The sequence below is a fragment of the Winogradskyella sp. UBA3174 genome, from assembly GCF_002364335.1.
GTDB lineage: Bacteria > Bacteroidota > Bacteroidia > Flavobacteriales > Flavobacteriaceae > Winogradskyella.
On sequence record NZ_DEXW01000037.1, the window covers coordinates 57672 to 109156 of the forward strand.

The following is a 51485-nucleotide window of genomic DNA, read 5'->3' on the forward strand; positions in this document are numbered from 1 at the left end:
ATTTTGGCTTAAATGTTTGCACAGAACTAACATCTGTTATCAGATTCCCTGACAGACGGCTGTCACTGATAACTATTTCATCTAATTGATTAATTTCTTCAATTAAAAAAATCTTCATTCGTTTAGATTGAATGATAGCAGCATTAACAACTACATTAAAGTCTTGATATTTTAATGCCCTAAACTCAATAGTATCACTAAGCTTAAGCTTAAGTTTAAATTCACCTTTAGTATCACTAACAGTACCTTTGTTTGACATTTTATTGAATATAACAATACCTTCAATATCATTACCTTCAACAATAATCTGACCTTTTACATTAATTTGATTGTTTTCTTGAGAAAAGAGAAAACTACTTAAGCTCAACATAAAAAATAAAAACGCTAATTTTTTCATCTTTTTCCTTTTATTAAAGATACTATTTAAGTTTGTCTTAGTAGGCATTATACTACATAAACTTTTATTCAACTCAATGTTTACTTAAATTTGCTAAAATTTAAATTTTGAAATCAATTTTAATTGCGAGTACTTCAACTATTCATGGCAGCGGTTATTTAGAATATCTATTAGATGAGCTTAAAGTTCATTTCAAATCTGCTCAAGAAATTCTATTTATTCCTTATGCAAGACCAAGTGGCATTTCTCATGATGATTACACTAAAATTGCTTCAAAAGCATTTCATTTAATTGGTAAAACAGTTAAAGGGATACATGAGTTTGATAATCCTAAAGATGCGATTAGTAACGCTGAAGGAATTTTCACAGGAGGAGGTAATACGTTTGTTTTGGTTAATCAGCTCTACAAAAACAAAGTTATATCATTACTTAAAAAGGCCGTAGAAAATGGCACACCCTATTTAGGCACTAGTGCGGGTAGTAATATTTGTGGCTTAACGATGAATACCACCAACGATATGCCAATAGTTTATCCACCAACTTTTAAGACTTTAGGTTTAGTACCATTTAACATAAACCCTCACTATTTAGACCCAAAACCAGGCAGCAAACACATGGGAGAAACTAGAGAAACTCGGATTAAAGAATTTCTGGCACACAACTCACAACCAGTAATAGGACTAAGAGAAGGCAGTTGGATTGAAGTAAAAGGAAATAATCTAACTTTAAAAGGAACCTTAGATGCAAGAATTTTTGAATACAACAAAGCTCCTTATGAAATAAACCCTAATTCTGATTTAGGCTTTTTAAAATAAATTAAATTTTCTTAAAGAAGTGATAACCCCAAATTTCGTAACCTTTGTTATAATAAAACTTATGCGAAGGGTAGTTTTGAACATAAGTGTTTAGCTCCATAGAATTATATCCTTTTTCTGTAACATAATTCTGTATCCAGTTCATGAATTTTTTACCTAATCCTTCATCTCGATATTTTGGTTGAATAAAAACATGGTCTAATTCTACAGATTTGCCGACATAATGACGTGTACAGAACCACAAGCCAGTAACTCCTACTAAATCTTTACCATCAAATATTACTGCACATTCATAATTTTGATTCTTCATTTCATTAAATCTAGATTTGAGAAGCTCTTTACTAACTTTAGCTTCATTAAGCTCATACACTAATGGTATAATTACATCTAAATCGTCATTCGGTAGTATTCTAAACTGATAAGGCATAGTCTGTTATTAATAGGATAAAAATAATTTAAATACTTATATAAAACGGCAACTCTACCATTAAAAGGATGACTTTTCAATAAAATCATGTGTTAAACTTTTGTAAATGAATTATTATGAGAAGTAAAAAATTTAAAATTAGAATTTTTATTGCTTTAGCTGTTGTTGCTTTTGCTTTTTTTAAAGAAAGTGTAGCCAAGAAGAGGTTAGTCCTTACACAGGAAAGACTCAAGCCGTTTCGCTATCACCAGAACAAGAGATACTATTGGTTAACAAAGCGCTCGTGGTATGGCACAACAACACAGTGGATTGCATCCTCGAAAGGATTATCAAGCTTTGGTTGACGATGTGGGCAGCAAGCTAGTTAATAATAGTGTTGCCAAAAAAACACACTACAAATATAAGTTTCATCCCTTAGCTGATTAGCAAACCATTAACGCATTTGTATTACCTGGTGGACAAATCTTCATCACTTATGCATTGTTTTCTCAACTACAAAATGAAGACCAACTCGCAGGTGTTATAGGTCATGAAATTGGACATGTTTTAGGAAAACATTCCAACGGACGTATTACTAATGCTAACTTTTGGAACGTTAATGCTCTGGATGGTTCTGTCATTGATACTTGAATTGTAGCTCAAAAAATGGGACAAGGTCAACTTTTAAAAAATGGAAGAGGTGACGAATTAGAAAGCGATGAACTTGGCGTACAATTTATGATGGACGCTGGTTATACCCTGAAGAAATAATTGGTGTAATGGAAATTTTAAAGGCTGCAGATCGTCCAAATCGTGCACCAGAGTTTCAGAGTTCGCATCCAGATCCAGAAAATAGAATCTATAAGAAATTACAGAAACAAAAAGCGTCTTAAATTACTAAGACGCTTTTTCAACTAACTAACTCAAATAATTATCTACTCCTAGATATTTTTCTTTTTAAAACGCTTTAAAAATAGTTCAGCATCTTTGGCATTTGCTTTTTTAGCATACGCCAAAGCTGTATAACCTTCATCACAAGTAGCATGTACCTCAGATCCGGCTGTTAATAATACTTTTATTAATTCTACACGGTTGTACTTTGCCGCATAATGAATAGGACGCAAACCATTAGATTTTGCATTAACATCCGCTCCTTTCTTAATTAATTTTTTTACAGTTACAATATCTCCTGTTGCTACTGCTTTACACAAAGGACTAACTTCTACTCTTTTTTCAACGTTTACTTCAGAATTTAAAGATAACGTACTGTTAAATGCATTTAAACTTGAAATTGAAAAGCCTAATGCTAAGGCAAATACTACTACTGTTTTTTTCATGATGAAAGATTTTAAAATTTAATTGATTTGTTTTTTGATTATACTATAGGAGACGGTATTTATTCAGATCTGTTACACCTAAAAAATTATATAACATATATTTAACGATTTGGAAACAAATCTGTTAAGAGTATCACAAAAAGAATTAGTGTGTATTACTAGGTCTTCAGAATAGTAATTTGGAGTTTACATCTTAAATTTTCTTCTGTGTAAATTTATTATAGTATTGTATATCTTATCTTTGGATTACTAAAACTATTTTAATGAACAAAAAGGTTATACTGATGATACTAGATGGCTGGGGAACATCACCAGATCCAAAAGTATCTGCCATCGATAATGCACAGACTCCATTTATAGATTCTCTTTATAAAAACTATCCTAATGCCAGCCTAAGAACTGACGGCCTCCATGTTGGGTTACCAGAAGGCCAAATGGGCAATAGTGAAGTTGGACACATGAATTTGGGTGCAGGCAGAATTGTATACCAAGATTTAGTAAAAATTAACTTAGCCGTAAAAAATAAAACACTAGAACAAGAACAAGTTTTAAAAAATGCTTTTGAATATGCTAAAACTAATAATAAGAATGTACACTTATTAGGTTTAGTGAGTGATGGTGGTGTACATTCTCACCTCAATCATGTTTATGGATTAATTGATGCTGTGAATGACTATGGATTAAAAGATGTTTTTGTTCATGCTTTTACAGATGGCAGAGATGTAGACCCAAAATCTGGTTACGGCTTTATTTCAGAACTCGAAGATTATTTAAACAAAACAACAGGCAAGCTTGCAACAGTTACTGGTCGCTACTATGCTATGGATAGAGATAAACGTTGGGAACGCGTAAAACTAGCCTATAATGCTTTAGTTAATGGAGTAGGCACTCAAACTAAAAACGTATTAAAAACTATTAATGATAACTATAAGGAAAACATTACAGACGAATTTATAAAACCTTTGATTATCATAGATGATAATAACAAACCGACCGCTACCATAAAGGATGATGATGTTGTTATATTTTTTAATTTTAGAACAGACAGAGGTCGTCAATTAACTGAGGTTTTGTCTCAAAAAGATTTCCATGAATATAATATGCACAAACTAGATCTTCATTATGTCACCATGACAAACTACGATGAAAACTACAAAGGCATTAATGTAATTTTCAATAAAGACAACTTAAAAGAGACTTTAGGTGAAGTTTTAGAAAAACACAATAAAAAACAAATAAGAATCGCTGAAACTGAAAAATACCCACACGTAACTTTTTTCTTTTCTGGTGGCCAAGAAGCTCCTTTTAAAGGAGAGACAAGACTTTTAAGAAATTCGCCAAAGGTTGCTACATACGATTTAAAGCCAGAAATGAGTGCTTATGAATTACGTGATGCTTTAATTCCTGAATTAGAAAAAGGTAAAGTAGATTTTGTGTGTTTAAATTTTGCGAATGGCGACATGGTTGGTCATACAGGTGTTATGGAAGCTGCTATTAAAGCTTGCGAAGTCGTAGATAAATGTGTCAAAGATGTCATAAAAACTGCCTTAGACAATAATTATACAACCATACTAATTGCGGATCACGGCAATTGTGAAACTATGATTAATCCAGATGGTTCTCCCAATACAGCACATACTACTAATCCAGTTCCTATTATTTTAATAGATAAAGATATTAAAGCAATTGAAGATGGTGTTTTAGGTGATATTGCACCAACAATTTTAAAATTAATTGGTCTCCCTCAGCCCAAAGCAATGACACAACACAGTCTAATTTAGGCTCAATTTTGTACTTTTGCTTTTTAACTGAGCTTGTATAATGAATTTTCAAGATAAATTAATAATAGCTGTAGATTTTGATGGTACTATCGTAGATGATGCCTATCCTAAAATTGGCAAAACAAGAATCTTTGCATTTGAAACGTTGAAACGCCTTCGACAAGATGGACATCGCCTAATCTTATGGACGTATCGCTCGGGTGGAAAATTAGAAGAAGCTGTAGGTTTTTGTAAAGAAAATGGTATTGAGTTTTATGCCGTAAACGCGAGTTTTCCTCAAGAACGTTTTGACTATAGCAGAAGCCGAAAAATTCACGCGGACTTATTCATCGATGATAGAAATATTGGTGGTATTCTCGGTTGGGGAGAAGTCTATCAATTAATTACCAATGAAACACCAGATATAAAAAACCAAAAAAAGAAATGGTGGCAATTTTAACGCCTTAAACCATTTCAAAATAAGCCTTATCTATTTCTTCTCTGTGATCTGGATGTGCAATATTAACTAAAGCTTTTACACGCTCCTTTATTGTTTTACCATACAAACTAGCAATACCATATTCCGTAACCACATAATGAACATGAGCTCTCGTTGTTACCACTCCTGCTCCAGGTTTTAATGCTGGTACTAATCTACTTATTCCCTTTTTAGTTACAGATGGCAATGCAATAATAGCCTTACCGCCCTCACTTAATGATGCACCACGCATAAAATCCATTTGACCACCAACACCAGAGTACATACTCGACCCAATAGAATCTGCACAAACCTGTCCGGTTAGATCAACTTCAATTGCAGAGTTTATAGCTACCATTCTTGGATTTTGCTTAATAAACGCTGTATTATTTGTGTAGTTTGAAGCCCGCATTTCTACAAATGGATTATCATCTACATAATCATATAAACGTTTAGATCCCATTAAAAAAGTGGAAAGTGCTCGACCACGATTAATCTTTTTATAATTACCATTTATAACATTACTTAATATTAAATCTATAACCCCATCTGAAAACATTTCGGTATGCAAACCTAAATCTTTATGACTTGTTAACTGGGTTAATACCGCATTAGGAATAGAACCAATACCCATCTGCAATGTACTTCTATCCTCTATTAGACGCGCTACATAATCACCAATTTTACTTTCAATTTTAGTAGGCTCAGCCATTAAATGTATGGGAAGCTCATCGTTACACTCTACAAAATAGTCAATTTCGGTATGATGTATTATACCTGCACCATGAGTCCTCGGCATATTAGTGTTAATTTGTGCAATCACACACTTAGCATTATCTATAGCTGCTAAAGATGCTTCTACAGAAACCCCCAAAGAACAATAACCATGCTTATCTGGGACAGAGACATGAATTAATACAACATCTAGTTCAATAATTCGTTGCTTGAAAAGACGTGGCAATTCACTCAAAAAAACTGGTGTGTAAGAACCATTACCTGCCTTTAATGTATGTCTTACATTTTTTCCGATAAAAAAGGAATTGACATGAAAACTATCTTTTAAGTCTGGATTAGCATAGGGAGCTTCACCCTCTGTGTGTAATTGACATATTTCTACATTTCTTAACTCTTCATGCCTGGCAGACATTGCTTTTATTAAAGCTTGAGGTGCTGCTGCAGCTGCTTGAATATAGACTTTATCATTAGACTTTATAACTTTTACAGCGTCTTCTGCACTAACCGTTTTATACATGTCTTCTAAATTTAGAATGCAAATTTATGGTAGAAAAGGGGGTTAAAAACTGTTTTATATCATGTTTTAACGAAACTTTAAATTATTATAATTACCTATCTTTGCGGCTCAATTAATTAATCATGATTATAGTAAAAACTGCAGCCGAAATTGAATTAATGCGCCAAAGCGCACTCATCGTATCTAAAACCTTAGGCATGTTGGCTAAAGAAGTTAAAGAAGGTGTTACAACCAATCATTTAGATACTATTGCAGAAGCATTTATAAGGGATCATGGTGCATTACCGGGTTTTAAAGGACTTTACGATTGCCCTTCTACGTTATTATGTAGTGTAAATGAGGCTGTAGTACATGGATTGCCAACAGATATTCCTTTAAAGGATGGTGATATTGTATCTATAGACTGTGGTTCTATAATGAATGGTTTTTATGGTGACCATGCATACACATTCGAAATTGGTAATGTAGATGAAGCCACTAAAAAATTAATCCGTGTTACAAAAGAATCTTTATATGTTGGGATTGAACAATTAAAGGTTGGAAATCGTGTTGGTGATGTAGGTTTTGCAATTCAACAACATTGTGAAGCTGAAGGTTATGGTGTGGTTCGCGAATTAGTTGGCCATGGTTTAGGACGTAAAATGCACGAAGACCCAGAAATGCCTAACTATGGCAGACGTGGTAGAGGTAAAAAATTTATTGAAGGTATGGTTGTAGCCATTGAGCCTATGATAAATATGGGAACTCACAAGGTAAAGCAACTAAAAGATGGTTGGACTATAGTAACACTAGACGGAAAACCAAGTGTTCATTTTGAGCATGATATTGCTATTGTAAACGGTCAACCAGAAATTCTTTCGACTTTTGCTTATGTCCATGAAGCGCTTGGCATTACTAGTGAAAGAGAGAATCATTTTAGACAAAAAGCGTTAGTATTATAAACTAACTCACTATGCTGAAAAAAATAATGTTCTGGTCATTAGGAATAAATAAGTACACTCTTTATTCTATTTATTTTATAGCTCATATTCGTTGTGAAAATTGGTCCCGTTGATACCAATAAAGAAAAAAGTATGGTAGTTACTGGTATTGTTGACAGTCTTTACTCAAGTGGAGTATATGATTTCGTTTTTATTTTAAAAGATAACAGTAATATATACTACATTAATCGCGCGCTCGAAAATGGTATTGATTTACAACGCTTTAATAATGATTTAATTGGTGAAGAAATTACATTATGGCATGCTAAATCTAGAGCTTCAAATGGAGGCCATATGATGCATTTAAAACATAAAGATTCTATCTATTATACCGAATGAAAAATCCCTTTAGAAAGTGAAAATTAAAATCTATTTTTGACTAGATTAATAATAGCCATTGAAAAATTTATTCAAACTAGTTCTTAATAATGTTCCAAGACCCTTATTAATTAAGTTAAGCTATTTAGTGAAACCTCTTTTAGCCATAATTTTAAAGGGAACTAAGTATACAGATCCAATAGACGAAAAAAGTTTTAGAACCTTTCTACCTTATGGTTATGGTAAACAAAGACCTAATGTCTTATCACCTTCTACCCTTTCTTTAGAGCGACACAGATTACTTTGGTTATATCTTAAAAATGAAACAGATTTCTTTGCAGAAAACTTAAAAGTCTTACACTTTGCACCAGAGCAATGTTTTTTAAATCGATTTAAAGAACTAAAAAACTTAGATTACACTACTACAGATTTACTATCTCCTATTGCAGATGTTAAAGCAGATATATGCGACCTTCCGTTTGAAGATAATAGTTATGATGTTATTCTGTGTAATCACGTTTTAGAACACATTACAAATGACACTAAGGCAATGCAAGAATTATACAGAGTCATGAAACCTAGAGGTTATGGTGTTTTTCAGATTCCGCAAGATTTAAATCGTGCAGAAACATTTGAAGACGATACTATAACTGACAGAACTGAACGCGCAAAAATCTTTGGTCAGTACGATCATGTTCGAGTTTATGGTCGTGATTATTTTGACAAGCTTAGAGCTATAGGTTTTAAAGTTGAAGAAGTTGATTATACGGCTCAGTTTTCAAATGAAGCGGTTGATAAATACAGATTAGCCAAAGGTGAAATTATTCCTTTAGTTTATAAATAACAATAGTTTACTAAATATCACTTTAATGACACAACAAATTATAATTGTTACAGCTGCATTTTTTGGAATGTTATCAGTAATCCTTGGTGCTTTTGGCGCACATGCCCTAAAGAAAATTTTATCTAAAGACCAATTACATAGTTTTGAAGTTGGTGTAAAATACCAAATGTATCATGCTATTGTATTACTAGCTTTGGGTTTTAACCCTAATACTTTAACGTCTGCAACATACTGGTGCTTCACAATAGGTATTATATTATTCTCTTTTAGTATTTACGGCTTAGTATTGTCTGATGCTAAAGGGAAAAAGCTTCGGCTCTTAGGCCCTATTACTCCAATAGGTGGTTTGCTTTTAGTTATTGGTTGGTTATTATTACTGATTAATGCTTTTTAAGAAAATTCTGTTGTAATAGACATGAAATTATTCCTATAGTATTCAAATAAAAAAACCTGAACCAAACGAATAAGGCTCAACTTTTTTAAATGATGATAAATAGCAATTATTAAGACACCATAACTTTCATTAAGTCACTTATACTATTCAGGAAAATCATTTAGATTAAGTGTTTGTAGCGAATTTTCTTTATCCTCATAAATAAAATAAGCTTTTAGCTCTTTATGAGCGTACAAGAAATCTCTAACCTTCTCTAAACCCATGGCCTGAAAAGCAGTAGCATAACCATCTGCTGTCATGCAATCTGGTGCAATAACAGAAACACTTAAAATATTTGTTTTTGTAGGATATCCTGTTCTAGTATTTATAATATGTGCATAACGGTTTCCCTCTTCGTCAGTTTTAAATTTACGATACGTTCCAGAGGTTGCCATAGCTTCATCAATTAGTACCACCACTTTAGAATAAGATTGAGTACCATCAAAATTAGGATCATCAATACCAACTGTCCAACCTTTTCCGCTTTCTAAATTAACGCCAGAAACGCGCAAGTCACCTCCAATATCAACAAGATAATTATCGACATCCTTAGAGTCCAAAAATTCTGCAATAACATCTATACCATAACCTTTAGCGATGGCATTAAACTCTAAATAAGATGCTTTAGGTTTCTTAACCGTTAGGTCTTTAATACCAACTCTATTAAACCCAACATAGCGCATTAAACTATCTATAGTTGTACTATCTGTTAAAAATTTGTTTTGCTCTGCACCAAAATTCCACGCATTAACCACATTACCAATTGTTGGGTCAAAAGCTCCTTCAGTTTCTCTATAAATCACCTTTGATGATTCAAAAACATGTTTAAAATGATTATCAATTGTCGTTATTTCATTTCTATTTAATTTAGAAATATCAGAATTTGGAATGTATGTTGAAAGGGATTGATTGACAATATTAAATAAACTATCAATCTGATTTTGATAGTTTCTATTATCTTCAGAATAGTATTGTATATTAAAACCAGTACCAAATATTGGACCTGAAAGTTTCACATTAGTGGGTGGTTGTTCAGAACAGGAAAAAAGCGTAATTATTAATAAAATTGCAATTAGTTTATTCATATTAATTCAAATTCATTTCTATGATCTGAATACCATTGTATTCAATAAGATATTCTTCGTTTAAATATATTGGTAAATCTTCACCTTTAGGGTTTGCTATACCTACACCAGCGTATAAAACCTTAGCATCTTTTTCGTAAGCATGCTTCTTGAAAGTTTCCATCCAAACGATATCATAATTATTTGGATTCTCGGGAAGAATTACAGCTCTAACAACCACAAAAAAGTATTGACTTTTCTTATCTATACAAACAAATTGTGGATGACGTTTTAACTTACTATTAATAGCTACAAATTCAAAACCACGGGCTTCTAGGTCCTTACCTACGTGGTTCATAGCTAGGTTATGAATTTCTTGTGGTGATAGTTGTTTACTCATATTACAAAGATACAAACTTGCTATTTAAATCTTACAAATTTCGAACTACTAAACGTGTAATTTGAAATAGGAACTACAGCATCATCTTCTAGCTGATACCAGGGAGACCTATTAGAATCTTCTATATTTTTAACCAAATGAACACTTTGGGCTGGCGTATTGCCTTGAAATAGTAGAAAAAGCTTTTCACCTTTCTCATTAACAGCTTCATCTGCAAGCATTACAATATGACCTGGAGAACCTCCTTTAATGAGCATATCGCCTATTTGTAAATCTTTTGCTTTAATTGATTTTAGTTCATTATATAATGATAAAGTACCCGAATACATAAAGATTAAATTTAAGTACTTATAGAAGTTTTCTTTTGAATAATTAGCACTTTCTGTTTTATGAAACGTTACTTTATTGCCTTTAATTTTTGGTCTAAAACCTTCGGCATATTTTAACCATGAGCAATAATGACCAGACGTAAATTTGAAACCTATTTCATTCTTTCTGTTATTATCCCAAAGGTATTCGCCTCTAATTCTAATCAAAGCATCTGCACATTGTTGTAAGCCATTTTTAGGCACTGGTATTTCTAAAATACCTATATGACCGTCTTGCCAGTAGTATTTGGTGTCATCATAATTTATAATTTTGCTTCCGAAGGATTTTAACTTGTAATTTCTTAAGTAATTTTCAAAACTTCCTTTTTTATATGCTGTACGTTTATAGTTTTCAGGAACATTAACCCTAGATTTTATAGTTAAACTATCCTTATTAATTAAGCTTGATGTTTCAACAATTGCAGCACCACTATTTGCGACTTTTGTAAGAGGCTTTAATTGAAATGCTAAAACTATAAATGCAATAATTAGAAATAAAAACAATAGTACTTTCTTCATAGTAACTTGAACGTAAAAAAATTAGATATTGTTATATGACTAATAAAATTATGTAACTTTATATTTCTAATTTCAGAGCATCAATAATTAGTACAAACCCAATTACTATCTCTACTTCATCTGCTTAAAACATACGTTATGGTAGCATCATTTAACATGATGTTCTTTTTGACTTTATTAAACTATAATTAACGCAATCAAAAACATTATGAAAACAGTAGGCATAATCGGTGGATCTGGCTTTATAGGAAGTCACACAACAAAACAATTTTTAGAGCAAGGTTACAAAGTAAAAGTATCTGCAACAGATATTTCTAAACCAGAAAAATATCAACACTTAAAACAACTTCCTAACGCAGATCATTTAGAAATCGTTCCACTTAAAGTAGAAAACAAAGCGCAATTACAAAATTTTATTAATGGTTGTGACGTTGTAGTTCATGGTGGTACACCTTTTAAACTAGATTTTGAAGATGCCAAAGCAGAATTGTTTGACCCAACAATAAAAGGCACTGAGAATTTTCTTGAAATTGTAAACAAAGCTCCTCAGGTTAAAAGGGTTATTTTTATTGCTTCAGTTGCTGCATATAACACCAATTTCCCAATGCCAGCAGGAAATAAAAATCCTAATGAAACTGTTAACGAGAATGATACGCCTTATACAAGTAAAGAAAGTCATCCCTATGCTCAAGCAAAATTTATTGCTAACCAGACAGTTTCAAAATTTATAGAAGATAATCCTAATGTAGGTTTCGAAATTTCGAGTGTTTCACCAACTTTTGTTATTGGAAAACAATTATCTAAAAGAGAAGATTCTACTTCATCAGGAATGCAGTTCTTATTTAAAAATAAAATTGCTCCTAATCCATTTATGCAGATGATGTATGACAATGATGTAGAATTTGCGATGGTAGATGTTAAAGATGTTGCAAACGCAATCTATAAATTAACAACCAAAACCGGCTTACATGGAAAAAACTATTTATTAAGCAGTGAAAGCTGGAAGATTTCAGATATTTCTGCGATGTTAAATAACGAAGCACCAAAAGGTAATGGTAGAGTAATTTATCAAAATGATGCTGCAAAACAGGATTTAAACATAGAATTTAGTCCAGCGTTGGTTGCTCTAAAAGCATTTAATTCAAAATAATATTATTATAAATTGAATATCTAACACAACAAGAAAAACAGAACACCCTAACAGCATGAAACCATATTATTTATCCCTAATTATAAGTTTATTTTTATTTAACGGCATTGCTAAAGCTCAAGACACTTACTTTACATCAGACCCAACGTTATCAACAAAAGGACAAATAATTATCTTTAGCTATGATGGTGATTTATGGAAGGTTTCAGCAACAGGTGGTGAAACACTCCGTTTAACAGCTATGCGTGGAGAAGAAACACTTCCTCGAATATCACCAGACGGCAAGTGGTTAGCTTTTAGCGCTACGCAATATGGAAATAAAGATGTCTACGTCATGCCAATTAATGAGCAAACGCTTAGTGATGCAGAAGTAACTTCAGCTGACTTTAAAGAGTTAGGTTTAGGTAAAGTGGTTGGAACAGAAACATATCGTTGGATTATCTTCACATCAGGCGCAAGTTTAGTAGATGGCTCATTTTACCGCTTACCATCTTGGGGCTGTTACACATTAAGTGGTGACAATTTAGAGTTTACAGGTGTTAAGCCAGACATTTATGTAAAAGAAGACTTCAAAGATAGACTAACAGGGAATCAACCACAATTAGATAAAGCTATTGAAGAGATAATGAATAGTTTGAAACAATAATTTATGATTAAATACCTTAAAAGCATATTCTTCTGTGCAGTATTAATTTTGGCTACTTTTAGTTGTGACCAAAACCAAAAATTACCAGACCCATTAGAAGCAGGTTGGAATGGTGAAGCTGTATGTGAAATTTTAGAAGACAACGTTAAATTAAGAGTACTTAAATGTACTTTTGAGCCTGGTGTAGGACACGAGAAACATTATCACAATCCACATGTTGGCTATACAATTACTGGTGGTAAATTTAGAATTACCGATACCAACGGCACAAGAGAGGTAGATGTACCAACTGACTATAGTTTTAGTAAAGATGAAATAACCTCACATGAAGTATTAAATATAGGAGAAACTACTGCTGTCTTTTTAATTATGGAATATAAATAGACCTAAAAAGATTAATCATTTATTGAAATTCATTTCGTTTTTTGTATCTTTTAACTTGAAAAAGAAAACTCCACTGTTATGATTACTTCAATTCGTTTTGATAGCGCTATTAATAAATTATACAACGCCTTCCATAATAACACCTTAAATCCTGAGGATTGCAAACAATGTGCTGTTGGCAACATATTAGACAATAAAGATAGTTGGCAACATTTAACCGATTTTCATGGCACAAAAAAATTGAATTATTTAGGTTTAATTCATCAAAATTTAGATCGGAAATTTAATGGATATACACCTTTAGAGTTGCTTCAAATTGAAGCTGCATTTTTAAAAGGCTGTGATTATAAATTGACTCCATCAAGACGTTTACACAGACCAAAACATTTTAATGATACTATTTTATTTAACGGCTTATGTAAAGTTGTTTCACAGCTCTGTACATTAGATAATATAGAAAACGTTATGGATTGCTCAGCGTTGTTTAAATTTGAAGAACAACTAGAGCCTCAGTCTTAAATTATTAAAATTCTTATGTAACAAAAAAACCAACTCTTAAGAGTTGGTTTTTTTGTTATATGTTATAACTATTATGAAAGTTTACCCTCCAAAGTCATCAAATCTAATGTGCTCATCTGCTATCCCATAATCCTCACCCATTTTCTGGACCGCTTGGTTCATTAATGGTGGTCCACAAAAATAGAGTTCAATATCTTCTGGTGTCTCGTGAAGACTTAGGTAGTTATCTATTACACAATTGTGAATAAATCCTACAAAACCATCACCAGCTTCATCATTAATATCAGTTTTAACTTTCCAATTATCTTCCTCCATTGGCTCAGAAAGTGCCATATAAAACCTAAAGTTAGGAAAATCATTTTCTAATTTTCTAAAGTGCTCAATGTAGAATAGCTCACGCTTAGAACGCCCACCATACCAATAAGTTACTTTACGACCTGTTTTAATAGTTCTAAATAATTCATATAAATGAGAACGCATTGGTGCCATACCTGCTCCACCACCTACGTAAAGCATTTCGCTTTCAGACTCATTAATAAAGAATTCACCATAAGGTCCAGATATTGTTACTTTATCCCCTGGCTTCTGAGCAAAAATATAGGATGACGCTATACCTGGATTGACTTTCATCCAACCGTTATTAGCACGATCCCAAGGCGGAGTTGCTATACGTACATTAAGCATAATTTCGCGTCCTTCAGCAGGGTAAGACGCCATAGAATAGGCTCTTTCTACAGTTTCTGTATTCTTCATCACTAAAGGCCAAATTCCGAATTTATCCCATTCAGCTTGAAACTTATCTGGAATATCATGTTCTTCTGGGTGAGCTGTAATATCCATATCAGAGAATTTAATCTCGCAATTAGGAATTTCAATCTGTATATATCCACCAGCTTTGTAACCCATATCCTCAGGGATCTGAACAACAAATTCCTTAATAAATGAGGCTACATTATAGTTTCTTACAACTGTTGCTTCCCATTTCTTAATACCAAATACTTCTTCAGGAATAGTGATTTCCATGTCCTGTTTCACCTTTACTTGACAAGATAAACGTGCTCCATGTGCCAATTCTTTTCTCGAAAAGTGAGGAGTCTCCGTTGGAAGTGCTTCACCTCCACCAGATAAAACATCGCATTCACATTGAATACAAGTTCCACCTCCACCGCATGCAGATGGTAAAAATATTTTATTAGCACTTAAGGTATTTAACAAAGTACTTCCTGAGGCTACTTCAATTTCGCGTTCACCGTTAATGGTAATCTTTACGGGACCAGATGGTGATAATTTTTGTTTAACAAATAATAACAAACTCACAAGCATGAGTGTAATTAATAAAAATGCTGCTACTGTTGCTATTACAGTTCCTAATGTTCCTGCTGCTAAAATCATACTATTCTACATTTTTAGTGTTATCTGCTAATTTCTTAGCATTGTCTTCAGACTTAATTTGTTCTACTTTAACGGTTGGTTCAGAAGCTGGTTTTTCTTCTTCATCTCCACCTGTTAACATCCCACCGAAACTTAAAAAGCCAATACCCATTAAGCCGGTTATAATAAATGTAATTCCTAAACCTCTTAAAGGTGCAGGCACATTACTGTATCTAATTTTTTCACGAATAGCTGCAATTGCTAAAATGGCTAAAAACCATCCAATACCAGAAGAAATACCGTAATTTACGGCTAATCCTAATGTTTCAATTTCACGAGATTGCATAAATAATGAACCACCTAAAATGGCACAGTTTACAGCAATTAATGGTAAAAATATACCTAAAGAGTTATACAGTGATGGAGAAAACTTCTCTACCACTATTTCTACTAATTGTACCATAGTGGCAATAGTTGCAATAAACATTATAAAGGATAAGAAACCTAAATCGTAATCGGCATATTCCGACCCTAACCAACTTAATGCACCTGGTTGTAATAAATATTGATCTAACAACCAGTTTAAAGGCACTGTAATAGCCAATACAAAAATTACGGCAGCACCTAGACCTACTGCTGTTGCAACTTTTTTTGATACCGCTAAATACGAACACATACCTAAGAAAACGGCAAATACCATGTTATCTATAAATACAGCTTTGAAAAACAATTCTAAATGTTCTATCATTTTTTTATTTTTTTAGTAATAATTTTCAGTCTTTCAATTGACTGTAAACTGAGTGACTATTGACCGCTTACTTTTTAATCTTCGATTAAATCCTTATTTCTACTACGTTGCACCCAAATAATTAAACCAACAATTATTAATGCCATTGGTGGCATTAACATAAAACCGTTGTTCTCATAACCAATTGAAAAGACTCCTGTTTTTTCAATTGGATCTCCTAATACAGGATATCCCATCAAAGTACCAGCACCTAACAATTCTCTAAATATGCCGACAATCACAAGAATCACTGCATAACCTAAAGCGTTCCCAATACCATCTAAGAAAGATCTGTAAGGACCGTTGGCTAGAGCAAATGCTTCAAAACGTCCCATAATTATACAGTTCGTAATAATCAATCCAATAAATACAGAAAGTGTTTTACTTAATTCAAAAGCATAAGCCTTTAAAACTTGATCTACAATAATTACCAATGAAGCAACTACGATAAGCTGAACGATAATTCTGATTTTTGACGGTATAATATTTCGCATTAAGGATATGACAACATTACCAACTCCCATAACAAATAATACAGCAACTCCCATTACTAGAGAAGCCTTAAGATCTGCAGTAATTGCTAGTGCAGAACAGATACCTAGAACTTGTATTGTAATAGGATTATTATCTGCTAATGGATCTGTAATTAACTTAGCGTCTTTTTTTGATAGTAGTCCCATACTAATTCGTTTTTATATTTAAATTCTGAAAAAATGGCATATACAATTTTAAATCTTTCCTTATCATTGCCGATATACCATCTCCTGTTATCGTTGCACCAGCTAAGGCATCAACTGCATGATCTTCTTTTCTTTCGTTTTTAGGATCATTATTCCCTTTAGCTACAGCAATACCTTTAAAGACACCGGCTTCAGTTAACAAGCGTTCGCCATAAAAATCATCCATAAAGTAACGTTGCTTAATGTTTGATCCTAGACCAGGTGTTTCGGCTGCATGATCGAAAAAGGTCCCTTTAACCACCATATTTTCATCTAGAGCAACAAATCCCCAAATAGCATCCCAAAGTCCTTTTCCTCTTATAGGTGCTATATAAACCGTTTTACCGTCTTGTTGACCTACAAATAATGGTAAGAATCTAGATTCTCCTTTTTTTGCTCTTGCTTGCTGCTTTTTAACATCAATTAAATAAGGTTCCTTGCCTTTACCTTCGTCTTTAGAATCAATGAATTCTTGACGTGTCATTTTACTGATGATTTTTCCGTCTTTCGACTCTAAAACTAATTGCTCAGAAACATTAGTAGAAAACTTGTCAGCTACCTCCTTAGTAGATACGAAAACAATATCTCCAGTACCTTCATTTTCATTTACTCCTAAAGCATACAAAATATTCTGCTGCTTTTCCATACGCTCATTCTCTTTAATTTGCGGCTTTAGAGAAGACGCGGTAAAAGCTAATAAAGAACCAACAATTACAACCATTGCTATTGCAAATAGTATTGTGTATGAATTTTTGTCTGTGTTAACTGCCATAATTATGCTATTTTAACTTTTAAACGTTGCATTCTGCGTTTTACATTTGCTTGTATAACGTAATGATCTATAGTTGGTGCAAAAACATTCATTAATAAGATTGCTAAGAATACACCTTCTGGATAGGCTGGGTTAAATACACGAATCATAATAGATATAAAACCTATTAAGAAACCATAAATCCATTTTCCTTTATTAGTCTGTGATGCGGTAACAGGATCTGTTGCCATATAAACAGCACCAAACAAAATACTACCTATAATTAAATGTTGCCAGAATGGTACGTTCATTAATCCGTAGAATTTACTTGAATCAGATATCCATCCTGCATCAACAACACCATTAAAAATTAAGCCCATAGCTAAAGCACCGACTACAGTACTCAACATAATTCTCCAACTCCCAATCTTGGTAAAGATTAAGAATAAAGCCCCTATGATGATTAGAAATTTTGATGTTTCACCAACAGAACCTGGTATAATTCCCCAAAACATATCCCAATAATCGTAACCTAGTGCTCCATTGTTTTGAGCTAAACTTCCCAGTATCGTTTCTCCAGAAATAGCATCTGGCGTTCCTGCCATTTCAGTTGCTCCATGAACCCATACTTTATCACCAGACATCCATGTTGGATAAGCAAAAAATAGGAATGCACGGATTGTAAGTGCCGGATTTAAAATATTCATTCCTGTACCTCCAAAAACTTCTTTACCGATAACAACACCGAAGATAACTGCTACAGATAACATCCATAATGGAATATCGATAGGTACAATTAATGGCACTAACATACCTGTCACTAAATACCCTTCTTCTACTTCGTGTCCTTTAATGATAGCAAATACAAATTCTACTGCTAAACCAACACCATAAGAAACAGCTACAAGTGGTAATACTGTCCAAGCACCTATAATTAGGTTATCTAATGTCCAAAATGAAGCTCCTATAAACCCATCTGCAGACTCTATTAAACCTTGTGCTAAATAATGCTGATAACCAGCATTAAACATACCAAATATTAAACATGGTACTAAAGCTATGATTACCGTATTCATGGTACGCTTTAAATCGTCAGCGGCCTTAATATGAGTACCATTATGAGTCGTCTCATTTGGCATATATAAAAATGTAAAAAGCGCATTAAAACCTGGAAGCCACTTTTTATCTATATTCTTTTGCTTAAAATTATGTAAACTACTTTTTAAACCCATTATCCTATCTCTTTTAACATTAAGTCTAAACCTTCTCTTATAATTTTTTGATGTGGTTGTTTAGACACACATACAAACTCTGTCAGTGCAAAATCTTCTGGCGCAACTTCGTACATACCTAAAGCTTCCATTTCATCTAAATCTTGATACATACATGCTTTTAAAATCTGCATCGGAAAAATATCTAAAGGAAATACCTGTTCATAGTTCCCTGTAATTACAAAAGCACGATGTTCACCGTTAGTATTTGTATTTAAAGCAAACTTCTTATTTGGTGTTAACCAAGAAAATGTTAACGCTCTTGATGTTGATACTTTATCGAATACCGGCTTATTCCAACCAAAGAATTCGTAATCATCACCTTCAGGAATTACCGTAATTACATTACTGTAATAATCTAAATTACCATCCGGCTTAATCTGTTTTCCTGATAATACGTTACCTGAAATAATACGATCATTACCATCTTGCTCTACTCCATTATCGTAAACCATAGTTGCTATTTCAGAACCAATCTTAGTTTTAAAATACCTTGGCTTTTTAACTGAAGAACCTGCTAAAGCTACAATACGCTCTGCATTAAATTTCCCTGTTAATAAAAGCTCTCCTATAATTACTAAATCTTGTGCATTAACCGTCCAAACTACCTCGCCTTTGTTTACTGGACTAACTTTATTTATTAAAGTCCCAACATTCCCTGAAGGATGTGGCCCAGAAACATTATGAGTTGTTGTGTTATTTAGATTCGCTAGTGGCGAATTAGAACTACCTACAGAAATATGAACTCCACCTTCTGTAAGTTTTGACAATGCTGTAACGGCAGCCTGTAACTCTGCGTCTTTACCTGCTAAAGCATAATCTAAATTAGCTGCTAAAGGTGCACTTGCATAGCCTGAGACAAAAATCGCTTTTGGTGTTCTGTCTGCTTTTGCTACAACATCATAGGGACGTTGTTTTATAAAAGCCCAACAACCAGAAGCTAGTAAATGTGACTTTACTTTATCTGCATCGGCAGATAAATCAAATTTACCATGATCTAAGTGTTGTTGCTCTTTGTCGGCAGTAATTTTAATACCGTCTATACGACGTCTTGGTCCACGTTGAACCTCTGTTACTTCTCCAGAAACTGGAGACACAAATTTCATATCCTCATTGTCTTTATTGTAAAACAAAGTTTCACCTGCCTTGACATGGGTACCTTCTTTTGCAACAAGTTTTGGTATAATACTGTGGAAATCTTCGGGTCTAATAGAATAGAAATTGCTAACAATGGCAGCTTCTGTAGCTTGTTCGGCTTCACCGACTAGCTTAATATCTAAACCCTTTTTTATTCTGATGTCTTTTGACATATACTTTAAAGATTAGTTGTCTAAAAATCGATGCAAATTTACGAATTATTGCTTAATTAATTTTCATATTAAAACATCTTTTTTATTTATAGTGATTATAAATAAGTTAAATACATTAAGGCATAGATTTTGACTATCTTTAAATAATTGTAGCAATTAACAATGAATAAAAATATTTATAGCGTCTTATTATTTTTAGTTATTCCTTTTATTTTATTTTCTCAAGTCGAAGAAGTTAATCCTCCCGATTTCATTAAAACTATAAAATTTAACAGTAATACCACACAAGGTCAGCTCCCTATATTAAAGTTAGGAGAACCTTTAGTTTTAGAATTTGATGCCCTAAATGGAGATGAAGAAGATTTTTATTATGTCATAAAACACTACAACTACGATTGGACACCATCTGTGTTAGTAAAAGGAGAATACCTTAAAGGGTTAGATAATCAACGTATTTTAACTTATGATAATTCTTTTAACACCTATCAAATATACTCGCATTACGATTTAACGATACCCAACTCACAAACGCGAGCACTTCTTAAAAGTGGTAATTATATGATTTTAATCTACGATGACTATGATGAATTAATGTTTAGCCGAAAATTTATGATTTATGAAGATGTCGTAAATGTTGGCGTAATGGTAAAACGGTCTAGAGACGTAAAAGTAATCGCTGAAAAACAATCTATAGATATAAAAATATTTACAAATAGTATCAATTTTAATAACCCTTTAGAAACCGTTAAAGCTCTAATCATTCAAAATAACAATCTCAATACATCCATTTCAGATTTAAAACCACAATATACATTAGGCAACGAATTAATATATCGCTATGATACAGAATCCGCTTTTTGGGGTGGAAATGAATATTTGTTTTTTGAAAACAAGGATGTTAGGGCAGCTAATGTTGGAGTACAATTTATTGATTTAAAAGAACTTTATCATGGCTATTTATTTACTAATGAGCCACGTAAAGGCCGTCCGTATACATATAACCCTGACATTAATGGTAATTTCATCACAACAGCTATAGATAGAAGTGATGTTGATGTTGAAGCAGATTATACTATGATTCATTTTTCGCTAGCGCAGCAGCAGCTCAAAGACAAGAGCATATACATTTATGGTAACTATAATGCATTTGCATTGAATGAACTCAACCAAATGATATTCAATACTGAAAGCAACCGCTACGAATGCACAATACGTTTAAAACAGGGGTTTTATAACTACAAATATGTCGCTGTAGATAAATCGACAGGCATTTTAGATGAGGGAGCTATTGGTGGTGACTATTGGGAAACAGAAAACAACTATAAAGTATTAGTTTATTATAGAGATTTAGGCTTCAGATATGATCGTCTTATTGGATATGGTGAAGCATCTTCAATAAATATTTCTAATTAAATTGTAAATTTGGGTCGTAATTAACGACTAAGAACCAATTTTAATTATTTCTTAGAAACAACCTTTAGATGCAACACGATATAGCCTTGTTTTCTCAATTATGTGATGTTTTATTTAAATCAGAAACAGAACAACCTGTTGCGTACCCTATACCAACATCAAAACTCTATAAAGAAATAGATCTCTCTTTAAATCCTAAGGGCGTTATAGAAGAAAACTTAATAAATATTCTTCATGATATTGTAAAAAGCACGCCTAAAACAGCATCAAAATCATTTTTCAATCAACTGTTTGGAGGTAGAATTGGCAAAGCAACGCTTGGTGATTTATTAGCAGTAATGCTTAACAATAGCATGTACACCTATAAAGTTGCAGGCCCACAAGTTGGTATTGAAAAACAAGTAATTGAAAATATCTGCAAACTCGCAGGTTATGCAGAAAACAGCGATGGAACGGTTGCACCAGGAGGCTCTATGAGTAATATGATGGCACTTATTATGGCGAGAGATGCAATAAGCCCATCAGTAAGAACAGCAGGCTTAACAAAGCCAATGACACTCTACACCTCCAAAGAATCCCATTATTCAATCTCTAAAAATGCAGCTTTAACAGGTATTGGAAGGGATAATGTGAGGTTGGTTAGAACAAATTCTAAAGGTGAAATGTCAGCCAAACACTTAGAAGAGTTAATACAGAACGATTCAGAAAATGGCTACCAACCTTTCTTCGTAAATGCCACAGCTGGCACAACAGTCATAGGTGCATTTGATGATACCGAAGCTATAAGTGAAGTTTGTAATAAAAATAAAGTTTGGCTGCATGTTGACGGTGCTTATTGTGGTGGTGTTATTTTTAGCAAAACCCATAAACATCTTATTCGTGGATTAGAATACTCTGATTCCTTCAGTATTAACGCTCATAAGATGTTAGGCACTCCTTTAAGTTGCTCTATTATAGTTACACAACACAAAGCACAATTGCATCATTCTTTTTCAAATGAAGCTGATTATTTATATCAAACTGATGGAGACGACTTTAATTTAGGAAAAACATCGTTACAATGCGGAAGACGAAATGATGCTCTAAAAATCTGGACACTATGGAAATCTGTTGGAACAAACGGACTAGAAGAAATTGTAGATAAACAATTTGAAATGGCAGAAATTGCCAGAAATTACATTAAAAACAATGAAGATTATAATATTTATAGTTTCGATGATTCCATATCAGTATGTTTTAACTATAAAGGTGTTGATGCTAAAGAGTTATGCACAGCACTTTATGAAAACTCAGAGTTAATGGTCGGTTTCGGAAAGTTTAATAATCAAGAATTTATACGCATGGTCACTATTAATAGTTTATTAGAAAAAGAAGATATATTAGCCTTTTTTAGTACTCTAGAAGCTTTTGTTGCAAATAAAATGTTAAAAGTTTTTAATTCTTAACGTAAATAGTGATTCATCATTCAAAAATTATTCTATTTTAGCATACATTTCAAAATTAATGGTACAACAAGTTACAAGCGGTATAAAAATTTCGGTGGAAACCAACTTTGAAGGCACATTTTATAAGAACTATAAAGTGCACTTTGCGTTTGGTTATAAAGTAACTATTGAAAACCAAAGTAAAGATTCTGTTCAACTCAACTCAAGACACTGGAAAATACTAGACGCTCTTAATAAAGAAGAGATTATAGAAGGAGAAGGTGTAATTGGTAAGAAGCCTGTTTTAAAGCCCGGTGAATCTCATACTTATAATTCGGGTTGTTTATTAACATCACCTTTTGGTGCAATGCAAGGCTATTACAATATGGTAAACTTTACAAATACTAATAAATTTAAAGTATCTATTCCTTCTTTTAAATTGAGCGCACCTTTTGCACTTAACTAAAACTCAAAGTTTCTTATAAAATCAAATCGGAAGTGCCTAGAATCTTGTTCTATATGAAAGAATGAGCAATTCGAATTGTGTATAAATTTATAATCTGCATTGATAACAAAACCTTTTTCCTTAGTCTCATAGATTCCATCACAGTCGATATTACCGTAAGAAGATATTCGTCTAAATCTATATTCTGAATCAATTTCTAAATCATAAATCTCAAACCAAGCACCAGCAGCAATACCACTTAACCATTGTGCATGTTCAACTTTTACATCATTGTCTTTCGGTTTTAAAGTTCCGACTAAACTTGGGTCATAACCCTTTAAAACATCTAAAAATAAACGTCTATTCTCCTTACTAACAGTAGAATTAAATTTATTTATCTCACCCTGTTCTGAAACCATATAAACAAAGTCTTCAGTATCAGCAATAATAACATTTCCAATAGTACTCGGTGTAAACCATTTAGAGTTTTGTAGTTTCTTTTTTAGATCTAAATTGGTCACCGAATCAATAAGTGTATCAACAACAAAATGAGCACAATTACAGCTGTTTTTGATAAAAGCAGCATATCTAACAAAGCCCATATCTTGCATTTTGTCTATATATTCTCTAGCCAATTCATAATTTACAGAGGCACAAACAGAAGCATATAAATTTCCTTGACCATGTGTTAATTTAGAATGTGTAGCTAAAAATTTCAAAATTTCATCTAAGTTTAGAATAGTATCATTTTCAATTTTAGCCACAAGTGGGAAATTCAATTCAAAATCAGTTTCTCTTCCTCTAACTCGTCCGTTTGGTGATGGTGTAACGTAGCGTCCAAAATCATGATATTCTAAGACACCTGTCTTCTTATCTATTAACACCAATGAGGCATGGCCTGCTCTTACATGTTTACGACTCCCAATGAAAAAGAAACGTAAGAACTTAGAATACCATTCCTCAGCATGAGACACAATAGTTTCAGGATATGCTAGCGATAAAATAAAAGCGTTATTTAAATGCATAAGCATACTGTCGTATTTCAGGAGGCAACTTACAAAATTATATTTTTAATCTTCACACAACTATAACGTTTGAAAGAATCAATATATCATAAAAATTGTACCTTTGCAGCGTTAAAATTCAAACTAAAAACAAAACATATTATGGGTAAAGGATTCTTTAATGTACCAGTAGCAGTTAACGAACCTGTTATGTCTTATGCACCTGGTTCGCCAGAACGCAAAGCTGTACAAGATGCATACAAAACAATGTTTAATAGCAAAGTTGAAGTTCCCTTATATATTAATGGTGAAGATGTAAAAACTGGTAATACTAGAACAATGTCTCCTCCGCACGACCATCAACATATTGTAGGTGAATATCACGTAGCTGAACAAAAACATATAGATGCTGCTATCGCTACGGCATTAGAAGCTCGTAAATCTTGGTCACAAATGCCTTGGGAAGAACGTGCCGGTATTTTCTTAAAAGCTGCAGAATTAATTGCTGGCCCTTACAGAGCAAAAATTAATGCGGCTACAATGATTGCTCAATCTAAAACAATACATCAGGCTGAAATTGATGCGTCTTGTGAGTTTATAGATTTCTTACGTTTTAATGTTCAGTTTATGACTGACATTTATATGGAACAACCTGAAAGCACAAGTGATGCTTGGAATAGGGTTGAATACAGACCCTTAGAAGGTTTTACATACGCAGTAACACCTTTTAATTTTACGGCTATTGCAGGAAATTTACCGGCCTGTATGGCATTAATGGGCAATGTTGTTGTTTGGAAACCAAGTGATAGCCAAGTCTATTCTGCAAAAGTAATTATGGATGTCTTTAAAGAGGCAGGTGTACCAGACGGTGTTATTAATGTGGTATTTGGTGATCCTGTAATGATTACGAATACAGTAATGGCTAGTCCTGATTTCTCTGGTTTACATTTCACAGGTTCTACATTTATATTTAAAGAATTATGGAAACAAATAGGTAACAATATTCACAACTATAAAACCTATCCTAAAATTGTAGGTGAAACTGGTGGAAAAGATTTCATTGTAGCACATAAATCAGCTGATGCTAAACAAGTCGCGACTGCAATTGCTCGTGGAGCATTTGAGTTTCAAGGACAAAAATGTAGTGCAGCATCTAGAGCTTACATCCCTAAAGGGATTTGGGCAGATGTTAAGAAATATCTTGTTGCAGATATAAAGTCCTTCAAAATGGGATCACCAGAAGACATGAGTAACTTTATTACTGCAGTAATTCACGAAGGTTCTTTTGATAAATTAGCAAAGTATATTGATGGAGCTAAAACAGACAGTGATGCCGAAATAATTGCAGGTGGTGGTTATGATAAATCTAAAGGTTACTTTATTGAACCAACAGTTATCGTAACAACAAACCCAAAATATACAACTATGGGTACTGAGCTATTTGGACCTGTAATGACTATATACGTTTATGAAGACGATGCGTTTTCTGAAACTTTGAAATTAGTTGACGAAACAAGTGAATATGCATTAACAGGTGCAATCATCTCTAGAGATCGTTACGCTGTAGATGAAGCTACTAAAGCGCTACAAAACTGTGCTGGTAACTTCTATGTTAATGACAAACCAACAGGAGCTGTTGTTGGCCAACAACCATTTGGTGGTGCAAGAGCATCTGGTACAAATGATAAAGCTGGTAGTGCTCAAAATTTATTACGTTGGGTATCACCAAGATTAATAAAAGAAACGTTTGTTACTCCAACAGATTACAGATATCCATTCTTAGGATAACAAATTAATATACTAAAAACTAAATCCTTAGGAGTTATATGCTTTTAAGGGTTTTTTTTGCCGTTTTAGAAATGCTTAAAAAAATAAAAATGAGTATTTTAAACTTTGTATCTTTATAATGAATTTAAATCTACTTCTTATGAAAAAAAACTACGTTTTAATTTTATTATTACTTCCTGTTTTAATAATTGCGCAGACGACGCTCACTGGAACTATTCCTTTAGATCTTTCAGGATATGAAGGTGCAACTAGTTTACCTGGACAATGTGAATATGACGTTTTTCTGAGCGCAGATAATATTTTAGATAAGCCAATTTTTATTGTGGATGGTTTTGACCCTGGTGATACTAGAGATATTACAGGAATTTATAACCTTTTAAATTTCACCAACCCCTCAGGAACTGAAAACCTAGCAGATTTAGTTAGAGATGAAGGTTTTGATATTGTGATTTTGAATTTCCCAACATATACTGACAGTGCCAATAACGTAGTTGATGGCGGTTCAGATTTCATGGAACGAAATGCAATGCTTTTAGTAGAGTTAATTAATATAATTAACATAAGTAAAGCAGCTAACAATCCTGAACAAAATGTAATTATAGGCCCTAGTATGGGTGGCTTAATTGCACGTTATGCTTTAAACCACATGGAGTCTGAAAATTTAGATGCCGATACTAGACTATATATTTCATTTGACACACCTCATCATGGAGCAAATGTCCCAATTGGGTTACAACATCAACTTAATTTTTTAGCAAATAACACTTTAAGTCCTGTTGCAGAACTAGAGCCACTTATCGAAGGCTTTCTAAAATCTCCTGCCGCAAGACAATTATTAATTGATCATTTTGAACCTCACTTATCTGGTGCTGATGTATTTACTTTTGATCCATTACTAACATTACCTCAGCCTCATCCTTTTAGAGATATATTTAAAACTAACATTAACGGATTAACTGCTACTGGATTTCCTGAGAATGTTAGAAACGTAGCTATCATTAATGGTAGCGGAATTGGAAGTCCTTATTTAGCTAAGGACGGCGTAACACCAGTTACCAATAGTTTTTCTGTAATTAACACGACCATTCCTGTAGATACGGGTCTTATCGGAGTTATAAATGTAGAAATAGAAATAAACATGACTCCAAGTGCAGGTGCAGCTCAAGAAGTAAGTCGCTTCTTTGCACCGCTTTTACCACCCTTTATTCCAAACGTAGTCTCAACAGCAAGTTCTGAAACAACTAATTTTGATGGAGTAGATGCAGCACCAGGCGGTTTATTTGATCTATCTGCTTTAACTGGAGATATTGGTGTAGGAGGCGGAATCGCATCAGATTTCTTAACTGCTCTTCAAATAGATAAATTTAGTTTTATTCCTTCTGTTAGTGCATTGGCACTTGTAATAGAAGAAGAAACTGAAGGTGATGATATTAACTGGTTTCATGATATTAACTTAGCAGGTAGAGCTACAACCAACGTTACACCATTTGACAATACTTTTATACCAGATGACAACGAACCACACATTCAATTAACAGAAGATAACGTAGCTTTTGCTTTGTCAGAGATATTAACTCCTCCATTAAGTATTTCTGAAAGTAACACTACTGTTTTTAAATTAGAAAGAAATCCTATTCACAATGAGCTTGTACTACTACATAATAAATTGGTTAATAATGCCTCTATTTCTCTAGTAGATATTACAGGTAAAATAATATTTAATTCTAATCAAAACTTAAGTGAGCGTACAGTATTGGCTGTAAATTTAAATGCAGGTATTTATATTTTAAATGTAGTTACTGAAAATAATGACATATTTAGAACCAAAGTTATGGTTAACTAAACTAGTTTTAATTCATGAAAAAAGGGTAGTAAATTATTTACTACCCTTTTTTTATGTTTTGAATATTAGCTATTACTATTCGTATGCTTTATCCTCATCCAGCTCAGCAAATTGTGCGTTTTTAGCTGTATTTTCATCATTAACTACCATTGCTACAATACTCAAATTACTTACTATGTAGTCAGCAGGTACGTTAATTGTAAAAGAAGTTATATACTCGGCTAAAGCAGCTGTAGCAGGTATCGTATTTCCTAAAACACCAGTTAAAGATTCTCTCAATACATCATTATGCTCAAAATCAGGGATTACGTCACCTAAACCAAAATATGGACTTGTTGTATCTGAATTGTAATAATTAACCTGATCACTAAGGATTTGATTCTCTAACAAGTAAACAACAAGCTTATCTCCTTGCTCTGATCCTTGTTCGTATACAACATTAACTTGAACTGTTAATTCATTCCCTTCTAAAACAGAATTTAGTGCAATGGCTAGGTTAGTATCTAAACCTGCAATACCAGTAACATCAGAATTTAAATGTGGAATCTGCCAATTTGTTGTTCTATTGATTTTAGCAGCAGGAAAACCTTCAACACCAAAAGCATCTTTTAAAAATTGAACTTCATTAAAATGCATAGGATCCGGAAAATTATTAGTAGTCTCGTGTATAGCTACAACAGCAATATCATCTGTTTCTCCCTTTAATGAATATAAAGCCGCAGAAACTCTAGGACAAAAACCACACCAAGTCCCTGTATAATCTTCTACAACAATTTTTTGTTTTGGTATAATAACACTAAACGTTTCTGTATTAGTAGTAACCTCTACACCATCTTCTATATACACACCATAAACTTCAAAGTCTCCAATTGTATCTGAAGAGAAAGATGCTTCATCTAAAGGCTCACCATTTACGTAAAATGTAGCTAATACTGTGACATCAATACCTAGCTCATTAATAATAGTAAAGGGAATATTTTGATTTACTAAAGAGGCCTTCCTCACTAATTTATCAACCGAAATTTCAGCAGTAGGTATAGTTAAAGGTAAATTCTCCTCTGTTTTGCTACATGCAACACTAAGCAGAAGACATAATGTTAAAAATAGCTTTGGTATTGTTTTTGTATTCATAGTATAGAGTTTTTTTTGCTAAAGTAATTATTTTTTATAAGAGAACTGAATTTGTGAAAAATTTAACTAATATTGTCTAACTAATTATTGAAATTCATTATGAAAAAACTAATCTTAACCTTCTGTATTTCTATTATAGGATTATCTTCTTTTGCTCAAAATGATTTACCAAACGTAGATTTAACATCTATGGAAGGTAGCAGTATAAGCTTAAAAGATGCAATAAATAAAGAAGGTGTCACCATTATTTCTTTATGGGCGACTTGGTGTGTTCCATGTTTAAAAGAACTCGATGCTATCAATGATTTATATTCTGAATGGCAAGAAGAAACTAACGTAAAACTTATTGCCGTATCTGTTGATGATAGCAGAACCGTTAAAAGAGTAAAATCATTAGTTAATGGTAAAGACTGGGATTATACAATATTATTAGATATTAATGCAGATCTTAAACGTGCCTTAAACGCATCTAGTATACCACTTACAATTCTTGTTAAGGATAATAAAATTGTTTACGAACACTCTGGCTATAGTCCTGGTGCAGAATTAGAATTGTACGAAAAAATAAAAGAGCTATCAAAATAATTATAGGTCTTACAACTCACTAAACTCTCCAACCACCACAATTTACTTTTTATGAGAAAATTACTTTTTCAAGCATTTCTGTTTTTTAATATCTGCACACTTTTTTCTCAGGAAAATGGCAACTTTTATGGAGGACTAGAGTCTAATTCACAATGGCTTCAAACTGATGAAGGCATAAATTTCTTAGCACCAGAAGATCAGTTTAGAGTTAATAACTACGTGTTATTAAATTATAATTTAGGGAATTTCACAGCTGGTATGCAGTTTGAATCTTACTTACCATCTGCTTTATTAGGCTATGCACCAATTTATGATGGGCAAAATGGGGTTGCTACCTATTATATTAATTATAAGGACGAAAAAATAGATGTTACAGGTGGTTTTTTCTATGAGCAATTTGGTAGTGGTTTAATACTCCGCTCTTGGGAAGACCGTCAACTAGGTCTAAATAATGCAATGAAAGGTGTAAACATAAGATATAAAGCTACGGAAGATTTATATTTTAAAGCGGTCTTTGGAAAACAAAGAAATGGCTTCGAAGAATCAGAAGGAAACATACAAGGAATAGATGCCGACTTAAACTTAAGTAATGCATTAAATATAAATAGTGTTGATATACAAATGGGCTTGAGCTATGTAGGAAGAAACCAAGATACAGGTGGTAACCAAGCCATACCAAGTAATGTTGGTGCTTACAGTGGACGTTTTGATTTTGTTATTGGTGATTTCTACGCTGGTGTAGAAGCTATCGTTAAAGATCCTGATGCTATTGTTAACGAAGGGCAATTATCTTCTAACAAACTATATGATGGTACAGCACTACAAGTTAACGCAGGTTATGCACGAAAAGGACTTGGAATTAACGCTACTTTTAGACGTTTAGAAAATTTTAGTTTTTTCGCAGATCGTCTAGCAGAAGGAAACATATTTAATCAACAAGTTATTAATTATGTTCCTGGATTAACAAAGCAGCAAGATTACCTATTAACAAATATTTACGTTTATAACCCACAACCAAGGTTAGTGATAGAATCTTTTGATCAACGTGCAGGTGAAGTAGGTTCTCAAATTGATTTGTATTATTCATTAAAAAAAGGAACAGCTCTAGGTGGTAAATATGGCACAAAGATAGCTGCTAACTTCTCTTATTGGGCAGGATTAGATGCAGAATACAATATTGAAAATAGATGGTATAAAGCTAAATTTATTGGCTCAGGTCAAACACTTTTTAGAGACGTAAATTTAGAAGTTAAGAAACGTCTATCTAAAAAATGGAGCTCTGTTTTTACCTATCAAAATGTTACAATAGACAAAGGAATTGTAGAAGGAGGACCGTTAGGTAATTCTTCTATTAATGCAAACATTGGAGTTATTGAAGCTACGCGAAGGTTCGAAAAAGGAAAAGCGCTTAGAATGGTTGCACAACATTTATGGTCTCAAGATGACAGAAAAAACTGGATTGCAGGCGTATTAGAATATAATTTCTCTACAAGCTTTGCTATTTATGCAGCAGATAATTATAATTACGAAGGTCTTGGTAAAATTCATTACTACAGTGTTGGCGGTAGCTACAGTAAAGGCAATACAAGATTAGGCCTAAATTACGGAAGACAACGTGGTGGACTTATTTGTATTGGTGGTGTTTGTAGATTTGTGCCAGAAAATACTGGCTTAAGCGCTAACCTTACCGTTGCCTTTTAATTTCGTCTATGCAAAACAACACTTTATCGTTAATTTTATTAACTTAATATTTTTAACTTTACATTAACAACTTGAATTTTCTTACTAACTAATACTTTTTAAATATGATTAAAAAAATTACTTTTTTAGCTGCCTTTAGCTTTATCGCTATGCAGTTTACAACGGCACAAACGTTCTTTTCTGATGATTTTTCAGATTTAGATATTTCGGATTGGACAACTTATGATGTAGATAATGATAGCTATACTTGGGGCGCTGGTGACTTTGCTACAGGTGGTGCGGTTGAAATTCTTGAATTTGATGCTGTCCTAGCTTCAAGATCATGGATCCAAGGTGGTATTGGCGCTTTGAGCCCAGACAATTATGTCGTGTCTCAAGCTATAGATTTAACAACTGCTGGAGCAGGTTTACAACTAGAATATGCATATGGAACAACTCAAGGTGCACCTTATCATCTAGAAGAATATTCTATTTATGTAACCACATTGAATAACTTGACGGATATTCAAACAGCTACTGCAATTCATAACGAAATTTTATCTATAGCAGGCTCTAGACAGACAAATGTTATTGATTTATCAGCGTTTGCAGGACAAATCGTTTATTTAACATTTAGACATCATAATACTTTTGATATGAATATGATGCTTATTGATGATGTTCTAATAAGAATACCCGTTGATACCGATGCTATTGCACAAAGTGTTAGTTTAAGTCGATATGCACTAATAAATACTGACAATCAATTATCTGTTGATGTTAAAAATAACGGAAGTATTGTAATTTCAGATGTAGAAGTTAATTGGAATGATGGCATATCAGATCATATAGCTACAATAAGTACAAACATTGCTCCAGGTGGAACAGCTACTGTAAATCATCCGATGATGGTTAATTACACTACTGCTGACGAAAAAAACATAAACGTTACTGTAAGTGCAGTAAACGGTATTGCAGATTTAAGTCCATCTGATAATACAGTATTTGCGGATTTTAACACATTAACACAAGCAGGTAGTAAAGCTGTTTTCATTGAAGAAGCAACTGGTACTTGGTGTGGTTTTTGCCCGAGAGGAGCTGTTGGTATGGACTACATGAGTGCTGCATATCCTAATACTGTTGTAGCAATAGCTGTTCATAACGCTGATCCAATGACAGTTCCAGAATATGATACAGGTATTGGCCAATACATTAATGGTTACCCTAGTGCTGCAGTAGATCGTAAGATTGGTGATGTCAATCCAGCAGCAGCATCTTTAGAAGCAGCATACAATATTCAAATTACAGAAGTAGTACCAGTTGATTTGTCAAGTAACGCTACACAAGTTGGCAATACACTAACCATAAGTGCTAACGCAACGTTTTACACAACGTTTAGTAATGCCAATTATAGATTAGGAGTAATCATTTCAGAAGATGGTGTTACTGGTACAAGTAGTGGTTACAATCAAACTAACTACTATTCAGGAGGAAGCTTAGGACCAATGGGTGGTTATGAAAATTTATCAGATCCAGTACCTGCTTCTCAAATGGTATATGATCACGTTGGCATAGCTCTCTTAGGTGGTTTTAGTGGTCAGGCAGGCTCAGTACCAACTACTATATCAAACGGAAGTACAGCGTCTTATGACTTTAACTACACAATCCCAGCATCTAGCAATGTAGACAATTTACATATTGCTGTTGTTTTAATAGATGGAGCTAACGGGAGTATTGTTAGCGCAACTCAGAGCTCTGTTGCAGAAGCTTTAAGTGTAGAAGAAGTTTCAGGTATTTCAACTATTAAAATTTACCCTAATCCAGCCAGTGATCATATTAATATTGCTTTTCAGGCAGGGATTGGTAAATATAGTATTTCAGTAACTGACATGTTAGGACGAACAGTGATTAACAAATCTGTTGAAGGAGTTTTTGGTTCACAAAGCGTGCAATTACCAATTTCTCAATTAAATGCAGGTCATTATATCATTAACATTAATGATGAAAATGCTACATACAGTTCTAAGTTTATTGTATCTAAATAATTAAGGTTAAGAACCTAAAAAAGGGAAGTTTGATTATAGACTTCCCTTTTTAAATTTTAAAAATTTATATTTACATAACAAACCAAATTTAAATCAAATCTTAACACTATGAAGAAAACACTACTTTTATTAAGCTTAATGCTTTCTTACTTTGTTTCCTTTGCTCAATTTGAACTTAGAAAAACAAGCACTGACGAGCTAATTACAGATGGACAAACTATCGCTTTTAATGAATCTGGACCTACTTTTGGTGCGGATTACAATTGGAAGTTTAAGGTAACAAATACATCTACCTCTGATATTTATATGAGAATTTTCGTTGATAATATGACAAACACAGATGGCACTAATTATCAGTTATGCTTTGCTGGTGTTTGTTTAAATAGTATCGCAACAGGAAGTGGTTATCCTTCTTCTGCCGCATTAATACTGCCAGGAGAAAGTAATACTGCAGGAAACAGTCTTTGGAATCAACACCCTACTGGTACTACTGATGTTATGAGTTGGACCTTTAGATACCAAGCCTTTGATATTGCTGGTAATGAAATAGGAACACCATTATTAATGACTTATAGCTATGATATTAATTTAAGCGTTGAAGAATCTGAACTTACTAATGTTCAAATTTTCCCTACAAGTGTTAAAAATGAACTTACAGTGACTTCTAATGAAGTTTTAGACGCTGAGATTTTTAATATTTTAGGCGCTAAAGTAAAGCATGTAAAAACAAATGCTGGTACCTCTATTATTAATATATCAGATTTATCATCACAACTTTATATTATTAGATTTACTAATGAGACTGGTAAACAAATTATAAAAAAGATTGTAAAAGAATAAAAACAACTTTACTACTAAAAAAAGCCACTTGAATTTATCAAATGGCTTTTTTTTTGGTTTTAATGAAGTCTAACTTTTAAATTTTAGGGGCAGGTGAACAACCTTTTTAGTTTCAAAAAACACTTCTTCAAAATAATCTGAAAGCAGATAAGCTCTCACATTCGTATATTGTTTTAATTCTTCGCTTAAATCTCCTCCTTTGAGATAAAGAATTCCGTTTTTAAAATCGTTTTGTTGCTTGCGATTAATCTTACCTTTTACCCATTTTGTAAATTCTGGCATTGCAGTTACCGCCCTACTCACTATAAAATCAAATGTTTCGTCAATAGCCTCTACTCTACTATGTGTTGTTTTTACATTAGTTAATTCTATAGCATCACAAACACCATTTATAACTTTAAGTTTTTTATTAATACTATCTACTAAATGAAATTGGCAGTTAGGGAATAAAATTGCTAAAGGCACACCAGGAAATCCACCACCTGTACCTACATCTAGTATTGATGAATTATCCGCAAACTTCACAACTTTTGCGATACCCAAAGAATGTAAGACATGTCGTAAATATAACTCGTCAATATCTTTCCTCGAAACTACATTAATTTTACTATTCCAGTCTTTATAGAGCCCTTCTAAAGCTTCAAACTGTTTGATTTGAATTTCAGTTAAATCTGGGAAATATTTTAGAATTAGTTCCATAACAATTAATTTTTGCGAAAATACTTAATTTTAAGCTTTATAATTTAACGTTCGTCGATAATGGTTACTTTTTAATTATTACTTATCTTTGCCATGCTATAATGATTTTCAATCCTTGGCGTTATATTATTAAATTTTAAAACACATGGCAAAACAAACCTTATCCTTCTCTAGAACAGATTCTGCTAAATTCTTCAGAACCCTTAACAAACGTGTTAACAATTACTTCAAAGAAAATAATATTAAAAAAACAGGAAACTGGAAGCTTTACATAAAAGCTATCATAATGTTCTCATTATTACTTGGGCCATTAGTGTTTTTATTGGTAGCTGATGATGTACCTTTTTGGCTTCAGATTATATGTATGATTGTTATTGGAATTGGAATGGCAGGTGTAGGAATGAATGTTATGCACGATGCAAACCATGGGTCGTTTTCTAGCAAAAAATGGGTAAACAAACTAATGGGTAGCAGCATACACATATTAGCTGGTAACGATTATAACTGGAAAGTACAACACAATGTGTTACACCATACCTACACGAATATTCAAGGCCATGATGAAGACATTGATGCTGGCAGAATAATCCGTTTTTCTAAACATTCTAAATGGTTGAAAATTCATAAATATCAAAAATATTATGCCTTTTTATTATATGGACTATTAACTGTTAATTGGGCAATTACAACAGATTTTAAACAAACCTATCAATACCTCAAAAGAAAATTATCTTATGGAGATTTCCCTAATCCTGCTACACAATGGACGAAGTTAATTATTGGTAAGATCATATATTATTCTATATGGGTGGTTTTACCTTTAGTTCTAGGTTATGCTTGGTGGCAAGTTTTAATCGGATTTCTAATTATGCATTATACCGCTGGAATGATTCTAAGTGTCGTTTTTCAATTAGCACATGTTATGCCAAATACGGATATGCCATTGCCAGACGAAAATGGAACTATGAAAAATACTTGGGCAATTCACCAACTATTTACCACGTCTAATTTTTCTCCTAGAAGCTGGATCGTGGAGTTTTACACTGGAGGCTTAAACAGACAAGTTGAACATCATTTATTCTCAAATATAAGCCATGTACATTATAAAAACATAGCAAAAATAGTAAGAGAAACTGCACATGAATTTAGTCTACCTTACAACGAATACAATTCTATGTGGATCGCTATTTCTGAGCATTATCAGCAATTAAAAGAACTAGGTAAAAAGCCAAGCATGGCTTAATACAATTCGTAGATTAAAATAACTCATTAGAATGAACCGACTTTCAGATAGAATTAATAACCTATCGACATCAGCTACGCTTGCCATGGCAGCAAAAGCTAGAGAACTACGTGCAGAAGGCAAAGATATTATTGGATTAAGTCTTGGCGAACCCGATTTTAATACGCCAGATTTTATTAAAGATGCTGCTATTGAAGCTATTAACCAAAACTATAATAGTTATACACCTGTTGATGGCTACTCGGAGTTAAAGGAAGCTATTATTACGAAGTTTAAACGCGATAATAACCTTAACTATACATTACCACAAATTGTTGTCTCTACTGGAGCTAAACAGTCACTTTTTAATGTAGCATCTGTATTATTAAACAAAGGTGACGAAGTTATTTTACCATGTCCATATTGGGTGAGTTACCGTGATATTGTAAAATTAAACGATGGAGTTCCTGTAGAAGTTAAAACAGATATTGAGAACGATTTTAAAATGACTGCTGCACAATTAGAAGCTGCCATTACTCCAAAAACTAAAATGATTTGGTACAGCTCACCATGCAACCCAAGTGGTTCTGTTTACAGTAAAGAAGAATTAAGAGCACTTGCAGACGTGTTACAAAAATATCCAAATATTTATGTGCTTTCTGATGAGATCTATGAGCATATCAATTTTATAGGTGATCATTTTAGCATGGCGCAATTTGACGATATGTACGATAGAACGGTTACAGTAAATGGTGTTTCTAAAGCATTTGCTATGACTGGTTGGAGAATAGGTTACATTGGTGCTCCAGACTGGATTGCTAGAGCCTGTACTAAAATGCAAGGCCAAATTACAAGTGGCGCTAATTGTATTGCACAACGCGCCGTAATTACTGCTCTAGAAGCGTCGCCCTCTAAAGTACAATATATGGTTGATGAGTTTAAAGTAAGACGTCAACTTATTTTAGGATTACTAAATGCTATTGAAGGCTTTAAAACTAACGAGCCAGAAGGTGCTTTTTACGTCTTCCCTGATGTTTCAGCATATTTTGGTGAAACTATTAAAGGCAAAACTATTAATAATGCGACTGATATGTCCTTGTTTTTATTAGAAGAAGCTTTAGTTGCAACAGTAACTGGTGATGCATTTGGTAATGCAAACTGTATAAGAATATCTTATGCTGCGTCCCAAAATAATATTAAAGAGGCAATTAAACGTATTAAACTAGCATTAAGCTAAATATTAGATCAATCGCCTTTTTTAAAAGAAAACCTATAACGTGAAATTTCCGTTATAGCTTTTTTGTTATGCAAATAGCATCCAACCCAATGTTACTATAATTACAATAAAAAGTCCAATAACTTTTAACCAAAGGATTTGATTTTCTTTTTTTATCTTTTGTCTAATAGCTCTTAATTGCTGAGGTGTTGCTTTTGGTAGATTGTATTCTGTTTTTCTGTTTTTACCGTAACCGCCTAGTGTCTTTCTAAATCGTCTTGACTTATCTAACATTACACTTTTATTACTTTTCAAGGCACTAATCATTGATTCTCCTGGTGGCACAGACTTATTTTTTAGAATTAGTTAAGGTCTTAAAACCAGAATAGTTCTCTAATTTCATTAGAGTTATTCATTAAAAAATACAATAATCCAACCGAAATTATAAGCGCTAATGCTATAACTTTCAACGTGGTTAGTCTACGCTCCTCTTGTAATCGTTCTTTGATTTCTCTAAGAATTTGAGGAGTAGCTTCTGGCAAGTTAAACTCGGTTTTATTAGCTTTACTATAGCCACCAAGTGTCCTTTTAAACTTATCACGCTTAGAGCGCATTAAATTGTTATTCTTAATTGAAATATTCATTGCTTGTATTGCCATAAATTCTAAGATTTAAAGTTAAAATAAGAGCTTGGTCTATTTCCGCAGCAAATAATTTGCGCGCTAATGTGAAAATAAAAGACACTTAAAATAAGTGTCAGTTAAAGGATCAAAAGAAATAGTTTATATCTAGAATAAAGCTATTAACACTATGGCAAAAACTGATAGTTTTAAGATTACAGCTGTGTGGTTTACCGTGTTTATTTGAGAGGACTTTAAGTGTTGTCTAATACTGAATATTGACCTTACAGTTGACTGACTAAAGTTTTGTTTTACAATTGATTTGTAATTAGAATTTAATAATCCATTATTTGTAAATTGAGTTAACTGAATGGGTTCTGGTAAAAATTCTAATTCTTGATTTACTACTAATTCCATGATTGATATTTTAATTGGTTACATAGATATGACGCTCAATAATTAAAAATGTTACAGCCTCCATCCCAACAATAGCTTAAAAAACACCTTCTTAATAATGAAAAACTACAGTAAGAATATAGGCTAGCTACCTATTAAAAAATCTTTAAAAAAAGTTGAAATTAATTATCTAAATTTAGGTTTTTATCGATTTCTCCAGAAAAAAGGAGTAAACAATATAAGTACCGTAAACAATTCTAATCGTCCAATAAGCATTAAAAAAGAAGCCCACCACTTTCCTAAAGCAGGTAAAGCAGCATAGTTATTAACTGGACCGAAATCACCTAAAGCAGGACCAACATTTCCTAAACTCGATGCTGAAAGACCAATTGCAGATATAAAATCTATTTGCAACATAGAAAACACAAGCGCACCAATTATAAAAGATAACATATACAATATAAAGAAGCCTAGAATATTAAATACAATATCACCAGAAATAGACTTTTGGTTATAACGTACTTTTAAAATAGCATTAGGATGCAATGCGCGTTTAAATTCTAAAAAACCATTTTTAATCAAAATAAGATGACGCATTATTTTTACACCACCAGATGTACTACCTGCAGAACCTCCTAAAAACATAAGTCCAAAAAAGAATACTGTTAAAAACGGTGTCCATAGTGTGTAATCGGCAGAAACAAAACCTGTGGTCGTTATAATTGCTAAAACCTGAAAAAGCGCATGTCTAAATGCACTCTCGCCTTCACCAAGAACCATTGGATGATCTATAGAAGATTTAGAGACGTCTGCATTAAAATAAATAAGAAATGCTGCTACAACTGTAAAAATAGCGATAAACCTAAAATACAGTTTAAACTCATCATCTTTAATAATCTTAACCACATTACCTTTAAACATATAATAACTCAACACAAAATTTGTACCAGCTAAAAACATAAAGAATATGATGATGTATTGTACGGCAGGATTATCGTTCCAATGCGCAACACTAGCATTTTTTGTTGAAAAACCACCAGTAGACAAAGTACTTAAGGCATGATTAATAGCATCAAAGAAAGACATACCTGCAACTTGTAGTAGAATAGTTTCAGCAACTGTATAACCTACATATATTAACCATAAACGTTTAGCTGTATCTGTAATTCTAGGGTGTAGTTTATCACCACCTGGTCCTGGTGCTTCTGCTGCAAACAGCTGCATACCACCTACTCCAAGTAAAGGCAGAATGGCTATGGCTAATACAATGATTCCCATACCACCAATCCAATGTGTAGTACTTCGCCAAAACAAAACACCCTTTGGTATAACTTCAATATCGTTTAAAATACTAGCACCAGTTGTAGTATAACCAGATATAGTCTCAAAAAAAGCATCTGTAAATGAAGGAATAGCTTCTGTGACTATATACGGTAATGTACCTGTTAGTGACATTACAATCCAACCAAAGGCTACAACAATGTAACCTTCGCGTTTGTTCATTTCTTTGCGATGGTTCTTTGTACGAATCATAGCAAAAGTACCGATGAGTAAAGTTATTAAGCCTGCTAAAAATAATTCAAAAGTAACTCCGTCTTTGTAAATAAGACTTATTAAAGTGGCAATCATCATAAAACCGCCATTGAACAATAAAAGAAGTCCAAAGAAATAAAATATGATTTTATAATTAAGTTTTAGGCCAGCCATAAATTTATGAGAAAAATGCTTCAACTTCAGAAATAGAGCGAGGTAAACAACACACTACAACACGGTCACCAGATTCTATTCTAAAACCTCCCAATGGTATTAGACCTTTGCCATCTCTAATAACGCCACCAAAAATAGCTGACCTCGGAAATTTTAAGTCTTTAATTAATTTATTGGTGATTTTAGAATTAGGTTTTACTACAAACTCTAAAAGTTCAGCATTCATATTTGTAAGCTTGGTCATTGCTACAACCTCCCCTTTTCTTATGTATCTAAAAATATTATTAGCAGCAAGTAGTTTCTTATTAATTAAAGTATCAATACCAATAGATTCTGATAATTGATAATAATCCATATTCTCAACAAGAGCAATTGTCTTTTTAACACCTTTAGATTTTGCTAATAAACAAGACATAATATTAGTTTCAGAATTACCTGTTACAGAAATAAAGGCATCCATATCTCCAATATTTTCTTCTTGTAAAATTTCAACATTTCTTCCATCACCACAAATAACTAAAGCATGAGGTAATTGGTCTGCCAAATCTTCAGCTACAGCTTTTTTACTTTCTACCAATTTTACATTAAACTTACTTGCGCACAATTCCTTTGCCGTCTTGTAGCCTATTTTACTACCTCCAAGAATCATTACGTTCTTAATTTCAGCTTTTACCTTTCCAGATAAATCAAACAATTCAGCATCACCACCTTTTGAAGTCATAAAGACTACTTTATCACCTTCTTTAAATTGGGTATCTCCTCTCGGTATGATGGTGTATTGTGTACCATAACGCTGAATAGCAATTGGTATAAAGTGTAATTCAGGATAAATTTCTGCTGCTTCTTTTACTGTTTTCCCAACAAATGTAGCCGTTCTAGACAAGCGCAAGCCTAGCATAGTTAGCGCACCTTCTTCAAACTCGTACGTATCATTAAATCCGTATTGATTAAGTAGTAATTCTATTTCTGAAGCGGCCAATGATTCTGGTGAAATTAATTCGTCAATACCAAATTTTGAAAACCCTACAGTCTCTTTATTATCTATAAATTCTGTATTAGAAATTCTAGCTATAGTCCGTTTTGCTCCTAATTGTTTTGCTAAAACGCATGCCGTAATATTGGTGGTTTCTGAAGACGTAACTGCAATAAAAAGTCCTGCAGTATCAATTCTAGCTTCTCTTAAAATAGCTATAGATGTAGCATCACCTTTTATGGTCTTTATATCTAGATGTTCGCCTGCGTAAATTAAACTCTCTTTTTTTGTGTCTATAAGGGTTATCTCTTGTGACTCGTAGGATAATAATTTGGCCAAATGAAATCCAACTTCTCCTGCACCTGCGATAATTATTTTCATTGTTTATTATTGAAATAGACATGCAAATATACTAAGAAGTTGCAAGTTAATAAGTACCTAAAGTATTTAAAGTTATAAGCATAATTAAAGTTTTAAATTTATCAGGTACAATTTTAAGTCGTATTTAATTGTTCTATATTTAATCTTTTACATAAAAATTCAGAAGCTATTTGCACAAACAATTACTACTTTTTAATCCTAACTTTAAATACACACAACTTTAAGTACTTAGAACTTATCCATATATTTGCAAAAAAAATTTGCATGTCCGAAAAAGTAAAGCCATACAAAGACAGTGAAGCGACAAAAAAAGAGCAGGTCACTAAAATGTTTGATACCATATCTAATGAATATGATGGATTAAACAGAGTTATTTCGTTTGGCATAGATGTTAAATGGCGAAATAAAGTCGTTAAAATTGTAAAAGAAAAGAACCCTACTAATATATTAGATATTGCAACTGGCACTGGTGATTTAGCTATTAGTTTAACAGACACAAGTGCTAAAGAAATTATAGGACTAGATATTAGTGACGGCATGCTAGAGGTTGGACGACAAAAAATTTCTACTAAAAAATTAGATGGTATTATATCTATGGTTATAGGAGATTCTGAAGATTTACCATTTAAAGATCATACTTTTGACGCGATAACTGTTGCCTTTGGAGTCCGTAATTTCGAAAATTTAGAGAAAGGCCTAACTGAAATTCTAAGAGTACTAAAACCTAATGGCATCTTCGTTATACTTGAAACTTCAGTACCCACTAATCCTTTTTACAAATTTGGATATAATGCTTACTCAAAACTTATCTTACCTACAATTGGCAAGCTGTTTTCTAAAGACCAAGTGGCCTATAAATATCTGAGCGAATCTGCTTCTGTTTTTCCTTATGGTGAAGCTTTAAACAATATTTTAAGAAAAATTGGGTTTAATAGTGTCGAAGACCAGCCACAGACTATGGGAGTGGCTACAATATATACCGCAACTAAAGCATAATATGAAGCATATCCTCATTGTAATAGCCCTGTTTTTAACTTTTCAAAACGTATCTGCTCAGTTATTTACAAAAGAAAAAGTTGCTAATAATCCTGATAATATCGATAAAAAATTATTGTCTTGGGGTTATTTCATTGGTTTTAACCAATATGATTTTAAGTTTGACTATAACGAAGATTTAAAGGATATTCTAGTAGATAACTCTTCAGGCTTTCATTTAGGATTAATTGGTGATTTACGCATCAATGATTATATGAACCTCAGAATAGAACCAGGTGTTTTTTTTAGCACAAGAAATTTACGCTACGATGAAAGCTATTTTGCAGGTACAGAATTTAATGACTCTGACTTGTTAAGAGAAGTAAAATCTACATATATACACATCCCTTTATTATTAAAAATCTCGACTAAACGTATTAATAATTTTAAGCCCTTTATTGTTGGTGGGTTTTCTACGGCACTAAACTTATCTAGTGCTCAGGATAACCCAGATGATAATAGCGCTGGTCAATTTAGAATGACAAAGAATAACTATTTCTACGAAATTGGGTTTGGTGTTGATTTTTATTTAGTCTGGTTTAAGTTCACTCCTTCTATTCGTGGAATTTTTGCAATAAATGATGAGATTGTGAGAGATGTAGACCCTAATAGCCCATGGACTGGCAATGTTGCTAAAATGCAAACAAGAGGTGTTTTTATTAACTTTACATTTCAATAGAGCGTCGTCTAAACTCACTTAATATTATAGCAGTTGCATTAGCAACATTAAGACTTTCAGTAGCTTCTAAATTTCCAAATTGTGGAATGGTAAGCTTTCTATTTATTTTAGTTTCTATAACCTGAGAGATACCATTGCCTTCATTTCCTAATACAATAACTCCTTCTTTAGGCAAATCTGAAGTATAAACGTTTTCACCAGTCATAAAAGTACCAAAAACGGATGCTTCATTAGTAGTTAGATAGGTTTCTAAATTAAGATATGTGACATTAACACGTGTTAAAGACCCCATCGTTGCTTGTACTACTTTGGAGTTATAACAATCTACCGTATTTGTATTACAAATTAAATCTTGTACTCCATACCAATCGCATAGCCTAATAATAGTGCCTAAATTACCTGGGTCCCTAATAGCATCTAAGGCTATTTTTAAGCCATATTCTAAAGGTTGTCTATTTTGAGGTATTTTAAATAATGCTAATGCTGTATTAGGGTTTTTGAGAGATGTAATTCTTTTTAAATCGAACTCAGATATTTCTTGTATTTGATTATTACTCGCTTCAAAAACTAATTCGGTGGTATATAACGTTTCTAGTTCGTAGTCAGAATTTAAGAATTCGTTAATGCCTTTAACACCTTCTACTGTGAACAAATTTAACTGCTGCCTATATTTTTTTTGACCTAAACTTTTAATTAACTTTATTTGATTCTTTGATAACATTAAAATGTATTTACATTTGTTAGGTAAAACATCTATCACTACATTTTAGTGTCACAAAGAATAACTACTTTTAATATTCTATGTTATATTAATATGTAATAGAAGTTAGCGCATAAATACAAAGTAAACCTTTTTTGGACTAATATTTGTATTGCTTAATCAATATCAAAAAAAATGATAAACTTTTGAGTTTGCCACATCGCATTTCTTATTTTATAAAAAACCGAAGATTACTTTGCTGTTACTTAGCAGCAATAACTCTTGTTTTATCCCTAAACTCCTGCAGTACGGTTAAACGTATTAAAAAAGACAATTATTTAATAACAGAAAACACAATAATTGAAGATGGTAAAAAAAATAAAAATGACCGCATCAATAACATTATAATACAGAAAACTAATTCTGGGATGGGGGGATTTATCACTTTTCCATTAAAACTTCATATTTATAACCTAGCGCGTCCAAATATAGATTCTATTATTAATGCAAACATTCTAAGTGACTCTATAAAAGTGAAACGTAGAACTGCGTTACTTTCTAAAAAACAGTTTGATAAACAAATACAATCTAAACAAAGTTTTAATAGTTGGCTAAAACGGACTGGTGAACCACCTGTTTTACTAAATGAAGATATAACAATAAAAACAGCTACTAATCTTAAAAAATATTATTACAGTAAAGGTTGGTTTGATAACGAAGTAGACTACGATATAAAAAAAGACACTAATAGTCGCGCACAAGTCACCTATAAGGTTACTAAAAACAAGCCTTATATACTTGATTCTGTCACGCCTATTATTAGCACATCTGCTATAGACACACTATATGATGTATTTAGTAAATCTTCATTATTAAAAAAAGGGCAACAATACGATGAGGAAAACCTAGTAAACGAACGTGATCGAATTAACACCTATTTACGTAATGCTGGTTTCTATTATTTTAGCAAAGACTATATTAGATTTGTTACAGACACAATAGATACAAACTACAAAGTAAACACAGAACTAATAATTGTTAATCGCAGTATAAGAACTGATGATTCTACATTTACTGCACCTTTTAAAAGTTACAAAATAAAAGAGGTAAACATATTTACAGATGATAATTTTGAAAACCGATTTAAAGCTATCTCTGACACTACACAACACAATGGCTATAACCTCTACAGTAAAGACAAGCTACGTTTTAAACCAAAAGCACTAACCAATGCCATGTTTATTAATAAAGGTGACACCTATAGTGATATAGCACGTAGTAGAACATCTCGTTACCTTTATGATTTACAAATGTTTAAATCACCGAGTATTGTTTATGTAGAAAATGAAAGGGATACAACACTGACCGCAAATATTTTTTTAGAACCCGAAAAAAAATACGAACTAAGCTTTGATCCAGAAATATCACAAAGTAATATTCAAACTATTGGGTTTTCATTTAGTACAGGTTTAAAAATAAGAAACATATTTAGAGGAGCCGAAACCTTAGAAATTAGTGGTATTGCGGCTATTGGTTCTTCAAAAGAACCATTAGACACCGAAGATGCCTTTTTTGATATTAATGAATTTGGCGGAAATATTAGATTAACGATTCCACGTTTGTTCAGCCCTTTTAATACGGATAAAATTATTCCGAAATATATGTCGCCAAGAACAGTAATTAATCTATCAGCGACTAGTCAACAAAATATCGGATTGGACAAGCAAGCAATTTCTAGTATGTTTGGTTATAATTGGTTTCCATCAAAAACGGTTTCAAATAATTTAGAACTTTTTAATATTCAATTTGTAAAAAATCTTAATACCAGTAATTATTTTGGCGTTTACTCTAATTCATTCGACAGACTAGATAACATAGCAAGAAGCAGTAATTACATAAATAATGACGAAAGCCTAGAAATACCACCAAATAATTTTTCGGAAGCAGATATATTTATTGATGATGTACTAACTGGTAATACAAGTTTAAATCAAGATGATGACGATTTTGCTACAGTAAATAGCATAGATGAACGTAAAGAAAGACTAACAGAAAACAACCTTATATTTTCTACAAGTTTTGATTATAAAAAAGATAAACGTAGAGATATTTTTGATAATGATTTCTCTATTTTCAAATGGCGTGTCGAATTGGCAGGTAATTTATTATCCAATCTCTCTAGAGTTATTGGCTCGCCAGTAGACGAAAATGGTAACTACGATGTTTTTGGTGTTACGTTTTCTCAATATTTAAAGACCGAAATCGATTATATAAGATATTTAGATTTTGGACGAAAAAATGTTTTTGCATTTAGAACTTATGCTGGTATTGCTATACCTTACGGAAACTCAAATAGTATTCCGTTTGCCGAAAGTTTCTTTGCAGGTGGACCAAACGATAATAGAGCTTGGACAGCCTACAATCTAGGACCAGGAAGCTCTAAAACCACTAATGAGTTTAATGAAGCTAATTTTAAAATTCACTTAAGTGCAGAGCAACGTTTTAGCCTATTTGGTAATTTACGAGGAGCACTATTTGTAGATGCTGGTAATATTTGGAATGTATTAGACAACGTAGAAGAAGAAGCCGCAACATTTACTGGTTTTGATTCGTTAAAAGATATAGCAGTTGGCTCTGGCTTTGGTTTACGTTACGATTTCGATTTCTTTGTATTACGTTTCGATATTGGTTTAAAAACTTATGATCCATCTCAGGATACAGGTAACCGTTGGTTTAGAGATTATAACTTTAGAAATGCCGTTTATAATATTGGTATTAACTATCCATTTTAAGTTTTATCATTTTAGTTCCACTACAACGTTTTCGCTGTTTTATGAGGGTTCTACCTTTATAAATAGTTAAAAATTATGTATTTTTGAAGTATAAATTTCAACTTAGAAAACTATGAGTCATAATATTAAACCTGGAGTTGCCACAGGAAGAGAAGTTCAAAATATTTTTAAATTAGCTAAAGAAAAAGGGTTTGCCTTACCTGCAGTTAATGTTATTGGATCAAATTCAATAAACGGAGTTTTAGAAACTGCCAAAGCTCTAAACGCACCTGTTATTATTCAATTTTCTAATGGTGGTGGCCAATTTAATGCTGGTAAAGGCTTAAGTAATGAAAACCAAAAAGCAGCAATTGCTGGCTCTATTGCTGGCGCAAAACATGTACACCAAATGGCAGAGGCTTATGGAGTACCTGTGATATTACACACAGATCATTGTGCTAAAAAATTATTGCCTTGGATTGATGGTTTACTAGACGCTAGCGAATTACATTTTAAAGAAACTGGTAAGCCGCTTTATAGTTCTCATATGATAGATTTATCGGAAGAACCAATAGAAGAAAATATCGAAACATGCAAGAAATACCTAGAACGTATGAGCAAAATGGGTATGACTTTAGAAATAGAACTTGGTATTACAGGTGGTGAAGAAGATGGTGTAGATAATAGTGATGTAGATGCTTCTAAATTATACACACAGCCAGAAGAAGTCGCTTATGCTTACGAAGAATTAAGCAAAGTAAGTGACCAATTCACTATTGCAGCAGCTTTTGGAAATGTACATGGAGTTTACAGACCTGGTAACGTAAAGTTGACACCAAAAATCTTAAAAAACTCACAAGATCATATTTCAGAAAAATATGGTGTTGGTCATAATCATATAGATTTTGTATTTCATGGAGGATCTGGCTCTACGGTAGAAGAAATAAGAGAAGGTATTAGCTATGGAGTTATTAAAATGAATATTGATACAGATATGCAATACGCTTTTTTAACTGGTGTGCGTGATTACGTTCAAGATAAAAAAGACTACTTACAAACTCAAATCGGTAATCCTGATGGAGATGATGTACCAAACAAAAAATATTATGACCCACGTGTTTGGTTGCGTAAAGGCGAAGATGCTTTTGTTGCAAGACTTAAAAAAGCATTTGAAGATTTAAATAATGTAGATACTTTATAAAATATCTGATAAAAATTAAACTGCCCATTAGGACTTAAAATCTAAGTTTTAGTGGGTTTTTTTATACTTATAAAATCAATTTTAGAGATAAGGCTTTCAATTTTTGGCTTTAACCAAATAAGTATTAATTTTGTGCATCTTGCATTAGCAAAGAAACAACTAACTAAAACAACGATTTAAGATTTAAATAATCAGTAAATCGAAAATCTAAAAACCTATCCTAAGTGTCGCATTGGGCTTGCCTAAATGTACTATCAAAAGGATACTAAACCTAATTACACATGGCTTGGTTTAAAAGAAAAGATAAAGGTATACATACCTCTACTGAGGAAAAAAAAGACACACCTAAAGGTCTTTGGTATAAATCTCCAACAGGAAAAATAATTGACACCAAAGAATTAGAACAAAATCATTATGTAAGTCCAGAGGACGGCTATCATGTTAGAATTGGTAGTAAAGAATATTTTGAAATTCTTTTTGATGATAATAAATTTAAGGAGCTTGATGCTAACTTAACATCAAAAGATCCTCTAAAATTTGTAGATACTAAAAAATATCCGGACCGTTTAAAAGCAGCGCAAGCAAAAACAAATCTAAAAGATGCTGTGCGTACAGCTGTTGGTAAATCTAATGGCAAAGATTTAGTAATTGCCTGTATGGATTTTAGTTTTATTGGTGGTTCTATGGGAAGTGTTGTAGGTGAAAAAATAGCTAGAGCCGCTGATTATGCACTTAAGAAAAAGACACCCTTAATGATTATTAGTAAATCTGGTGGAGCGCGTATGATGGAAGCAGCATTATCATTAATGCAACTTGCTAAAACTTCGGTAAAACTAGCACAATTAGCAGATGCTGGTATACCATACATATCACTATGTACAGATCCAACAACTGGTGGTACAACAGCCTCATTCGCTATGTTAGGTGATATTAATATCTCAGAACCAGGCGCTTTAATTGGCTTTGCTGGACCAAGAATTGTTAGAGATACGACAGGTAAAGAATTACCAGAAGGTTTTCAAACTTCAGAATTTTTATTAGAGCATGGATTCTTAGATTTCATTACCCATCGTAAATATTTAAAGGATAAAGTAAATTTATATATTGATTTAATTACAAATCAACCTTTAAGAACTTTATAATAACAGATAAAAAAGAGATGAAATTTCATCTCTTTTTTTGTTATATCTTTATATTCAGTAAATTTAATTGTTATGAAAAATTTAAAATACATTACAAGTCTGTTTTTTGTGCTAATAACTTTAGTGTCTTGTAAAAAAGAAGATGCCTTTACTTTTAGAACAGTTACCGATGATTTTTCTACTACTTCAAACTTTAGTGTCTTAGATATATCATCTGAAATGACACAAATAAATAACTCTACAATTTTAGATATTTCTTCAAATCAAGATATATTAGATAACCAGTCATTGGTTATTGATGCAAATATTAATTCACTAACCTATCAAATTACTAATTTCAGTGGTAATACTGAAACTAAACTATCTAACCCTTCTATAATAATTGGTGGTGTTAGAATTGAAATTGACGACATAAACCTTGAAGAAGCAAGCAATAACAATACTATTTTTGAAGTCTATAATGGCTTTTTACTAAATAATAGTAGCGAGGTCTTTAGAAACACTACAGAAACTGTTGTTTTAGTAACTGGTGCAATTAACAACTCTCCTGTAAGTTTTGATATAACAGTTAGTATTAATCTTTCGGTGACCATAGATAACTTATAATTCTAAAGTCATAGAAAACTAATTTAATCTCAATAAAATCAGATAAATAATTTTAGAAGTTTAATACTACTAAACGGTTTAGTCTAAACAAATAGCTCATGCTTTTTTTGATGTTTTGTAATATCTGCAAATTGCAAAATCATCCCTAGTTTACCTTCATTAAAATAAACCAATGAGACACATATCAAAATCCAAAATTATAGAACCATCCTTATGAAAACAGCATAGTTCAATACGGTATTTGTCAATATGTCCATTAATAAGTTTTTCGTGTTTCTTTTCGTGTTCACCAAGATCTTCAATAAACACAATATTATTAATATCTATATTAAAGAGCTCTGCTATTGAATAAGCAAAAATATCGCAACACTATCATTAATCTTTAGCCAATTCCCATCCATACTTACAACAGCAATACCATTGTCTTTGTTATTAAAAATAAGATCTAAGACATCATTGATATTAGAAAGTTCTTGTTGAGTTCGTAACGCTTTCATCCATTATAAGTTTAACTATTAAAAACTTTTAATTTACCGAAGGGGAAACTTTAATTAAAACGTTGAAATACAGATTAAAAGTTATGAAAAAAATATACAAATTGCAAAAAAACCCTATATTTGCCGCTTGAAAGAAAAACTTTCATTGTACATAACAATCATTTACAATAATATTAGAATGTATTTATCAAAAGAAGCAAAAGAAGAACTCTTCGCAAAACACGGTAAAGGAAAAAACGATACTGGTTCTGCAGAAGGACAAATCGCCATATTTACTCAAAGAATTGAGCATTTAACTGGCCATTTAAAAAACAATCGTAAAGATTACAATACAGAACGTGCGTTAGTTATTTTAGTAGGTAAAAGAAGAAGCTTACTAGATTACTTAACTAAGAAAGATGTCTTAAGATATCGTGCGATAGTAAAAGAATTAGGATTAAGAAAATAATCTCAATAATAAAGACCACGCATAACAGCGTGGTTTTTTGTTATATAACAACTCGATTTTGGACGAGTATAAAAACCAAAATTGAAGAAGCTAGATTCTTAAATTAGGTTTAAGACTAACGGTTTTTCATTGGTCACACAACAACTACTACACAACAACACAACGACCATTGTTTAACAGAGTTCTAATAGGATTGTTACGAACTAGAATTAAAAAAAATTATGATTCCAAAAGTATTTAAAGAGGTCATAGACCTTGGAGATGGTAGAGAAATTACTATCGAAACCGGAAAATTAGCAAAGCAGGCACATGGTTCTGTTGTTGTTACATCGGGAAAATGTATGATGTTATGTACAGTTGTTTCCAACTACGAACAAAAAGATCTAGGTTTTTTACCATTGACGGTAGATTACAGAGAGAAATTTGCAGCTGCAGGTCGTTACCCAGGTGGTTTCTTCAAAAGAGAAGCAAGACCAAGTGATGGTGAAGTATTAACTATGCGTTTAGTGGATCGTGTTTTACGTCCATTATTCCCAAAAGATTACACCGCAGAAACGCAAGTGATGATACAGCTAATGTCTCATGACGAAAACGTTATGCCAGATGCTATGGCTGGTTTAGCAGCATCAGCAGCTATTCAATTATCAGATTTCCCATTTGAGTGCGCTATCTCTGAAGCTAGAGTTGGTCGTGTGAATGGTGAATTTGTAATCAA

General features: G+C 32.6%; 53 protein-coding genes and 2 pseudogenes (1 of these 55 only partly in view). 32 read left to right on the forward strand and 23 right to left on the reverse strand.

Annotated elements, in window-relative coordinates; all coding sequences use genetic code 11:
* A protein-coding gene (locus B2U95_RS05190; RefSeq protein WP_296313494.1) for a carboxypeptidase-like regulatory domain-containing protein crosses the window boundary here: on the reverse strand, nucleotides 1-397 show its start. It extends 425 nt beyond the left edge of the window; 397 of the gene's 822 nt are visible here — the first part of the coding sequence; it begins with the start codon at nucleotides 395-397; the stop codon falls past the left edge of the window.
* A 107-nt stretch (nucleotides 398-504) separates the two neighbouring features.
* Between B2U95_RS05190 and pepE the strand changes: the two genes are divergently transcribed.
* On the forward strand, nucleotides 505-1212 hold the full coding sequence (pepE, locus tag B2U95_RS05195) for a dipeptidase PepE (protein WP_296313496.1): 708 nt from the start codon (nucleotides 505-507) through the stop codon (nucleotides 1210-1212).
* Between the two features lies 1 nt (nucleotide 1213).
* Here pepE and B2U95_RS05200 read toward each other — a convergent pair whose 3' ends face one another.
* A complete protein-coding gene (locus B2U95_RS05200; protein ID WP_296313498.1) occupies nucleotides 1214-1639 on the reverse strand; it encodes a GNAT family N-acetyltransferase in 426 nt (141 codons plus the stop codon).
* Between the two features lie 288 nt (nucleotides 1640-1927).
* On the opposite strand from B2U95_RS05200, the gene B2U95_RS16290 reads away from it, so the two are divergent.
* On the forward strand, nucleotides 1928-2065 hold the full coding sequence (locus tag B2U95_RS16290) for a hypothetical protein (protein ID WP_414727665.1): 138 nt from the start codon (nucleotides 1928-1930) through the stop codon (nucleotides 2063-2065).
* A gap of 54 nt (nucleotides 2066-2119) precedes the next feature.
* Entirely contained in the window at nucleotides 2120-2269 is a 150-nt protein-coding gene (locus B2U95_RS16295) for a M48 family metalloprotease (protein ID WP_414727666.1), read from the forward strand.
* Nucleotides 2270-2559: 290 nt separating this feature from the next.
* Here the strand turns inward: B2U95_RS16295 and B2U95_RS05210 are convergent, their stop codons facing one another.
* The gene (locus B2U95_RS05210) at nucleotides 2560-2955 is read right to left on the reverse strand and encodes an ankyrin repeat domain-containing protein (RefSeq protein WP_296313501.1); all 396 of its coding nucleotides are present in this window, start codon (nucleotides 2953-2955) and stop codon (nucleotides 2560-2562) included.
* Between the two features lie 263 nt (nucleotides 2956-3218).
* Here B2U95_RS05210 and gpmI point away from each other — a divergent pair, with 263 nt between their 5' ends.
* Both gpmI and B2U95_RS05220 read left to right on the forward strand, forming a co-directional pair.
* Nucleotides 3219-4736 carry a 2,3-bisphosphoglycerate-independent phosphoglycerate mutase gene (gpmI, locus tag B2U95_RS05215; RefSeq protein ID WP_296313503.1) on the forward strand — a complete coding sequence of 506 codons (1518 nt, stop codon included), beginning with the start codon at nucleotides 3219-3221 and terminating at the stop codon, nucleotides 4734-4736.
* A 40-nt stretch (nucleotides 4737-4776) separates the two neighbouring features.
* A complete protein-coding gene (locus B2U95_RS05220; RefSeq protein ID WP_296313505.1) occupies nucleotides 4777-5175 on the forward strand; it encodes a BT0820 family HAD-type phosphatase in 399 nt (132 codons plus the stop codon).
* Between the two features lie 4 nt (nucleotides 5176-5179).
* Here the strand turns inward: B2U95_RS05220 and B2U95_RS05225 are convergent, their stop codons facing one another.
* Nucleotides 5180-6445, reverse strand: a complete 1266-nt coding sequence (locus B2U95_RS05225; protein WP_296313507.1) for an acetyl-CoA hydrolase/transferase family protein — start codon at nucleotides 6443-6445, stop codon at nucleotides 5180-5182.
* 122 nt (nucleotides 6446-6567) lie between these two features.
* Between B2U95_RS05225 and map the strand changes: the two genes are divergently transcribed.
* From map to B2U95_RS05245, 4 genes are all read left to right on the forward strand, one after another.
* Nucleotides 6568-7386 (forward strand): type I methionyl aminopeptidase, encoded by an 819-nt coding sequence (map, locus tag B2U95_RS05230; RefSeq protein ID WP_296313509.1) that lies wholly within the window; start codon nucleotides 6568-6570, stop codon nucleotides 7384-7386.
* A gap of 93 nt (nucleotides 7387-7479) precedes the next feature.
* Complete coding sequence (locus tag B2U95_RS05235) at nucleotides 7480-7764, forward strand: hypothetical protein (RefSeq protein WP_296313511.1); 285 nt, start codon at nucleotides 7480-7482, stop codon at nucleotides 7762-7764.
* Nucleotides 7765-7822: 58 nt separating this feature from the next.
* Entirely contained in the window at nucleotides 7823-8587 is a 765-nt protein-coding gene (locus B2U95_RS05240) for a class I SAM-dependent methyltransferase (protein WP_296313515.1), read from the forward strand.
* Nucleotides 8588-8612: 25 nt separating this feature from the next.
* The gene (locus tag B2U95_RS05245) at nucleotides 8613-8981 is read left to right on the forward strand and encodes a DUF423 domain-containing protein (RefSeq protein WP_296313517.1); all 369 of its coding nucleotides are present in this window, start codon (nucleotides 8613-8615) and stop codon (nucleotides 8979-8981) included.
* A 143-nt stretch (nucleotides 8982-9124) separates the two neighbouring features.
* Here B2U95_RS05245 and B2U95_RS05250 read toward each other — a convergent pair whose 3' ends face one another.
* From B2U95_RS05250 to B2U95_RS05260, 3 genes are read right to left on the reverse strand one after another with little or no spacing between them, the layout of a single operon-like run.
* Entirely contained in the window at nucleotides 9125-10105 is a 981-nt protein-coding gene (locus B2U95_RS05250; protein WP_296313519.1) for an FAD:protein FMN transferase, read from the reverse strand.
* A gap of 1 nt (nucleotide 10106) precedes the next feature.
* Nucleotides 10107-10484, reverse strand: coding sequence for a Na(+)-translocating NADH-quinone reductase subunit F (locus B2U95_RS05255; protein ID WP_296313521.1), 378 nt, complete (start codon nucleotides 10482-10484; stop codon nucleotides 10107-10109).
* 20 nt (nucleotides 10485-10504) lie between these two features.
* Complete coding sequence (locus tag B2U95_RS05260; RefSeq protein WP_296313523.1) at nucleotides 10505-11371, reverse strand: DUF4846 domain-containing protein; 867 nt, start codon at nucleotides 11369-11371, stop codon at nucleotides 10505-10507.
* Between the two features lie 208 nt (nucleotides 11372-11579).
* On the opposite strand from B2U95_RS05260, the gene B2U95_RS05265 reads away from it, so the two are divergent.
* The 4 genes and pseudogenes from B2U95_RS05265 (at nucleotide 11580) to B2U95_RS05280 (ending at nucleotide 14070) form a co-directional block, all read left to right on the forward strand.
* A complete protein-coding gene (locus B2U95_RS05265) occupies nucleotides 11580-12521 on the forward strand; it encodes an NAD-dependent epimerase/dehydratase family protein (protein ID WP_296313525.1) in 942 nt (313 codons plus the stop codon).
* A 256-nt stretch (nucleotides 12522-12777) separates the two neighbouring features.
* A pseudogene (locus tag B2U95_RS05270) lies at nucleotides 12778-13167 on the forward strand (S41 family peptidase); the annotation flags it as partial.
* A gap of 3 nt (nucleotides 13168-13170) precedes the next feature.
* Nucleotides 13171-13551 carry a cupin domain-containing protein gene (locus B2U95_RS05275; RefSeq protein WP_296313527.1) on the forward strand — a complete coding sequence of 127 codons (381 nt, stop codon included), beginning with the start codon at nucleotides 13171-13173 and terminating at the stop codon, nucleotides 13549-13551.
* 78 nt (nucleotides 13552-13629) lie between these two features.
* Nucleotides 13630-14070, forward strand: a complete 441-nt coding sequence (locus tag B2U95_RS05280; protein WP_296313530.1) for a Na(+)-translocating NADH-quinone reductase subunit F — start codon at nucleotides 13630-13632, stop codon at nucleotides 14068-14070.
* An 81-nt stretch (nucleotides 14071-14151) separates the two neighbouring features.
* On the opposite strand, the gene nqrF is transcribed toward B2U95_RS05280, so the two are convergent.
* From nqrF to B2U95_RS05310, 6 genes are all read right to left on the reverse strand, one after another.
* The gene (nqrF, locus tag B2U95_RS05285) at nucleotides 14152-15462 is read right to left on the reverse strand and encodes an NADH:ubiquinone reductase (Na(+)-transporting) subunit F (RefSeq protein WP_296313532.1); all 1311 of its coding nucleotides are present in this window, start codon (nucleotides 15460-15462) and stop codon (nucleotides 14152-14154) included.
* A gap of 1 nt (nucleotide 15463) precedes the next feature.
* Nucleotides 15464-16189, reverse strand: coding sequence for an NADH:ubiquinone reductase (Na(+)-transporting) subunit E (gene nqrE / locus B2U95_RS05290; protein WP_296313534.1), 726 nt, complete (start codon nucleotides 16187-16189; stop codon nucleotides 15464-15466).
* Between the two features lie 74 nt (nucleotides 16190-16263).
* On the reverse strand, nucleotides 16264-16908 hold the full coding sequence (locus B2U95_RS05295) for an NADH:ubiquinone reductase (Na(+)-transporting) subunit D (protein WP_296313536.1): 645 nt from the start codon (nucleotides 16906-16908) through the stop codon (nucleotides 16264-16266).
* 1 nt (nucleotide 16909) lies between these two features.
* The gene (locus tag B2U95_RS05300) at nucleotides 16910-17719 is read right to left on the reverse strand and encodes a Na(+)-translocating NADH-quinone reductase subunit C (RefSeq protein WP_296313538.1); all 810 of its coding nucleotides are present in this window, start codon (nucleotides 17717-17719) and stop codon (nucleotides 16910-16912) included.
* A gap of 2 nt (nucleotides 17720-17721) precedes the next feature.
* Nucleotides 17722-18930 carry an NADH:ubiquinone reductase (Na(+)-transporting) subunit B gene (locus B2U95_RS05305; protein WP_296313540.1) on the reverse strand — a complete coding sequence of 403 codons (1209 nt, stop codon included), beginning with the start codon at nucleotides 18928-18930 and terminating at the stop codon, nucleotides 17722-17724.
* The gene (locus B2U95_RS05310; RefSeq protein ID WP_296313544.1) at nucleotides 18930-20279 is read right to left on the reverse strand and encodes a Na(+)-translocating NADH-quinone reductase subunit A; all 1350 of its coding nucleotides are present in this window, start codon (nucleotides 20277-20279) and stop codon (nucleotides 18930-18932) included. Before B2U95_RS05310 ends, B2U95_RS05305 begins: the two co-directional genes overlap by 1 nt.
* A gap of 162 nt (nucleotides 20280-20441) precedes the next feature.
* Between B2U95_RS05310 and B2U95_RS05315 the strand changes: the two genes are divergently transcribed.
* From B2U95_RS05315 to apaG, 3 genes are all read left to right on the forward strand, one after another.
* Complete coding sequence (locus B2U95_RS05315; RefSeq protein ID WP_296313546.1) at nucleotides 20442-21692, forward strand: DUF5103 domain-containing protein; 1251 nt, start codon at nucleotides 20442-20444, stop codon at nucleotides 21690-21692.
* A 68-nt stretch (nucleotides 21693-21760) separates the two neighbouring features.
* Complete coding sequence (locus B2U95_RS05320; protein WP_296313549.1) at nucleotides 21761-23137, forward strand: pyridoxal phosphate-dependent decarboxylase family protein; 1377 nt, start codon at nucleotides 21761-21763, stop codon at nucleotides 23135-23137.
* Nucleotides 23138-23195: 58 nt separating this feature from the next.
* Nucleotides 23196-23582: a Co2+/Mg2+ efflux protein ApaG gene (gene apaG, locus B2U95_RS05325; RefSeq protein WP_296313551.1), complete on the forward strand. Its 387-nt coding sequence runs from the start codon at nucleotides 23196-23198 to the stop codon at nucleotides 23580-23582.
* Here the strand turns inward: apaG and B2U95_RS05330 are convergent.
* The gene (locus B2U95_RS05330) at nucleotides 23579-24586 is read right to left on the reverse strand and encodes a DUF6695 family protein (RefSeq protein ID WP_296313554.1); all 1008 of its coding nucleotides are present in this window, start codon (nucleotides 24584-24586) and stop codon (nucleotides 23579-23581) included. The genes apaG and B2U95_RS05330 overlap by 4 nt on opposite strands.
* A 141-nt stretch (nucleotides 24587-24727) precedes the next feature.
* Between B2U95_RS05330 and pruA the strand changes: the two genes are divergently transcribed.
* Entirely contained in the window at nucleotides 24728-26353 is a 1626-nt protein-coding gene (gene pruA / locus B2U95_RS05335) for an L-glutamate gamma-semialdehyde dehydrogenase (RefSeq protein WP_296313556.1), read from the forward strand.
* A 139-nt stretch (nucleotides 26354-26492) separates the two neighbouring features.
* The gene (locus B2U95_RS05340; protein WP_296313559.1) at nucleotides 26493-28196 is read left to right on the forward strand and encodes a T9SS type A sorting domain-containing protein; all 1704 of its coding nucleotides are present in this window, start codon (nucleotides 26493-26495) and stop codon (nucleotides 28194-28196) included.
* A gap of 75 nt (nucleotides 28197-28271) precedes the next feature.
* Here B2U95_RS05340 and B2U95_RS05345 read toward each other — a convergent pair whose 3' ends face one another.
* On the reverse strand, nucleotides 28272-29327 hold the full coding sequence (locus tag B2U95_RS05345; RefSeq protein WP_296313561.1) for an Omp28-related outer membrane protein: 1056 nt from the start codon (nucleotides 29325-29327) through the stop codon (nucleotides 28272-28274).
* A 99-nt stretch (nucleotides 29328-29426) separates the two neighbouring features.
* Here B2U95_RS05345 and B2U95_RS05350 point away from each other — a divergent pair, with 99 nt between their 5' ends.
* The 4 genes from B2U95_RS05350 to B2U95_RS05365 all read left to right on the forward strand — a co-directional run bounded on the left by B2U95_RS05350 (nucleotide 29427) and on the right by B2U95_RS05365 (nucleotide 34477).
* Nucleotides 29427-29912 (forward strand): TlpA family protein disulfide reductase, encoded by a 486-nt coding sequence (locus B2U95_RS05350; RefSeq protein WP_296313564.1) that lies wholly within the window; start codon nucleotides 29427-29429, stop codon nucleotides 29910-29912.
* Between the two features lie 51 nt (nucleotides 29913-29963).
* Nucleotides 29964-31613, forward strand: a complete 1650-nt coding sequence (locus B2U95_RS05355; protein WP_296313568.1) for a DUF6029 family protein — start codon at nucleotides 29964-29966, stop codon at nucleotides 31611-31613.
* Nucleotides 31614-31717: 104 nt separating this feature from the next.
* Nucleotides 31718-33637 (forward strand): T9SS type A sorting domain-containing protein, encoded by a 1920-nt coding sequence (locus B2U95_RS05360; RefSeq protein WP_296313570.1) that lies wholly within the window; start codon nucleotides 31718-31720, stop codon nucleotides 33635-33637.
* 108 nt (nucleotides 33638-33745) lie between these two features.
* Nucleotides 33746-34477, forward strand: a complete 732-nt coding sequence (locus tag B2U95_RS05365; protein ID WP_296313571.1) for a T9SS type A sorting domain-containing protein — start codon at nucleotides 33746-33748, stop codon at nucleotides 34475-34477.
* A 69-nt stretch (nucleotides 34478-34546) separates the two neighbouring features.
* Here B2U95_RS05365 and rsmG read toward each other — a convergent pair whose 3' ends face one another.
* A complete protein-coding gene (rsmG, locus tag B2U95_RS05370; protein ID WP_296313572.1) occupies nucleotides 34547-35176 on the reverse strand; it encodes a 16S rRNA (guanine(527)-N(7))-methyltransferase RsmG in 630 nt (209 codons plus the stop codon).
* 145 nt (nucleotides 35177-35321) lie between these two features.
* Between rsmG and B2U95_RS05375 the strand changes: the two genes are divergently transcribed.
* Nucleotides 35322-36419, forward strand: a complete 1098-nt coding sequence (locus B2U95_RS05375; protein ID WP_296313574.1) for a fatty acid desaturase family protein — start codon at nucleotides 35322-35324, stop codon at nucleotides 36417-36419.
* Nucleotides 36420-36450: 31 nt separating this feature from the next.
* Nucleotides 36451-37635, forward strand: coding sequence for a pyridoxal phosphate-dependent aminotransferase (locus B2U95_RS05380; protein ID WP_296313576.1), 1185 nt, complete (start codon nucleotides 36451-36453; stop codon nucleotides 37633-37635).
* A gap of 66 nt (nucleotides 37636-37701) precedes the next feature.
* Here B2U95_RS05380 and B2U95_RS05385 read toward each other — a convergent pair whose 3' ends face one another.
* From B2U95_RS05385 to trkA, 5 genes are all read right to left on the reverse strand, one after another.
* On the reverse strand, nucleotides 37702-37959 hold the full coding sequence (locus B2U95_RS05385) for a hypothetical protein (RefSeq protein WP_296313578.1): 258 nt from the start codon (nucleotides 37957-37959) through the stop codon (nucleotides 37702-37704).
* A gap of 29 nt (nucleotides 37960-37988) precedes the next feature.
* Nucleotides 37989-38273 (reverse strand): hypothetical protein, encoded by a 285-nt coding sequence (locus B2U95_RS05390; RefSeq protein WP_296313580.1) that lies wholly within the window; start codon nucleotides 38271-38273, stop codon nucleotides 37989-37991.
* Nucleotides 38274-38402: 129 nt separating this feature from the next.
* Nucleotides 38403-38651, reverse strand: coding sequence for a hypothetical protein (locus tag B2U95_RS05395; protein ID WP_296313581.1), 249 nt, complete (start codon nucleotides 38649-38651; stop codon nucleotides 38403-38405).
* Nucleotides 38652-38834: 183 nt separating this feature from the next.
* The gene (locus B2U95_RS05400) at nucleotides 38835-40337 is read right to left on the reverse strand and encodes a TrkH family potassium uptake protein (protein WP_296313583.1); all 1503 of its coding nucleotides are present in this window, start codon (nucleotides 40335-40337) and stop codon (nucleotides 38835-38837) included.
* A gap of 4 nt (nucleotides 40338-40341) precedes the next feature.
* Entirely contained in the window at nucleotides 40342-41691 is a 1350-nt protein-coding gene (gene trkA / locus B2U95_RS05405) for a Trk system potassium transporter TrkA (protein WP_296313584.1), read from the reverse strand.
* A 264-nt stretch (nucleotides 41692-41955) separates the two neighbouring features.
* Here trkA and ubiE point away from each other — a divergent pair, with 264 nt between their 5' ends.
* On the forward strand, nucleotides 41956-42687 hold the full coding sequence (ubiE, locus tag B2U95_RS05410; RefSeq protein WP_296313585.1) for a bifunctional demethylmenaquinone methyltransferase/2-methoxy-6-polyprenyl-1,4-benzoquinol methylase UbiE: 732 nt from the start codon (nucleotides 41956-41958) through the stop codon (nucleotides 42685-42687).
* 1 nt (nucleotide 42688) lies between these two features.
* Nucleotides 42689-43405, forward strand: coding sequence for a porin family protein (locus tag B2U95_RS05415; RefSeq protein ID WP_296313587.1), 717 nt, complete (start codon nucleotides 42689-42691; stop codon nucleotides 43403-43405).
* On the opposite strand, the gene B2U95_RS05420 is transcribed toward B2U95_RS05415, so the two are convergent.
* Nucleotides 43392-44126, reverse strand: a complete 735-nt coding sequence (locus tag B2U95_RS05420) for a TrmH family RNA methyltransferase (RefSeq protein WP_296313588.1) — start codon at nucleotides 44124-44126, stop codon at nucleotides 43392-43394. The two genes, B2U95_RS05415 and B2U95_RS05420, sit on opposite strands and share 14 nt — an antisense overlap.
* Before the next feature lie 191 nt (nucleotides 44127-44317).
* Here B2U95_RS05420 and B2U95_RS05425 point away from each other — a divergent pair, with 191 nt between their 5' ends.
* The 4 genes from B2U95_RS05425 (at nucleotide 44318) to B2U95_RS05440 (ending at nucleotide 49825) form a co-directional block, all read left to right on the forward strand.
* Entirely contained in the window at nucleotides 44318-46897 is a 2580-nt protein-coding gene (locus B2U95_RS05425; protein WP_296313590.1) for a BamA/TamA family outer membrane protein, read from the forward strand.
* Between the two features lie 112 nt (nucleotides 46898-47009).
* Nucleotides 47010-48077 (forward strand): class II fructose-bisphosphate aldolase, encoded by a 1068-nt coding sequence (fbaA, locus tag B2U95_RS05430; RefSeq protein WP_296313591.1) that lies wholly within the window; start codon nucleotides 47010-47012, stop codon nucleotides 48075-48077.
* Between the two features lie 281 nt (nucleotides 48078-48358).
* Nucleotides 48359-49219 (forward strand): acetyl-CoA carboxylase, carboxyltransferase subunit beta, encoded by an 861-nt coding sequence (gene accD, locus B2U95_RS05435; protein ID WP_296313593.1) that lies wholly within the window; start codon nucleotides 48359-48361, stop codon nucleotides 49217-49219.
* A 72-nt stretch (nucleotides 49220-49291) separates the two neighbouring features.
* Nucleotides 49292-49825, forward strand: coding sequence for a hypothetical protein (locus B2U95_RS05440; RefSeq protein ID WP_296313594.1), 534 nt, complete (start codon nucleotides 49292-49294; stop codon nucleotides 49823-49825).
* A 341-nt stretch (nucleotides 49826-50166) separates the two neighbouring features.
* Here the strand turns inward: B2U95_RS05440 and B2U95_RS05445 are convergent, their stop codons facing one another.
* Complete coding sequence (locus tag B2U95_RS05445; protein ID WP_296313597.1) at nucleotides 50167-50322, reverse strand: hypothetical protein; 156 nt, start codon at nucleotides 50320-50322, stop codon at nucleotides 50167-50169.
* A gap of 178 nt (nucleotides 50323-50500) precedes the next feature.
* Between B2U95_RS05445 and rpsO the strand changes: the two genes are divergently transcribed.
* Both rpsO and B2U95_RS05455 read left to right on the forward strand, forming a co-directional pair.
* A complete protein-coding gene (rpsO, locus tag B2U95_RS05450; RefSeq protein WP_296313723.1) occupies nucleotides 50501-50770 on the forward strand; it encodes a 30S ribosomal protein S15 in 270 nt (89 codons plus the stop codon).
* Nucleotides 50771-50991: 221 nt separating this feature from the next.
* Nucleotides 50992-51485 (forward strand): annotated as a pseudogene (locus tag B2U95_RS05455) (polyribonucleotide nucleotidyltransferase); the annotation flags it as partial.

Excerpts from the sequence above, each read along its gene's own strand:
- B2U95_RS05380 (WP_296313576.1), top strand. The coding sequence starts at position 36,451 with ATGAACCGACTTTCAGATAGAATTAATAACCTATCGACATCAGCTACG.
- B2U95_RS05250 (WP_296313519.1), bottom strand. The coding sequence starts at position 10,105 with ATGAATAAACTAATTGCAATTTTATTAATAATTACGCTTTTTTCCTGT.
- B2U95_RS05245 (WP_296313517.1), top strand. The coding sequence starts at position 8,613 with ATGACACAACAAATTATAATTGTTACAGCTGCATTTTTTGGAATGTTA.
- B2U95_RS05390 (WP_296313580.1), bottom strand. The coding sequence starts at position 38,273 with ATGGCAATACAAGCAATGAATATTTCAATTAAGAATAACAATTTAATG.
- B2U95_RS05220 (WP_296313505.1), top strand. The coding sequence starts at position 4,777 with ATGAATTTTCAAGATAAATTAATAATAGCTGTAGATTTTGATGGTACT.
- ubiE (WP_296313585.1), top strand. The coding sequence starts at position 41,956 with ATGTCCGAAAAAGTAAAGCCATACAAAGACAGTGAAGCGACAAAAAAA.
- B2U95_RS05360 (WP_296313570.1), top strand. The coding sequence starts at position 31,718 with ATGATTAAAAAAATTACTTTTTTAGCTGCCTTTAGCTTTATCGCTATG.
- rsmG (WP_296313572.1), bottom strand. The coding sequence starts at position 35,176 with ATGGAACTAATTCTAAAATATTTCCCAGATTTAACTGAAATTCAAATC.
- B2U95_RS05295 (WP_296313536.1), bottom strand. The coding sequence starts at position 16,908 with ATGGGACTACTATCAAAAAAAGACGCTAAGTTAATTACAGATCCATTA.
- trkA (WP_296313584.1), bottom strand. The coding sequence starts at position 41,691 with ATGAAAATAATTATCGCAGGTGCAGGAGAAGTTGGATTTCATTTGGCC.
- nqrE (WP_296313534.1), bottom strand. The coding sequence starts at position 16,189 with ATGATAGAACATTTAGAATTGTTTTTCAAAGCTGTATTTATAGATAAC.
- apaG (WP_296313551.1), top strand. The coding sequence starts at position 23,196 with ATGGTACAACAAGTTACAAGCGGTATAAAAATTTCGGTGGAAACCAAC.
- B2U95_RS05305 (WP_296313540.1), bottom strand. The coding sequence starts at position 18,930 with ATGGGTTTAAAAAGTAGTTTACATAATTTTAAGCAAAAGAATATAGAT.
- rpsO (WP_296313723.1), top strand. The coding sequence starts at position 50,501 with ATGTATTTATCAAAAGAAGCAAAAGAAGAACTCTTCGCAAAACACGGT.
- fbaA (WP_296313591.1), top strand. The coding sequence starts at position 47,010 with ATGAGTCATAATATTAAACCTGGAGTTGCCACAGGAAGAGAAGTTCAA.
- B2U95_RS05330 (WP_296313554.1), bottom strand. The coding sequence starts at position 24,586 with ATGCATTTAAATAACGCTTTTATTTTATCGCTAGCATATCCTGAAACT.
- B2U95_RS05345 (WP_296313561.1), bottom strand. The coding sequence starts at position 29,327 with ATGAATACAAAAACAATACCAAAGCTATTTTTAACATTATGTCTTCTG.
- B2U95_RS05355 (WP_296313568.1), top strand. The coding sequence starts at position 29,964 with ATGAGAAAATTACTTTTTCAAGCATTTCTGTTTTTTAATATCTGCACA.
- nqrF (WP_296313532.1), bottom strand. The coding sequence starts at position 15,462 with ATGATTTTAGCAGCAGGAACATTAGGAACTGTAATAGCAACAGTAGCA.
- B2U95_RS05310 (WP_296313544.1), bottom strand. The coding sequence starts at position 20,279 with ATGTCAAAAGACATCAGAATAAAAAAGGGTTTAGATATTAAGCTAGTC.
- B2U95_RS05260 (WP_296313523.1), bottom strand. The coding sequence starts at position 11,371 with ATGAAGAAAGTACTATTGTTTTTATTTCTAATTATTGCATTTATAGTT.
- B2U95_RS05340 (WP_296313559.1), top strand. The coding sequence starts at position 26,493 with ATGAAAAAAAACTACGTTTTAATTTTATTATTACTTCCTGTTTTAATA.
- B2U95_RS05445 (WP_296313597.1), bottom strand. The coding sequence starts at position 50,322 with ATGAAAGCGTTACGAACTCAACAAGAACTTTCTAATATCAATGATGTC.
- B2U95_RS05320 (WP_296313549.1), top strand. The coding sequence starts at position 21,761 with ATGCAACACGATATAGCCTTGTTTTCTCAATTATGTGATGTTTTATTT.
- B2U95_RS05275 (WP_296313527.1), top strand. The coding sequence starts at position 13,171 with ATGATTAAATACCTTAAAAGCATATTCTTCTGTGCAGTATTAATTTTG.
- B2U95_RS05300 (WP_296313538.1), bottom strand. The coding sequence starts at position 17,719 with ATGGCAGTTAACACAGACAAAAATTCATACACAATACTATTTGCAATA.
- B2U95_RS05200 (WP_296313498.1), bottom strand. The coding sequence starts at position 1,639 with ATGCCTTATCAGTTTAGAATACTACCGAATGACGATTTAGATGTAATT.
- B2U95_RS05365 (WP_296313571.1), top strand. The coding sequence starts at position 33,746 with ATGAAGAAAACACTACTTTTATTAAGCTTAATGCTTTCTTACTTTGTT.
- B2U95_RS05280 (WP_296313530.1), top strand. The coding sequence starts at position 13,630 with ATGATTACTTCAATTCGTTTTGATAGCGCTATTAATAAATTATACAAC.
- B2U95_RS05395 (WP_296313581.1), bottom strand. The coding sequence starts at position 38,651 with ATGGAATTAGTAGTAAATCAAGAATTAGAATTTTTACCAGAACCCATT.
- B2U95_RS05210 (WP_296313501.1), bottom strand. The coding sequence starts at position 2,955 with ATGAAAAAAACAGTAGTAGTATTTGCCTTAGCATTAGGCTTTTCAATT.
- B2U95_RS05225 (WP_296313507.1), bottom strand. The coding sequence starts at position 6,445 with ATGTATAAAACGGTTAGTGCAGAAGACGCTGTAAAAGTTATAAAGTCT.
- map (WP_296313509.1), top strand. The coding sequence starts at position 6,568 with ATGATTATAGTAAAAACTGCAGCCGAAATTGAATTAATGCGCCAAAGC.
- B2U95_RS05420 (WP_296313588.1), bottom strand. The coding sequence starts at position 44,126 with ATGTTATCAAAGAATCAAATAAAGTTAATTAAAAGTTTAGGTCAAAAA.
- B2U95_RS05315 (WP_296313546.1), top strand. The coding sequence starts at position 20,442 with ATGAATAAAAATATTTATAGCGTCTTATTATTTTTAGTTATTCCTTTT.
- B2U95_RS05350 (WP_296313564.1), top strand. The coding sequence starts at position 29,427 with ATGAAAAAACTAATCTTAACCTTCTGTATTTCTATTATAGGATTATCT.
- pruA (WP_296313556.1), top strand. The coding sequence starts at position 24,728 with ATGGGTAAAGGATTCTTTAATGTACCAGTAGCAGTTAACGAACCTGTT.
- gpmI (WP_296313503.1), top strand. The coding sequence starts at position 3,219 with ATGAACAAAAAGGTTATACTGATGATACTAGATGGCTGGGGAACATCA.
- B2U95_RS05440 (WP_296313594.1), top strand. The coding sequence starts at position 49,292 with ATGAAAAATTTAAAATACATTACAAGTCTGTTTTTTGTGCTAATAACT.
- accD (WP_296313593.1), top strand. The coding sequence starts at position 48,359 with ATGGCTTGGTTTAAAAGAAAAGATAAAGGTATACATACCTCTACTGAG.
- B2U95_RS05400 (WP_296313583.1), bottom strand. The coding sequence starts at position 40,337 with ATGGCTGGCCTAAAACTTAATTATAAAATCATATTTTATTTCTTTGGA.
- B2U95_RS16290 (WP_414727665.1), top strand. The coding sequence starts at position 1,928 with ATGGCACAACAACACAGTGGATTGCATCCTCGAAAGGATTATCAAGCT.
- B2U95_RS05375 (WP_296313574.1), top strand. The coding sequence starts at position 35,322 with ATGGCAAAACAAACCTTATCCTTCTCTAGAACAGATTCTGCTAAATTC.
- B2U95_RS05415 (WP_296313587.1), top strand. The coding sequence starts at position 42,689 with ATGAAGCATATCCTCATTGTAATAGCCCTGTTTTTAACTTTTCAAAAC.
- B2U95_RS05265 (WP_296313525.1), top strand. The coding sequence starts at position 11,580 with ATGAAAACAGTAGGCATAATCGGTGGATCTGGCTTTATAGGAAGTCAC.
- B2U95_RS05255 (WP_296313521.1), bottom strand. The coding sequence starts at position 10,484 with ATGAGTAAACAACTATCACCACAAGAAATTCATAACCTAGCTATGAAC.